Origin of the sequence: Streptomyces sp. NPDC005263 (assembly GCF_042872365.1) — a bacterium.
Taxonomy (GTDB): domain Bacteria; phylum Actinomycetota; class Actinomycetes; order Streptomycetales; family Streptomycetaceae; genus Streptomyces.
Genome location: NZ_JBIAKJ010000009.1, coordinates 1 through 56,353, shown reverse-complemented (window position 1 = coordinate 56,353; position 56,353 = coordinate 1). Strand labels below are relative to the sequence as shown.

The 56,353-nt window shown below is 70.6% G+C and carries 51 protein-coding genes (1 of these 51 cut by a window edge); 17 read left to right on the top strand and 34 right to left on the bottom strand.

Features of this window, described 5'->3' with window-relative positions:
• The 4 genes from ACFYRY_RS33165 to ACFYRY_RS33150 all read right to left on the bottom strand — a co-directional run.
• Positions 1-96 carry the beginning of a carbohydrate ABC transporter permease gene (locus tag ACFYRY_RS33165; protein ID WP_389154077.1) on the bottom strand. The gene continues 777 nt to the left of window position 1, outside the view, so the window shows 96 of its 873 coding nt (coding positions 1-96); the start codon lies at positions 94-96; its stop codon lies off the left edge, out of view.
• Entirely contained in the window at positions 86-1,108 is a 1,023-nt protein-coding gene (locus ACFYRY_RS33160) for a carbohydrate ABC transporter permease (protein WP_389154873.1), read from the bottom strand. Before ACFYRY_RS33160 ends, ACFYRY_RS33165 begins: the two co-directional genes overlap by 11 nt.
• 10 nt (positions 1,109-1,118) lie before the next feature.
• A complete protein-coding gene (locus ACFYRY_RS33155; protein WP_389154074.1) occupies positions 1,119-2,426 on the bottom strand; it encodes an ABC transporter substrate-binding protein in 1,308 nt (435 codons plus the stop codon).
• 260 nt (positions 2,427-2,686) lie between these two features.
• Positions 2,687-3,727, bottom strand: coding sequence for a LacI family DNA-binding transcriptional regulator (locus ACFYRY_RS33150; protein WP_389154071.1), 1,041 nt, complete (start codon positions 3,725-3,727; stop codon positions 2,687-2,689).
• 303 nt (positions 3,728-4,030) lie between these two features.
• On the opposite strand from ACFYRY_RS33150, the gene ACFYRY_RS33145 reads away from it, so the two are divergent.
• Positions 4,031-4,831, top strand: a complete 801-nt coding sequence (locus tag ACFYRY_RS33145) for a hypothetical protein (protein WP_389154068.1) — start codon at positions 4,031-4,033, stop codon at positions 4,829-4,831.
• On the top strand, positions 4,824-9,050 hold the full coding sequence (locus ACFYRY_RS33140) for a caspase family protein (RefSeq protein ID WP_389154065.1): 4,227 nt from the start codon (positions 4,824-4,826) through the stop codon (positions 9,048-9,050). The genes ACFYRY_RS33145 and ACFYRY_RS33140 overlap by 8 nt, the downstream gene beginning before the upstream one ends.
• Positions 9,051-9,109: 59 nt before the next feature.
• Here the strand turns inward: ACFYRY_RS33140 and ACFYRY_RS33135 are convergent, their stop codons facing one another.
• The 3 genes from ACFYRY_RS33135 to ACFYRY_RS33125 form a co-directional block, all read right to left on the bottom strand.
• Complete coding sequence (locus ACFYRY_RS33135) at positions 9,110-10,690, bottom strand: TROVE domain-containing protein (protein ID WP_389154062.1); 1,581 nt, start codon at positions 10,688-10,690, stop codon at positions 9,110-9,112.
• A gap of 502 nt (positions 10,691-11,192) precedes the next feature.
• Positions 11,193-12,653, bottom strand: a complete 1,461-nt coding sequence (locus tag ACFYRY_RS33130) for an alkaline phosphatase PhoX (RefSeq protein WP_389154059.1) — start codon at positions 12,651-12,653, stop codon at positions 11,193-11,195.
• A 261-nt stretch (positions 12,654-12,914) separates the two neighbouring features.
• Positions 12,915-14,348, bottom strand: a complete 1,434-nt coding sequence (locus tag ACFYRY_RS33125; protein WP_389154057.1) for a hypothetical protein — start codon at positions 14,346-14,348, stop codon at positions 12,915-12,917.
• A 283-nt stretch (positions 14,349-14,631) separates the two neighbouring features.
• Between ACFYRY_RS33125 and ACFYRY_RS33120 the strand changes: the two genes are divergently transcribed.
• Positions 14,632-16,458: an endonuclease/exonuclease/phosphatase family protein gene (locus ACFYRY_RS33120; protein ID WP_389154054.1), complete on the top strand. Its 1,827-nt coding sequence runs from the start codon at positions 14,632-14,634 to the stop codon at positions 16,456-16,458.
• Positions 16,459-16,513: 55 nt separating this feature from the next.
• Here ACFYRY_RS33120 and ACFYRY_RS33115 read toward each other — a convergent pair whose 3' ends face one another.
• From ACFYRY_RS33115 to ACFYRY_RS33095, 5 genes are all read right to left on the bottom strand, one after another.
• On the bottom strand, positions 16,514-17,218 hold the full coding sequence (locus tag ACFYRY_RS33115; RefSeq protein WP_389154051.1) for an antibiotic biosynthesis monooxygenase: 705 nt from the start codon (positions 17,216-17,218) through the stop codon (positions 16,514-16,516).
• A 162-nt stretch (positions 17,219-17,380) separates the two neighbouring features.
• Positions 17,381-17,836 carry a DUF3618 domain-containing protein gene (locus ACFYRY_RS33110; RefSeq protein WP_389154048.1) on the bottom strand — a complete coding sequence of 152 codons (456 nt, stop codon included), beginning with the start codon at positions 17,834-17,836 and terminating at the stop codon, positions 17,381-17,383.
• Positions 17,833-18,252, bottom strand: a complete 420-nt coding sequence (locus ACFYRY_RS33105) for a phage holin family protein (RefSeq protein WP_389154045.1) — start codon at positions 18,250-18,252, stop codon at positions 17,833-17,835. The genes ACFYRY_RS33110 and ACFYRY_RS33105 overlap by 4 nt, the downstream gene beginning before the upstream one ends.
• A gap of 75 nt (positions 18,253-18,327) precedes the next feature.
• Positions 18,328-19,020, bottom strand: coding sequence for a hypothetical protein (locus ACFYRY_RS33100; RefSeq protein WP_389154042.1), 693 nt, complete (start codon positions 19,018-19,020; stop codon positions 18,328-18,330).
• On the bottom strand, positions 19,017-19,145 hold the full coding sequence (locus tag ACFYRY_RS33095; RefSeq protein WP_389154039.1) for a hypothetical protein: 129 nt from the start codon (positions 19,143-19,145) through the stop codon (positions 19,017-19,019). Before ACFYRY_RS33095 ends, ACFYRY_RS33100 begins: the two co-directional genes overlap by 4 nt.
• Positions 19,146-19,331: 186 nt before the next feature.
• On the opposite strand from ACFYRY_RS33095, the gene dapA reads away from it, so the two are divergent.
• Positions 19,332-20,222, top strand: a complete 891-nt coding sequence (gene dapA, locus ACFYRY_RS33090; protein ID WP_389154036.1) for a 4-hydroxy-tetrahydrodipicolinate synthase — start codon at positions 19,332-19,334, stop codon at positions 20,220-20,222.
• On the opposite strand, the gene ACFYRY_RS33085 is transcribed toward dapA, so the two are convergent.
• The 5 genes from ACFYRY_RS33085 to ACFYRY_RS33065 all read right to left on the bottom strand — a co-directional run bounded on the left by ACFYRY_RS33085 (position 20,223) and on the right by ACFYRY_RS33065 (position 24,319).
• A complete protein-coding gene (locus tag ACFYRY_RS33085) occupies positions 20,223-21,461 on the bottom strand; it encodes a WD40 repeat domain-containing protein (protein WP_389154033.1) in 1,239 nt (412 codons plus the stop codon).
• A complete protein-coding gene (locus tag ACFYRY_RS33080; protein WP_389154871.1) occupies positions 21,458-22,018 on the bottom strand; it encodes a SigE family RNA polymerase sigma factor in 561 nt (186 codons plus the stop codon). Before ACFYRY_RS33080 ends, ACFYRY_RS33085 begins: the two co-directional genes overlap by 4 nt.
• Before the next feature lie 261 nt (positions 22,019-22,279).
• Positions 22,280-23,269 carry a 2,3,4,5-tetrahydropyridine-2,6-dicarboxylate N-succinyltransferase gene (dapD, locus tag ACFYRY_RS33075; RefSeq protein WP_389154030.1) on the bottom strand — a complete coding sequence of 330 codons (990 nt, stop codon included), beginning with the start codon at positions 23,267-23,269 and terminating at the stop codon, positions 22,280-22,282.
• A gap of 184 nt (positions 23,270-23,453) precedes the next feature.
• Complete coding sequence (locus ACFYRY_RS33070) at positions 23,454-23,999, bottom strand: TetR/AcrR family transcriptional regulator (RefSeq protein ID WP_389154027.1); 546 nt, start codon at positions 23,997-23,999, stop codon at positions 23,454-23,456.
• Complete coding sequence (locus tag ACFYRY_RS33065) at positions 23,999-24,319, bottom strand: DMT family transporter (protein WP_389154024.1); 321 nt, start codon at positions 24,317-24,319, stop codon at positions 23,999-24,001. Before ACFYRY_RS33065 ends, ACFYRY_RS33070 begins: the two co-directional genes overlap by 1 nt.
• Before the next feature lie 220 nt (positions 24,320-24,539).
• Between ACFYRY_RS33065 and ACFYRY_RS33060 the strand changes: the two genes are divergently transcribed.
• Positions 24,540-25,379: an AbfB domain-containing protein gene (locus tag ACFYRY_RS33060; RefSeq protein ID WP_389154021.1), complete on the top strand. Its 840-nt coding sequence runs from the start codon at positions 24,540-24,542 to the stop codon at positions 25,377-25,379.
• 97 nt (positions 25,380-25,476) lie between these two features.
• On the opposite strand, the gene ACFYRY_RS33055 is transcribed toward ACFYRY_RS33060, so the two are convergent.
• The 8 genes from ACFYRY_RS33055 to ACFYRY_RS33020 all read right to left on the bottom strand — a co-directional run bounded on the left by ACFYRY_RS33055 (position 25,477) and on the right by ACFYRY_RS33020 (position 32,087).
• Positions 25,477-25,809 carry a metal-sulfur cluster assembly factor gene (locus ACFYRY_RS33055; RefSeq protein ID WP_030612912.1) on the bottom strand — a complete coding sequence of 111 codons (333 nt, stop codon included), beginning with the start codon at positions 25,807-25,809 and terminating at the stop codon, positions 25,477-25,479.
• Complete coding sequence (sufU, locus tag ACFYRY_RS33050; protein WP_356776351.1) at positions 25,806-26,273, bottom strand: Fe-S cluster assembly sulfur transfer protein SufU; 468 nt, start codon at positions 26,271-26,273, stop codon at positions 25,806-25,808. Before sufU ends, ACFYRY_RS33055 begins: the two co-directional genes overlap by 4 nt.
• A gap of 19 nt (positions 26,274-26,292) precedes the next feature.
• Positions 26,293-27,549 (bottom strand): cysteine desulfurase, encoded by a 1,257-nt coding sequence (locus tag ACFYRY_RS33045; protein ID WP_389154017.1) that lies wholly within the window; start codon positions 27,547-27,549, stop codon positions 26,293-26,295.
• Positions 27,546-28,331: a Fe-S cluster assembly ATPase SufC gene (gene sufC, locus ACFYRY_RS33040; protein WP_389154014.1), complete on the bottom strand. Its 786-nt coding sequence runs from the start codon at positions 28,329-28,331 to the stop codon at positions 27,546-27,548. The genes ACFYRY_RS33045 and sufC overlap by 4 nt, the downstream gene beginning before the upstream one ends.
• A gap of 7 nt (positions 28,332-28,338) precedes the next feature.
• Complete coding sequence (locus ACFYRY_RS33035) at positions 28,339-28,659, bottom strand: non-heme iron oxygenase ferredoxin subunit (protein ID WP_389154012.1); 321 nt, start codon at positions 28,657-28,659, stop codon at positions 28,339-28,341.
• Positions 28,659-29,840, bottom strand: coding sequence for a Fe-S cluster assembly protein SufD (sufD, locus tag ACFYRY_RS33030; RefSeq protein ID WP_389154010.1), 1,182 nt, complete (start codon positions 29,838-29,840; stop codon positions 28,659-28,661). The genes ACFYRY_RS33035 and sufD overlap by 1 nt, the downstream gene beginning before the upstream one ends.
• Before the next feature lie 61 nt (positions 29,841-29,901).
• The gene (gene sufB / locus ACFYRY_RS33025; protein WP_389154007.1) at positions 29,902-31,323 is read right to left on the bottom strand and encodes a Fe-S cluster assembly protein SufB; all 1,422 of its coding nucleotides are present in this window, start codon (positions 31,321-31,323) and stop codon (positions 29,902-29,904) included.
• Positions 31,320-32,087 (bottom strand): helix-turn-helix transcriptional regulator, encoded by a 768-nt coding sequence (locus ACFYRY_RS33020; protein WP_389154004.1) that lies wholly within the window; start codon positions 32,085-32,087, stop codon positions 31,320-31,322. The genes sufB and ACFYRY_RS33020 overlap by 4 nt, the downstream gene beginning before the upstream one ends.
• 161 nt (positions 32,088-32,248) lie before the next feature.
• Here ACFYRY_RS33020 and ACFYRY_RS33015 point away from each other — a divergent pair, with 161 nt between their 5' ends.
• The 4 genes from ACFYRY_RS33015 to ACFYRY_RS33000 all read left to right on the top strand — a co-directional run bounded on the left by ACFYRY_RS33015 (position 32,249) and on the right by ACFYRY_RS33000 (position 35,952).
• Complete coding sequence (locus tag ACFYRY_RS33015) at positions 32,249-33,055, top strand: aminoglycoside N(3)-acetyltransferase (RefSeq protein WP_389154001.1); 807 nt, start codon at positions 32,249-32,251, stop codon at positions 33,053-33,055.
• Positions 33,056-33,176: 121 nt separating this feature from the next.
• Positions 33,177-34,100 (top strand): ABC transporter ATP-binding protein, encoded by a 924-nt coding sequence (locus tag ACFYRY_RS33010; RefSeq protein WP_389153998.1) that lies wholly within the window; start codon positions 33,177-33,179, stop codon positions 34,098-34,100.
• A complete protein-coding gene (locus ACFYRY_RS33005; protein WP_389153995.1) occupies positions 34,097-34,900 on the top strand; it encodes an ABC transporter permease in 804 nt (267 codons plus the stop codon). Before ACFYRY_RS33010 ends, ACFYRY_RS33005 begins: the two co-directional genes overlap by 4 nt.
• A gap of 44 nt (positions 34,901-34,944) precedes the next feature.
• The gene (locus tag ACFYRY_RS33000; protein ID WP_389153992.1) at positions 34,945-35,952 is read left to right on the top strand and encodes a heme A synthase; all 1,008 of its coding nucleotides are present in this window, start codon (positions 34,945-34,947) and stop codon (positions 35,950-35,952) included.
• 24 nt (positions 35,953-35,976) lie between these two features.
• On the opposite strand, the gene ACFYRY_RS32995 is transcribed toward ACFYRY_RS33000, so the two are convergent.
• From ACFYRY_RS32995 to ACFYRY_RS32985, 3 genes are all read right to left on the bottom strand, one after another.
• The gene (locus ACFYRY_RS32995; protein ID WP_389153989.1) at positions 35,977-37,083 is read right to left on the bottom strand and encodes an amidohydrolase family protein; all 1,107 of its coding nucleotides are present in this window, start codon (positions 37,081-37,083) and stop codon (positions 35,977-35,979) included.
• An 81-nt stretch (positions 37,084-37,164) separates the two neighbouring features.
• Positions 37,165-37,521 carry a hypothetical protein gene (locus tag ACFYRY_RS32990; RefSeq protein ID WP_389153987.1) on the bottom strand — a complete coding sequence of 119 codons (357 nt, stop codon included), beginning with the start codon at positions 37,519-37,521 and terminating at the stop codon, positions 37,165-37,167.
• A 94-nt stretch (positions 37,522-37,615) separates the two neighbouring features.
• A complete protein-coding gene (locus ACFYRY_RS32985) occupies positions 37,616-38,569 on the bottom strand; it encodes a heme o synthase (RefSeq protein ID WP_356776325.1) in 954 nt (317 codons plus the stop codon).
• Positions 38,570-38,924: 355 nt separating this feature from the next.
• Between ACFYRY_RS32985 and tkt the strand changes: the two genes are divergently transcribed.
• From tkt to pgl, 5 genes are read left to right on the top strand one after another with little or no spacing between them, the layout of a single operon-like run.
• Positions 38,925-41,012 (top strand): transketolase, encoded by a 2,088-nt coding sequence (gene tkt, locus ACFYRY_RS32980; RefSeq protein WP_389153984.1) that lies wholly within the window; start codon positions 38,925-38,927, stop codon positions 41,010-41,012.
• A 34-nt stretch (positions 41,013-41,046) separates the two neighbouring features.
• Positions 41,047-42,165 (top strand): transaldolase, encoded by a 1,119-nt coding sequence (gene tal, locus ACFYRY_RS32975; RefSeq protein ID WP_389153981.1) that lies wholly within the window; start codon positions 41,047-41,049, stop codon positions 42,163-42,165.
• A gap of 13 nt (positions 42,166-42,178) precedes the next feature.
• The gene (gene zwf / locus ACFYRY_RS32970) at positions 42,179-43,708 is read left to right on the top strand and encodes a glucose-6-phosphate dehydrogenase (RefSeq protein ID WP_389154868.1); all 1,530 of its coding nucleotides are present in this window, start codon (positions 42,179-42,181) and stop codon (positions 43,706-43,708) included.
• Positions 43,705-44,847 (top strand): glucose-6-phosphate dehydrogenase assembly protein OpcA, encoded by a 1,143-nt coding sequence (gene opcA / locus ACFYRY_RS32965; RefSeq protein WP_389153978.1) that lies wholly within the window; start codon positions 43,705-43,707, stop codon positions 44,845-44,847. Before zwf ends, opcA begins: the two co-directional genes overlap by 4 nt.
• A complete protein-coding gene (gene pgl / locus ACFYRY_RS32960; protein WP_389153975.1) occupies positions 44,844-45,626 on the top strand; it encodes a 6-phosphogluconolactonase in 783 nt (260 codons plus the stop codon). Before opcA ends, pgl begins: the two co-directional genes overlap by 4 nt.
• Positions 45,627-45,707: 81 nt before the next feature.
• Here the strand turns inward: pgl and ACFYRY_RS32955 are convergent, their stop codons facing one another.
• The 5 genes from ACFYRY_RS32955 to ACFYRY_RS32935 all read right to left on the bottom strand — a co-directional run bounded on the left by ACFYRY_RS32955 (position 45,708) and on the right by ACFYRY_RS32935 (position 52,347).
• A complete protein-coding gene (locus tag ACFYRY_RS32955) occupies positions 45,708-46,547 on the bottom strand; it encodes a carbohydrate ABC transporter permease (protein WP_389153972.1) in 840 nt (279 codons plus the stop codon).
• Positions 46,544-47,902 carry an ABC transporter permease subunit gene (locus tag ACFYRY_RS32950; protein WP_389153969.1) on the bottom strand — a complete coding sequence of 453 codons (1,359 nt, stop codon included), beginning with the start codon at positions 47,900-47,902 and terminating at the stop codon, positions 46,544-46,546. The genes ACFYRY_RS32955 and ACFYRY_RS32950 overlap by 4 nt, the downstream gene beginning before the upstream one ends.
• A 6-nt stretch (positions 47,903-47,908) precedes the next feature.
• Complete coding sequence (locus tag ACFYRY_RS32945; protein WP_389153966.1) at positions 47,909-49,237, bottom strand: ABC transporter substrate-binding protein; 1,329 nt, start codon at positions 49,235-49,237, stop codon at positions 47,909-47,911.
• A gap of 62 nt (positions 49,238-49,299) precedes the next feature.
• Positions 49,300-50,940 carry a glycoside hydrolase family 13 protein gene (locus ACFYRY_RS32940; protein ID WP_389153963.1) on the bottom strand — a complete coding sequence of 547 codons (1,641 nt, stop codon included), beginning with the start codon at positions 50,938-50,940 and terminating at the stop codon, positions 49,300-49,302.
• A gap of 135 nt (positions 50,941-51,075) precedes the next feature.
• A complete protein-coding gene (locus ACFYRY_RS32935; protein ID WP_389153960.1) occupies positions 51,076-52,347 on the bottom strand; it encodes an ABC transporter substrate-binding protein in 1,272 nt (423 codons plus the stop codon).
• Positions 52,348-52,495: 148 nt separating this feature from the next.
• On the opposite strand from ACFYRY_RS32935, the gene ACFYRY_RS32930 reads away from it, so the two are divergent.
• The 3 genes from ACFYRY_RS32930 (at position 52,496) to ACFYRY_RS32920 (ending at position 56,142) form a co-directional block, all read left to right on the top strand.
• A complete protein-coding gene (locus tag ACFYRY_RS32930; RefSeq protein ID WP_389153957.1) occupies positions 52,496-53,020 on the top strand; it encodes a PadR family transcriptional regulator in 525 nt (174 codons plus the stop codon).
• Positions 53,017-53,766, top strand: coding sequence for an ABC transporter ATP-binding protein (locus ACFYRY_RS32925; protein WP_389153954.1), 750 nt, complete (start codon positions 53,017-53,019; stop codon positions 53,764-53,766). Before ACFYRY_RS32930 ends, ACFYRY_RS32925 begins: the two co-directional genes overlap by 4 nt.
• Before the next feature lie 93 nt (positions 53,767-53,859).
• On the top strand, positions 53,860-56,142 hold the full coding sequence (locus tag ACFYRY_RS32920; RefSeq protein WP_389153951.1) for an ABC transporter permease: 2,283 nt from the start codon (positions 53,860-53,862) through the stop codon (positions 56,140-56,142).
• A 58-nt stretch (positions 56,143-56,200) separates the two neighbouring features.
• On the opposite strand, the gene ACFYRY_RS32915 is transcribed toward ACFYRY_RS32920, so the two are convergent.
• Positions 56,201-56,353: hypothetical protein (locus ACFYRY_RS32915; RefSeq protein WP_389154866.1), on the bottom strand; the 153-nt coding region annotated here is incomplete at its 5' end.

The following is a 56,353-nucleotide window of genomic DNA, read 5'->3' as shown; positions in this document are numbered from 1 at the left end:
GAGCAGCAGCACCGCCCGGACACCGGCCCGGGTGAGCCTGCTGCCGGAGCCGATGGCGAGGCCCGCGCTGCCGGTCGTCCTCTCGTCAACGGCCATTGCGAGCCTCCTTGCGACGCAGCAGGCGGGCGAGGCCGGAGCGGTCCTCGCGGTCGGAGCCGGAGACCAGCCGCCAGTTGATGAGGGTGAAGACCGCGATGATGGCGAACAGGAGCCAGCCCATCGCGGCCCCGTAGCCGAACTGGTGGTCCTTGAAGGCCTTCTGCCACAGATAGAGCACGATGGTCATACCTTCCTGACCGGGTCCGCCCGTGGTGCCGACGTCGCCCGACTGGAAGAGCACCTGGGACTCGGTGAAGATCTGCAGGCCGTTGATGGTGGACGTGACGGCGGCGAAGAGCACCACCGGACGCAGCTGCGGCAGCACCACCCGGAAGAGGGTCTGCCAGCTGTTCGCGCCGTCGACCCGGGCGGCCTCGAAGTGCTCGGTGGGGATGGCCTGGAGGCCTGCCAGGAAGATCAGGGCGTTGTAACCGACCCAGCGCCAGATGATCATGATGGAGAGGGACGACTTGATCCCCCACTCGGAGGACAGCCAGCCCACACCGTCCACCCCGACCAGCCTGAGCGCCGAGTTGGCGAGTCCGGTCTGGGCGAAGACCGAGCCGAAGACGACGGTCATGGCGACCATCGAGGTGACGTTGGGGATGAAGTACGCCACCCGGTACGCGCCGGTGAACCGGACCTGTGAGTGGAGCAGGAACGCGAGCACCAGGGCCAGGAACAGCATGGGCACCGTGGACAGGAACCAGATCTCGAAGGTGTTGAGCACCGAGTGCCAGAACACCGAGTCCTGGAGCAGCCAGCCGTACTGCTTGAGGCCGACGAAGCGCATGTCGCCGATGCCGTCCCAGTCCTGGAAGGACAGGTACAGGGAGAAGCCGACGGGGAAGGCGCCGAAGACGGCGAAGAGCACATAGAACGGGGAGATGGCGAGGAGTGGCCCGACATGGCGTCGGCGTCCGCCCGGCGCGGTGGAGCGGGAGCCGCGGCCGTCCGCCCGCTGTCTTCCCTCGGCCGCGGGGGCACCGGCGTCCGCCGGTTCGGCGATGGTGGTCACGTCAGCTCACCCCCAGCCGGGACAGCGTGGTCTCGGCGGTGTTCACCGCGTCCCGCCAGGCCCGTTCGGGTTTCTTGCCGAGCGATTCCACGTTGGTCAGCTCCTGGAAGAACGGCGTGTTGGCGGTCTCCTCGTACGGACTGAAGTAGACGACCGGAGCCTTCTGGGCGGCCGGGCCGAAGACGTCGATGGGCTGCTGACCGCCGAAGAAGGGGTCGGGCTTGTGCATCGCGGGGTCGGCGTAGGCGGCCGGAGTGGTGGGGAACAGGGCCATCTCCTGGTAGCTCTTGAGCTGGTTCGCCGGGCCGAGCAGCCACTTCAGGAAGGCGAAGGCGGCCTCCGGGTCGCGGCAGTAGCGGGTCAGGGTGACGTAGGACCCGCCGTAGTTGGCGGGGCCGTCGGGCATGGTGGTCAGCCGCCAGGCCCCGGATGTCTTCGGCGCGGTGTCCTTCAGTCCGTTGATGGCCCACACCGCGGTGGTCATCGAGGCGACCCGGCTGCCGCTCATGGCCGCGTTGTAGTCGGGCGTGCCGTCCGTGATCCTGGCGCTGATGCCCTGGCGGAGCATCTCCACGGACAGGTCCCAGGCGTGCCGGATGTGGGGCTGGTCGCCGATGAAGCGGTTGTCGGCGTCCACGAACTGTCTGGGGCTCTGCAGCAGGACCTGTTGGAAGACGTTGCCGACGTTGCTCACCAGGTACGGCTTGCCGGGTCCCTTCGCGCGGAGCGTCTGCCCGGCGGCGATGAACTTCTCCCAGGTGGAGATCTCCTCGGCGACCTCCTTCGGTTCGTCGGGCAGTCCGGCCCGCCGGAAGAGGTCCCTGCGGTAGTAGAGCGCGGTGGGGCCCGCGTCGAGGGGGAAGCCGATCATCCGGCCCGTCGGGGTGAAGCAGGCCTTCCACTTCCAGTCGAGGTACTGGTCGCGGACGGCGTCGGCGCCCAGCGTCCGCAGGTCGAGGAACTCGTTCTCGTCGGGGAAGAACGTGGCGAGGTTGTCGGAGTTCACCACCGTCAGGTCCGGCACGTAGGCACGGGCGGCGAGGCTGGTGCGCACCTTCGAGTCGATGTCGCCGTCGGGGATCTGGGAGCCCTTCACCCTCAGCCCCGGCACGCCGGGTACGGCACGCCTGGCGGTGGCGAGCAGGGTGTCGCTCAGCGAGCCCTTCCAGTACCAGAGGCTCAGGTGGTCGGTGCCCGCGGAGGCCGAGCCGTCCTCCGCCCCGCATCCCGACAGGCCCAACAGGGCTCCGCCGACCCCGCCGAGGGAGGCCCCCAGCAGACGTCTGCGGGAGATCGTTCGGTGTTCCATCGGCGCGCACTCACTTTCCGGGCACGACTCGACCGGGGGCAGGGCGCTGCCGCGGGCCGGTCTGCGGGGTGGGGGGAGACAAACGAAGACAACGATGTCGGCCGATGGTTCCGGGCTCGGGGCCGACGGCGAGTGGGGGGTTCTTCAAGGGCCGTGAGCGTTCACGTGAACGTTGCCGTCGAGTATCGGGGCGGCCGAAAACCAGTGTCAAGGGACCTACGTCGGCAATCTGCTGACGCACCTTCAACGGCTGGGCGGCGTCAGGCGGAGCCCCGTACCACCAGTTCGGGGATCACCCAGGCGTCCGCGCCGTCGAGCGGCTCCTCACCGGCCCGCAGCCGGGCCACCTGCTCGACGGCCAGGCGTCCCAGCTGCCGCTTGTCGAGGTGCAGGGTGGTGAGCGCGGGCTCCACCAGTTCACCGAGTGAGAGTCCGTCGAAGCCCATGACGGCCAGGTCGTCGGGGATGCGGCGGCCGCGGCGACGGGCGGCGCGCATCGCACCGACGGCGATCAGGTCGTTGAACCCGAACACCGCGGTCATCTCGGGCCGCGCGTCCAGGAGTTGCTCCATCCCGGCCTCGCCGCCGGCCACGCTGTGCTCGCACGTCACGACCCAGCCGTCGTCGACGGGCAGCCCGTGCCGCCGGATCTCGGCCAGGAAGGCCTCCCGCCGGGGGCCGGGGGCGTCGATCCGGTCGCCGTCCAGCATGCCGATCCGGCGGTGCCCGACGCGGACCAGATGGGCGATGCCCTGCTCCAGGCCGGCGGCGACGTCGATGCCCACGGCCGCGAACCGGGTCTGCTGCGGGCCGCGCTCCAGCAGCACCAGCGGCACACCGCCGAGATGCCGGGCGAGGATCTCGTCCTGGTTCTTGAAGTAGCCCACGACCGCGTCCGCCTGGTGGGACAGCGCGTCGAGTGCCTCCCGCTCCCGGACGCCGTCGGTGCGCGAGTCCCACACCACGACCTGCCAGCCACGCTGTTCGGCGGCCTCCAGCACCCCGGCGGCCACCTCGGGGAAGAACGGGTTCATCAGGTCCGGGATCACCAGCCCCGCCGTCACGGTCCCCTTGCGCACCAGTCCCCGCGCGAACCGGCTGGGCCGGTAGTCCAGCAGGCGTGCGACCTCCAGCACCCGCTCCTTGGTGACCGGGTCGATCTCGCCCTTGTCGTTGACCGCACGGGAGACGGTCTGCCGGGACACGCCCGCCAGCCGCGCCACGTCATGGATGGTGGCCCGACGGCGGGAGCCGTCGGGCACGTCGGTACGCGGCTCCCGCTGCTGGTCGTCGGCCCACACGCTGTGCACTGTATCCGGCTGAGCGACACGCCGTGCGGCGCATTCGAGCTGTCCCACTCGCCCCTCACCATCCCCCGCGTATCACGAACCTCTGCCGGACTAACAGGAATTCGAGACTTTCTCCGGTCGCGTCAAAGGCTCGTTATCCTTCCCGCACGGGTAGGTCCGCCTTGGCGGAGGGGCGGGCACCGTAACGCTGCGGGCGGGTCTATGGCGCACATCGTAGGAATCCACGGAATCGGTCAGCAGTTCTCCGGCGCGCATACGTTACATGCGACATGGCAACCCGCTCTGGCCGACGGAATGGCGGCGGCAGCCGATTCCTTCTCCGGCTCGGCCGACTCCTCCTCCGGCGCGGCCGACGCGCGAGCCGCGATCAAGAAGCTGAGCCTAGAAGTCGCCTTCTACGGGGACCTCTTCCGGCCCGTGGGAGGGAAGGCCCTGGGTGATCCACCGTACGACGCGACCGATGTCGGCGACACGGTCGAGGCCGAACTCCTGGACCTGCTGTGGCACGAGGTGGCGCACCTGGAGGATCGCCCCACCGGCGGTCCGACGAAAGCCAGGACCCCTCTGGTGGCGCAGCGCGCACTGAACCGACTGTGTTCCTCCCGTTTCTTCGCCGGTATCGCCGAGCGGGCACTGATCGCCGATCTGAAACAGGTGAGGGCATTTCTGTGCGACGCGGAGATGAAAAGACAGGTACTGGACCGCGTCGCGGGCTGCGTGGAGTCGAACACACGTGTATTGATCGGTCATTCACTGGGGTCGGTCGTGGCATACGAAGCGCTGTGCGCACATCCGGAATGGGCCGTGCACACCCTCGTCACCCTGGGTTCTCCCCTGGGAATTCCCCATGTGGTCTTCGATCGCCTCACTCCACGCCCCCAACAGGGGCGCGGGACGCCACCCCCGTCGATTAGCCGCTGGCTCAACATCGCCGATCTCGGCGACCCGGTCGCCCTGGAGAAGCGGCTCGCGGACAGGTTCGGCTCCGGCGTCCAGGACGAGCTGGTCCACAACGGCGCCACGGCGCACGACGCCGCCCCGTATCTCACCGCGCGGGAAACCGGGCACGGCGTCCTGGCTGCTTGCCTTGGTTGAGCCCGAGGACCTGTACCGGCGCTACCTCGTGTCCGCGGGTACCGCCCACTACGATCACCTGGACCAGAGCGAGCAACTGCGGTCCGTGGAGCATGACGTCGCGTCGATGGCGTCACTGTTCTGCGAGAACCTCGGTTACCGGCGGATCCTTCCCGAACTGGGCGAGAGCCCCTCGAGTGGCCGGCTCCGGGAGCTGCTCAGCAACTGGCTCGCCTCGTCCGAGCGCACCTCGTCCGACGTGCTCGTCTTCTACTACTCGGGACACGGATCCACCGGCCTCGACCGCCGCCACTATCTCCTCGCCCGTGACTCGAAGCCGTACAACCTGGTCGGGACGGCAGTGGCGACCGAGGACCTGGTACGGATGTTCGCCGGCAGCCCCGTGCGGCATGCGTTGATCATCCTGGACACGTGCTACGCGGGCGCGGGAGCCGAGGATCTGGTCGCGGCGATGCGGAGCATCAGCGGTACGCGGTACGCGCAGGAGTCATCCGGATCGGGACTCTGGTACATCGCCGCGACGCGCCCCAAGGAAGAGGCCGTTCAGCACGCTTTCGCCCAGGCACTCGCGCAAGCCGTCGCGGACCCGCGCAACGGACGCGTCCACCAGCCGTACCTCGATCCGAACGCCCTCGTCGGCTCCGTCAACGAGCGCCTGAGTCTCGACGGCAGGAGCCAGCGGGCACGGGGCTCCATGGGGGACAGCAGCGGCATCTCACCACTCCTGCCGAACCCGCGCCACCGCCCCGCGATACCCGCCGGGATCGACATCGAGACACAGCGCGGACTTCTGGACCGCGAGGACCTGATCGGTCACTGGAGCCCCAGGGCCCGGGGAGTCGAGGTCGAGGGCCAGGCGGGCTGGTACTTCACCGGCCGTTCACGTGCCCTGCGCGAGCTTGTCTCCTGGCTGACCTCCCGTGCGCAAGACACCAGGATGAGGATCGTCACGGGCGGTCCCGGATCGGGGAAGTCCGCGGTCCTCGCGCGGCTGCTCACCCTCTCCGACCCGCTGTACCGGGCCGGGATGCCACGCGATCAACTGCCCGACGACGGAACTGTCCCGCCCGTCGGATGCGTCGATGTGGCCATCGTCGCCCGTGACAAGACCCTGTCCGACATCATCGCGGCGATCGCCGCCGACACGGGCCTGCCCGCGGCGGAGCCGGCCGTCTTCGTGGAGTCGTTGCTCGCCGGTGAACGTCCCGTCACCATCGTGCTGGACGCCCTGGACGAGGCCATCGCGCCCAAGTCCGTGGCACGCGGGCTGCTCGCCCCGCTCGCCGCCGCCCACCACCCCGGCGTGCGTCTGATCGTCGGTACCCGCCGGGAGATCCTCCGTTCGCTCGGCAGTGGTCACGTCGCGATAGACCTGGACCTCCCGGAGTACCTGGAGTTCGCCGATCTCTCCGAGTACGTCCTGAAGTCGCTGCTCGCCGCGGACGCCCCCGGAACGGTGACGCCCTACCAGGAAAAGCCCAGACTGGCCCGGCAGGTGGCCGACGCGGTGGCCGCCAGGGCCAAGCCCACCTTTCTGATCGCACGGATCGTCGCCCATTACCTGGCCTCGTCGGCCGAGCCCGTGGACGTGACCCGAAGAAACTGGCGGTCGCAGTTCCCCGCCACGGTCGGGGACGCGCTCGACGAGTACCTGGAAAGGTTCGGCGACGACGAACAGCGCGTACGTGATCTGCTCATGCCGCTGGCGTACGCGAGCGGGGCCGGACTGCCGTGGGAGGACCTGTGGGCGCCGGCCGCGAGCGCCATCTCGGGCATGCCCTACACGGACACCGACATCCGGTGGCTGCTCGGCAGCGCGGGGGCCTACATCGCGGAAGGCGCGGAGGACGGCCGATCGGTCTACCGGCTGTTCCACAACGCCCTCGCGGAGCACATGCGCGCGTCGACGCGTGGTCTCGACGCCGATCACAGGATCGCGCGGGTCCTCGTCGACCGGGTGCCGCGATCGGCCGGCCTACCGGGCCCGGACTGGCGGATGGCTCATTTCCACACCAGGAACCACCTGGCCTCCTATGCGGCACGGGCAGGCAGGCTGGATGCTCTGATGAGGGACCCCCTGTTCCTCGTCGCTGCCGCGCCCGATCGCCTGGTGGAGGTGCTGTCCGCCGTGACCGACGACGACGCCGTCCGCATCAGCCGCACCTTCCAGCTCGCGGCGCACCGCATGTCCTCCGGCCGGTTCGCTGAGAACGCCGCTCTGCTGGAGCTGGCCGCTCGCTGTGACGGCGATCTGCTCCTGGCGGACGGGCTGGGACGGCTGCCTCTCGGCCAACCGTGGCGGGCACGGTGGGCACGATGGGAACACAGTCATCACTACCGGCTGATCGGCCGTCATGACGGCGCGGTGTGGACACTCGCCATGACGGAGTTCGACGGGCAGCAGATCGTGGTCTCCGGCGGAGAGGACGGCTTGGTCCGGCGCTGGGACCTCGCCGGGGGAAGCCCTCTTGGAGAGCCGCTGTCCGGCCATGTCGGTGCGGTTCTGGGCGTGGCCTCGGCGACGGTCGAGGATCAGCCGGTGATCGTCTCCGCCGGGTACGACGGCACGGTCCGCCGGTGGGAGCTGGTGGACGGCATTCCCTTGGGTGAGCCCCTGAGGGGCCACCAAGGACCGGTGAGATCGGTCGCCGTCGTCACGGAAGGCGGCCTCGGCGTGGCCGTCTCCGGGGGCGAGGACGGCACAGTCCGCCAGTGGGACCTGGTCCGGGGCAGGCCGCTGGGGCCGCCGCTGTCGGGACACCAGGGCCCGGTGCACAGCGTCGCCGTCGCGAAGGTCGATGGCCGGATCGTCGCGGTCTCGGGCGGCGCGGACGGCACGGTCCGACGCTGGGACCTGACGACCGGGACGGACTTCGGTGAACCCCTGACCGGGCATCAGGGCGCGGTGCGGGCGGCCGCGATCACCCGGTCCGAGGGCCGGCCGGTCATCCTGTCCGCCGGACACGACTGGTCGGTTCGGCAATGGGATCTCGCCGACGGTTCGGCGCTGGGCGAACCACAGACGGAGCACAACGCCCATGTGATGGCTCTGCACGCTGATCCGGACGAGCCGGGCCGGTTCGTCTCCGGCAGTTCGGACACCAACGCACGGCTGTGGTACGCCGATGGATCACCCGGCACGTCCTTCACCCACGACGGCTCGGTGACCTCGGTTCTCCTCGGACGGGTGGACGGTCGCCCGTGCCTCGTGACGGGCAGCGCCGATTCGACGATCCGGCACTGGGAGCCGGAGGCGGCAGCGGCGGTCGACGCGCCCGCCGCCTGCCACGAGGGCGGTGTGTCGGCGATCGCCTGCGGACGGGCGGCAGGGCGTCCGGTCGCCCTGACCGCGGGAGCCGACCGCACTGTGCGGCGATGGGAACTGACGACGGGTGAACCCGTCGGGGACGGTGCTCCGGGTCATGACGACTGGGTCAACGAGATGACGTCCTACCAGAGTCGCGGCCGTTCGATCGTCCTCTCCGCAGGGGGTGACGGCGGTGTACGACGCTGGGACGCGGAGAGCGGCACCCTCATCGGGGAGCCGCTCCTGTTCGGTGAGGGCAGGTGGGTGAACACGGTCGCGGCCGGTGCCGTCGGCGACGTCGACGTCGTCGTCGCCGGAGCGGACGATGGTGTGCTCCGCAGATGGAGTCTGTGGACCGGTGCCGAATGGGGTGACCCGATCGTCGCTCACACCGCCTCGATCACCACGGTGCGCACCGTGGTCGTCGGCGGAACGTCATTGATCGTTTCCGCGTCGTCCGACCGCACCCTGCGCTCCTGGAGTCTGCGGGACGGTCAACCGGTCGGCGCTCCGCTCACCGCTCATGGGGCCACCGTCTGGTCTTTGGCGACGGGTGAATGGGGCGGCAGGACGATCGTCGTGTCCGGTGACGCGGCCGGCATGGTCGCCGGATGGGATCTGACCACCAGAGCGCGCTTGGGCGAACCGTTCCGCGCACACGACTCGGAGGTGCTGTGCGTCGCGATCGGCCGGTGGGGTACGGCCGACTGTCTGGTCACGGCGAGCGACGACGGCCTGGTGAGGATCTGGCACGGCTGGGGACGCCTCAGGCATTCCATCCCGACGGGAAGCGGCGTCATGGCGATCCAGCCGACCTCGACCGGAGCCGTCGTGGTGGGCACCTGGCGGGGACTCCTGCTCCTCGCGCCAGGAGACCGGTACGCGTCCGCCGAGTCCGACCCCCTGATGTGAGCACACCGGGACGACCTCAGGGGGCCCGCACAGAAGTACGAGCCCCCTGGTGGGGAGCGTCAGGCTGCCCACGGCCAGTCGTCGCCCCGCGCTGCTTCGAGCAGCGGAACCATCCGGAAGGCCGCGTCGGACAGTCCCCCGAAGGTGTGCCGGTTCCCCTTCCCCGAGGGGCCGTGGCCCGCCCGGTATCCGGCGAGGTTCCAGGTGTAGACCGGCAGGTTCGCCGGGACCTGCTCGGTCGGGTCGCCGTGGTGGCTGAAGCTGTACTGCTCGTCGGTGACGATCAGCACCCGGTCGTGCTTCTTGTAGTGGCGGCGCACCGCCGCGGTGGTGTCGGTGCCGCCCAGGTCGCCGAAACGGCCGAGGATCTTCAGCACGGACTCGCCCCGACGGAACTTGATCTTGTTGCTGCCGGTGCCGAACTCGACGAGGTCCGCGTCCGCCGCCCGCAGCGCGAGCGCCGTGCCGAAGATCGCCGCAGCGTCGGCCCGGTTGAGCTCCGAGCGGTCGGACAGCCGCGCCCACATCGAGCCCGACCGGTCGACGAGCACCAGCGTGCGGCCGGGCAGGGCGGGCACGTTGGCCAGCGAGTGGCCGAGCGCCTGCTCCAGCGGGTACGACCAGCGCAGCGACGGCGCGTGCTGGTACGCGGCGAGGTACCGGAAGGGGAACTGCCCCGAGCGCACGACCTGTGCCGGGTCGCTGATCTTCGCCGCGACCCGGGCCGCGACCTCGTCGGAGACTCCGGCCTGGTCGAAGTTGCGCAGGTTACGGACCAGCGCCATGGCGCCCATGGACGGGATCACGGCCTCCCAGGCCGCCTTGTCCATCGGGCCCTGGAGCCACCCGGCCAGTGCCTCCCAGGTCATTCCCGCCGCCGCGAGGCGCTCGGCACCGCCCGCCGCCGTGACCACCGCGCGGCGCTCCTCGACCGGCAGCGCCATCAGCTCGCGGTGCGCGGTCAGGACCCGGTTCGAGGCGGGCGGTACGGCGGTGTCCGGGTTGTGCCGGCGGTCGAGGGCGTACTGGAACAGCTCGCCCTGCCACGGCTTGTCCGGGTCCGGGGCCGCGTGCACCAGGTTGAGGATGTCGCCGAAGCGGTAGCCCTTGGAGGCGGTGTCGTACGTCAGCAGCGAGGTGCCGTGGTAGAGGCGGCGTACGGCGTCGGCGATCCCGCGCTTGACGGGCTTGGGGACGCTGCGGCCGTAGGTCGCCGTCCAGTACGCGAGCAGTTCGCCGGGCTCGTCGGGGCGCCGCAGTACCGAGGCCACGACCTGGCGGTTGGCCGGGCCGTCGGTGGCGCCCGCGTCGAGGCGTGCCTTCACGTACTCGGCGGCACCCACGAGGGAGGCGGTACGGAGGTTTCCCTCGCCGCGCAGCCAGCCGAGCAGGCCGGCGGTCCAGGTCGGGTCCTCGACGGCGAGCCGGCGTACCAGCTTCGCGAACCGGTCGTCGCGGTCGGCGCCGCTCTCGTAGAAGGTCTGCTGCGCGACGAAGTTGGCGACCGACAGAAGGAAGAGCTCGGAACGGGCGTCGCGCTCGCGGCCGCGGCCGCCCTCGTAGGTACGCAGCACACGGCCCGTGGAGGTGATCCGCGAAGTGGGCTGCGTCTTCGCGCCCTTGGTGTTGAATCGCGCCATGGTGAATTCCCCCGAATTCTTTGCTGTTTCGGAGGGAGGCGCAGCAGAAGGAGGGTGCCCGAGGTCAGGGTCGGCGACGGGCTTTTTCCTGGCGCGTCTGCCAATTTCGCCACATCGACCCTGGGTCGATGACGGGATTCGAACCCGCACCAATTTCTCGACCAGGTCCCTGAAGTATCCGTTGCCTGCGCACCGGGCACCCACCATGTGCTGCGCCTCCCGAGATCAGATCGGCGGCGGCACTGATTCACTGTGAGAAAGGGAAGTAGCCGCAGCCCGCGCACCGGGAGGTGCATGAAGTTGTGGTGTCCAGAGATCGAAGTCGGCGGAACCAAAGGTGCTCTGACCCCTGAGCTACACCGGCGTGTGGTACCGGTGGCGGGATTCGAACCCGCGGCCGCCCCATTATCAGTGGAAGTAGGTCCTGCCTTCGCACCTGGACGTGCATAACCTTAGGAGGGCGGCCGCGGTCGAGCGAGCGAATTAAATTCAGCGGAGCGTGTCAGCCGCGCTTCTGCCGCTTCCAGGGCCCGGTGATCGCCAGCATGATGCCCGGCGTCTGGATGTTGGCGTACAGCGTCCGGCCGTCGGGCGAGAAGGTGACGCCCGTGAACTCGCTGTATTCCGGCTCCTCTTCGGTGCCGATGTTCAGTTCGTTGCGGGCGATGGGGTACGTGCGGCCGCTGTCGGTGGCGCCGAACAGGTGCTGGACGCCCTCGCCGTCCTCGGCGATGACGAGGCCGCCGTAGGGGGAGACGGTGATGTTGTCGGGGCCGTCGAAGGCGCCGTCCTTGGACGGGTCGGGGTTGACGCCGAGCAGGACCTTCAGGGTGAGGGTGCGGCGCTTGGGGTCGTAGAACCAGACCTGGCCGTCGTGCTGGACCGGGCTCTCCTCGCGGGCGTAGGAGGAGACGATGTAGGCGCCTCCGTCGCCCCACCACATGCCCTCGAGCTTGCGGGCGCGGGTGACCTGGCCGTCGGTGAACTGCTTGCGGACGGACACCGTCTTGGCGTCGCGGTCGGGGACGTCGATCCAGTCGACGCCGTAGACCGTGCCGATCTTGGTGGCGCGGGAGAGGTCGTCGACGAACTTGCCGCCGGCGTCGAAGCACTTGAAGGCCTGGAGGTCGCCGGCGTCGGCGGCGAGGGTGCGCAGCTTGCCGCGGCCGTGGTGGAAGCCGGCGGGCGGAGTCCAGCGGAAGAGCAGGCCGTTGGGGCCGGAGGCGTCCTCGGTGAGGTAGGCGTGGCCGCGCTTGGGGTCGATGACGGCCGCCTCATGGGCGTACCGGCCGAACGCCTTGACGGGCTTGGGGTCGCGGTTGGCGCGACGGTCCTCGGGATCGACCTCGAAGATGTAGCCGTGGTCCTTGGTCATGCCGTTCTGGCCGGCCTTGTCCTCGGTCTCCTCGCCGGTGAGCCAGGTGCCCCAAGGGGTGCTGCCGCCCGCGCAGTTGGTGGAGGTGCCGGCGATGCCGACCCACTCGGCGACGCGTCCGTCGGGGCGGACCTCGACGACCGTGCAGCCGCCGGACGCGGCGGGGTCGTAGACCAGGCCCTCGGTGAGCGGCACCGGGTGGGGCCAGTTGGCGCGCGGGCCCTTCAGCTCGTGGTTGTTGACGAGGAGGGTGGTGCCGCGCGGGCCGTCGAAGGTGGCCGTGCCGTCGTGGTTGGAGGGGGTGAACTCGCCCGACTCCAGCTTGGTCTTGCCGCTGTAGGTGATGACGCGGTACGTGAACCCGGCGGGCAGCGCGAGCAGGCCCTTGGGGTCGGGGAGCAGCGGTCCGTAGCCGACCCCGTGGTGTGCGGCCGCCGATTCCGCTTCGGCGCTCTCGGCCTCCGGGGAGGTCTCGGTGGACGCGAGGGCGTTGGGCGCGGTGGCGAGGGCGCCTACGCTGCCGGCCAGCGCGACACCGGCACCGGTGATCGCGGAGTTTCTGGCGAAGTCCCTGCGGGTGAGCGACATGGTGTCTCCTGTGACGGTGGGCGTGCCGTGGAGGGTGGCGGACCTCGGTCCGCGCCACCGTCCCGCCCGTGCCTGAACGGCGGTTGAACACCGGGCGACGTCAGGGGACCCGCTTCCATGAATCCGTATGCCTTGCCCCAGCGGAACGAAAAGGGCAGCCCACCGGGGCTTCAAGCCCGGCCCCGACCGGAAACCGCCTGGCGCACGGCCGGATCCGGACCGGGCGGCCGCCCCGCCCCTGCCTTCCCCCGGCCCGCTCCCTCAACCCCCTTGCTGTGACCGCGCCTTGAACGCCGCCTTGCGTGCTTCCTTCGCGATCCGTTTGTCCGGGTGCAGTCGCCCCATGGCTTCCAGGACGTCCGCCGCGGCCGGGTGGTCGACCCGCCAGGCCGCCGCGAAGAAGCCGCTGTGCTGTTGGGCCAGGCCTTCCACGAGTTCTCGCAGTTCGTCGGAGTTGCCCTCGGCCGCCAGTTGCGCGGCGACCGTGTCGACGGTGAGCCAGAAGACCAGGTCCTCGGAGGGGGCGGGCACGTCGGGGGCGCCGCGCTCGGTGAGCCAGACCCGGGCCAGGCCGCCCAGTTCGGGGTCGTCGAGCACCTCCCGCAGGGCCGGTTCGGCCTCGTTGCCCACCAGGGACAGCGCCTGCTGGCAGCGCAGCCGGCGCAGCGGCGCACCGGCGTCCAGGCCCCGCGCCGCGGCCAGCAGCTCCCGTGCCGCGGCGAGGGAGTCACGGCGGGCCAGCCACCGCTCGGTCTCGGCGTGGGCCGCGCCCGGCGGGAAGGTCGCGGTGCCGTCGAGCAGCGCGTCCGCTCCCTTGTCCGCGAGGTCGCCGACCGCGGGGGCCTGGAACCCGGCCTCCTGGAGCCGGACCCGCAGTCCGTACCGGCCGAGCGGGGTCAGCCGGACCATGCCGTAGCGGGAGACATCGGTGTCGTCGACGGCTGTGGGCTCCTCCTCGGTGTCCGCCATCAGCGTCTCGTCGACCGGCTGGTACTCGACCAGCCCGACCGGCTCCAGCAGCCGGAACTGGTCGTCCAGCCGCATCATCGCGTCGGACACCTGCTCCAGCACGTCGTTGGTGGGCTCCCCCATGTCGCTGGGCACGATCATCGAGGCGGCCAGCGCGGGCAGCGGCACGGGGCTCTCACCCGGTCCGTCCTCGGTGACGGTGAGCAGGTAGAGGTTCCCGAGCACACCGTCCAGGAACTCCGACTCGGCCTCCGGGTCCCACCCCAGGGAGGAGAGATCGACCTCGCCGAGGTCTCCCTCCGGGTTCACCGCGTCGACCAGGTCGTCCAGGTCCGGCACGCTCGCGTCGGCGAGCACCGTCTCCAACGCGCCCAGCCACACCGCGAGCACGTCGTTCGGGGAGCCGCCGGTCAGCAGCGTCAGGTCCTCGCCGGCCGTGACGGTGCCCGCCTCCTCGTCGACGATCTCGACCAGCCCGGTGTCGACGGCGATCCGCCAGGCCTCGCTCGCGTACGCCGCCGCGTCGTCGCCGGTCAGCCCGAGGAGCTGGGCCGCGGCCGGCAGCTGTTCGTCGACGAGTCCGCCCCCGGCGTCGACGCGGGTGTCCGGGCCGGCCCAGCGGGCGAGGCGCGCGGCGCGTGACAGCAGTGGCGTGGACAGCGCGTCCCGCGCCAGCTCCGCTTCGGGGTGAAGCCGCACCGGCGGCAGGGGGGAGCTGTCTGACATCGGTTGGTTCTCCTAGGGACGCGTACCACCACTCAGCCGCTCAGCCTAGACGGATATCCACCCATGCCGCCCGGTTCATCTGCCGGTCGGCCGCAGTACATGGCCGGATCCTTGACAACTGACCGGAGCACGCAGGAGATTGACGCGCGTAGAAACCAGCTGGACATGACATGTGCTCGCTGAATTCGCTACGCGCGTCGCCACCGCCCCACCGGTCGCGGCTCCCGCCGTTCCACGCACCACCCTCGTCCCGGCGCCCATGCACGTCCCCGGAGGGATCCCGTTGCCGAACACGTCTTCCGCCCGTCTCGCCGCGCTCACCGTCGCCGCCGTCTGTTCGGCGGCGTCCACTGTCGTGCTCACCTCACCCGCGCACGCGGACTCCGTGCGCATCCACGACATCCAGGGCACCACCCGGATGTCGCCGTACGCCGGACAGCAGGTCACGGACGTGGCCGGAATCGTCACCGGAGTGCGGACCTACGGCTCCTCCAGAGGCTTCTGGATCCAGGATCCGAACCCGGACGCGAACCCGGCCACCAGTGAGGGCGTCTTCGTCTTCACCGGTTCCGTGCCGAAGGTCGCGGTCGGCGACGCGGTCACCGTCTCCGGCACGGTCTCGGAGTACGTCCCGGGCGGCACCGCCACCGGCAACCAGACGCTGACCGAGGTCACCAAGCCGACGGTCACGGTCGTCTCCAGCGGCAACGCGGTCCCGGCCGCCACCGTCATCACCGCGAGGTCCGTGCCGAGCGCGTACACGCCGACCGGTGACACGGCCGCCAGCGGCTCGGTCAACGGTCTGACGCTGCGGCCGTCGAGGTACGCCCTGGACTACTACGAGTCCCTGGAGGGCATGAACGTCCAGGTCGCCGACGCCCGCGTGGTCGGCGCCACCGACCCGTACACCGAGCTGTGGGTCACGGTGAAGCCGCGCGAGAACAGCGACCGCCGGGGCGGCACGGTCTACGGCTCCTACGACTCCCAGAACACCGGCCGGCTGCAGATCCAGTCGCTGGGCGCGACGGCCGACTTCCCGGTCGCGAACGTCGGTGACACGCTCACCGGCGCCACCGCGGGCCCGCTGGACTACAACCAGTTCGGCGGATACACCCTGGTCGCGGGCAAGCTCGGCACTCTCAGGAGCGCCGGGCTGCAGCGCGAGACCACCGAGCGGCAGAAGAAGGGCGAGCTGGCGGTCGCGACGTACAACGTCGAGAACCTCGACCCGGGCGACGCCACCTTCGAGGAGCACGCCGCCGCGATCGTGCACAACCTCCAGGCGCCGGACATCGTGTCCCTGGAGGAGATCCAGGACGACAACGGCGCGACGAACGACGGCACGGTCACCGCCGGCCGGACGCTCACGAAGCTGATCGACGCGATCGTCGCGGCGGGCGGCCCGAGGTACGACTGGCGCTCCATCGATCCGGCGAACAACGCGGACGGCGGCGAGCCGGGCGGCAACATCCGCCAGGTGTTCCTGTTCAACCCGGAGCGGGTGTCGTTCACGGACCGTGCGGGCGGCGACGCCACGACCGCCGCCGGGGTCACCAAGGAGCACGGCAAGGCCGCGCTGACCCTCTCCCCGGGCCGGATCGACCCGACGGACACCGCCTGGGCCAACAGCCGCAAGCCGCTGGCGGGCGAGTTCGTCTTCCGTGGCCGGACGGTCTTCGTGATCGCCAACCACTTCAACTCCAAGGGCGGCGACCAGGGCCTGACCTCGCAGTACCAGCCCCCGGCGCGCAGCTCGGAGACACAGCGCCACCAGCAGGCGACCCTGGTGAACGGGTTCGTCAAGGACATCCTGGCCACGCAGAAGAACGCGGACGTCGTCGCCCTCGGCGACATCAACGACTTCGAGTTCTCCGGCACCGCGAGGATCCTGGAGGACGGCGGAGCGCTCTGGTCGGCGGTCAAGTCGCTGCCGAGGAGCGAGCGTTACTCGTACGTCTACCAGGGCAACACCCAGGTCCTCGACCAGATCCTGGTCAGCCCGTCGATCCGGCGCGGCTGCGACTTCGAGTACGACAGCGTGCACATCAACTCGGAGTTCAACGACCAGATCAGCGACCACGACCCGCAGGTGCTGCGCTTCCAGCCGTGACGCCCCCGGCTCAGGGCCGGCTGGACACTCCGTCCAGCCGGCCCGCCCGGCGCCGTCAGTCCGGCACGAGTCCGAGGGCGTGGTCGTACCGGCTGACCGTGCTCCTCTTCAGCCCGGGCCAGCTCTGTACGCGCTGCCACCGGGCCGTGGCCGAGCCGACGCCGTCACCGGGTGCGGCGAGCGCGTCGATGTGGGCCTGGGCGGTCTCCCACTCGGCGTAGTTCAGGACCCTGGTGCCGTCGGTGCTGACGTGGAAGTGGGCGGAGATGCCGCCCGGATGCGGGTTCGGCTCACTCTCCAGCGCCTCGAAGACGGCGTCGACCCAGGCTCGCTGCCTGTCGGGGTCGGGTCCCTCGAACTCGACGTCGACGATCACGACGCAGCCGGGCACGAGGGCGGGGCGGTCCTGCCGGATTGTGCTGCGGTAGCGCCGGTACCGGTCGAGCCGCACTCGCTCGATCCCGGGCACCGCGGTGTCGATCTCGTCGACCCGCTCCTGCCGGTGCGTCTTCACGAAGGCCTCGTAGGCCTGCTCGCTCCGCCACTGCGAGTGGTGCAGCAGGGTGGACCCGTCGTGCCCGGCGTAGAGGTGGTAACCCAGGAGGCCGGGGGCGGGCCAGGGCCGCCGGGTCCAGGTGCGCGCGACGGCGTCGACCGTCTGCCGCTGGCGCTCGGGGGTGCCGACCCGCCAAGTGCTGAAGAAGGGGGCGTCGACGTGGGGGTGCGTGAGGTCGGGATGGATGTCGGTACGGCGGGTCATGGTGGGCTCCGTCGAAGGGTGGGAATCGGTACGGGATGCGCGCACCGACCACTCTTCGACCTCAACCATGATTCAGGTCAAGTGACGGACTCCGGGAGCTGCCCCTGGGCGCGGGCGCCGCTGTCGCCGTCGGGGCGACACCGGCGCCTCGTCACACAGCACTCACCGTCCGTGACGGCGCCGCCGCACCACCCCCACCGCGACGACCGCGCCCGCTCCCACCGCCACCCCGGCGACCAGCACCGGACGGGGATGGCGGCGGCCCGTCCGGACCGCGTTGCGGACCGGGACGGGAAGGTTGTGTTCCACGGTGTGGGCCCGGTGCTGGAGGCCCTCCTCCACGGCGTGGGCCTTCTCCTGGACCGTGTGACCGGTCTGCGCCGCCGTGCTGCGCAGCTGGACCGTCATCGCGCCGGCCTTGTCCCGCAGGTCGGCGGCCCTGGCCCGGGCACGGCCCTTGACGTCGGCCTTTCCGGCCAACGCCTCGACGGTGTCACCGAGTTCACCGCGGGTCCGCTCGATCTCCCGGCGCAGTTCGTCGGGCCCCTTGGCACCGCCCTGCCGCGGCGCCCGGTCACCCGAGTCGTGATCGTTCGCTGACTTCTCCCGGTCCGTCATCGGTGCGCCCTTTCCTTGATCTCCTCGACGTCGGCCTTCACACTGCCGAGGGCCTGCTCGGGCGTGGGCGGCGCGGCGCGGCGCAGCTGGGCGCGGCCGATCGCCGCGAGGACGGCCGCGAGGACGAACAGCACGCCCGTCACGATCAGCGCCGCGGCCCACACGGGCAGCACCAGCGAGAGCGCGGCGGCGCCCGTGCCGGCGAGGGCGAGAAAGCCGGCGTAGCTGACGGCGCCCGCGGCACCGAGCAGCCCGCCGCCTCGTCCCGCGCGACGGCCCTTCTCGGCCAGTTCGACCTTGGCGAGTGCCACTTCCTGTCGTACGAGCCGGGAGAGCTGTTCGGTGGCCTGTCCGACGAGCTCGCCCACCGAGTGGTGTTCGTCGTGCGCTGGCCTGGGGGTCATGGTCCCGGTCACGGTTCCGCCTCCTCTCGGTCTGGGAACTCCCGGGTACCCCTGCCCGCTCCCGCTTACCCCTGCGCCGCTCCCCCGCTACCGCTGAGGTCCGGCGCCCGAGCCGTGCTCGCCCAGTCGGGCCAGCTGCGCCTGGAACCAGTCCAGTCGCGCCTGCAACAGGGCCGCTTCGGCGGTGAGTTCCGGCACACCCAGCCCCTCGGCCGTGCCGAGGGCGGCGGTCGGCAGGAGAGTGCCCGTGCCGGCCACCACGCGCAGGCCGTCTCCGGCCAGCCGGGCGAAGGCGGCGAGCGAGACCGACGGACGGCCGCGCAGGCAGCCCGCACAGGAGGGGGCGAGCGCCAGCCGGCCCGGGCGGCCCCAGCCGGCGTCGGCCAGGGCGGAGGCGGCCGTGCCGCAGACGCAGGGGCCGACGGTCGCCGTACGGACGCGCTGCCGGGCGTAGCGGAAGCCGCGTTCGAAGCGGAGGTAGCGGCCGAGCACGGACACCTCCAGCAGCACGGCCGTGCGGTGCTCGGCGGTACACAGCAGCGCCTCGGCCGCCGTGCGGTCGTGCACGCAGTGGAAGCCGCAGTCGCACCGGCGGTGCGGTACCCGGTGCCGCAGGCCGTAGACGCAGGACGCGTCGGCCACGACTCCGTAGGGCAGCGCGCCGCCGAGCGACACACCGGTGAACCCGGCCCGGACGCCGTCGTGGGACAGCACCGGGTAGGCGATCTTGTATCCGGTCGGCGGCTCCGTCGGGCGTTCCTCGGGGAGCCGCAGCCTCATCGTGCGGCCGGAGCCTCTTCGGGTTCCTTCAGGTCAGTGATCTCCTCGGGGAGTTCGGGCTCCTCCTCGTGGACCTGCGGCCGTTCTTCCGCGACTCCGCCGGCGAGTACCTTGCCGAGCTTCATGACGCCTCCCATCACAGGGGCCTATGACCGTACTGGCCATGGTGACCCATGTGGGGCGGACTTGCACATAGGGCCTGCGCGCGCGGGGACCGTGCGGGGACTACAGGCGACCCATCAGTATCACTTACTTATACCTCGTAGAAATATTAAGTAGAGCTTCACTGTCGTTGCGCCGAGACTACCCCCATGACCACGTCCCGGCCCTTCGGCCGCACCCTCTGCGCCATGATCACTCCCTTCACCGAGTCCGGCGCGCTCGATCTCGACGGCGCGCGACGGCTCGCCGACCGGCTGGTGGCGGACGGCTGCGACGGGCTGGTGCTGTCCGGCACCACGGGCGAGTCGCCGACCACGACGGACGCGGAGAAGGCCGCCCTGATCACGGCCGTACGTGAGGCCGTCGGTGACCGGGCCTCGATCGTGGCGGGTGTGGGCACGTTCGACACCCTGCACACGATCGAACTGGCCCTGGCGGCCGAGAAGGCGGGCGCCGACGGCCTGTTGGTCGTCGCCCCCTACTACAGCAAGCCCCCGCAGGACGCCGTCGAGGCCCACTTCCGGGAGATCGCCGACGCCTGTGGCCTGCCCCTCGCGCTCTACGACGTCCCCGCCCGCACCGGCACCCGCATCGAGCCGGACACCCTGCTCCGCCTGGCCGAACACCCCCGGATCGTGGCGGTCAAGGACTGCTCCTACGACTTCCTGGCCGCGCAAAAGGTCATCTCCCGCACCGAGTTGGCGTACTACGCGGGCTGCGACGAGCACAACCTCGCCCTGTACGCGGTGGGCGGCGCCGGTTACATCAGCACGGTCGCGAACGTCGTACCGGCTCACCTGCGAGCGGTCCTGGACGCGTTCGAGGCGGGCGACACCCCCGTGTCCGCCCGCCTCCAGCAACGCGCCACGCCGCTCATCGAACTGATGATGGCGGCGGGCCTGCCCGGCGCCGTCACCGCCAAGGCCCTCCTGCGCGAGCTGGGCCTGCCCGCGGGCCCCGTCCGCGCGCCGCTGCGGCCCGTCGGCCGCGAGGCGGTCGACGGACTGCTGGCGGCGTACCAGTCGCTCACCGCCGGCTGATCATCGGCGTGCGAAGACGGGCTCCCACTCCTGGCGGTCGATGCTGTCGCTCGGCTCGCGGACGCCGCTCAGGGGTACGACCTTGTCGCTGCCGATGGTGACCAGCACCAACTGGGGGCGGTAGGCCTCCTCCAGGCTCGTGACGCGCTCCCAGCCGATGAGGTGCTTGTCGTCGACCCAGGCGAGCAGCTCGCCGCCGCGCACCTTGGTGATCTCCTTGCCCGTCAGGGGATCACGGATCGAGGAGTACGACTTGCCGGGGGAGCCGGCGACCTCCTTCTCCAGGCCGAGGGCGGCGAGCCTGCCGTTCGGGGACAGCCGCGCGCCGACGTCCGACCGCAGGTACCGCTCGTTCGCGGGTGCGGCGGCCTTGGCGCCCTTGAGGTCGTAGAACTGCTGCATGCCGTCCTGGCCGCCGATGATCTGCGAGTACACCCGATCGCCCGCCCGGCTGAAGGAGAAGTCCTTGCGGCCGATGATGTCGCGATCGCGGGCGACCGGGCTCCAGGGGCCGCTCTGTCCGGAGGCCACGTCGAGGATGTAGAAACCGGACCGGACCGCGTCGCGGTACACGGACTCCAACGGTCCTGCTTCCTTGCCGTCCGCGGCCGACGTCGACTTCTCGCGCGGGTCGGGGTTGCGGTCGTACGTCGTCGCGACGAGCCTGCTGCCGTCGGACGAGAACGCGAGGCCGCCGACGCCGTGCTCGACCTGGATCCACCGCTCGACCTTCCCCGTGGCGAGGTCGAGCAGGCCGATCCGGTCGGCGGGCAGGTCCTTCTCCAGCACGGCGGCGGTTCTCAGTCCGGGGGCGACGGCGACGAAGGACCACCGGGGGTCCTTCTCGTACGTCCCGGTCTTCTGGTCCAGCAGCCAGTAGGTGCGCACGGATGTGCCCTTGCGGCTGGACGTGTAGTGGGTCTTCTCCGTGTAGTACGCGGCCAGTACCGCCTCCCCGGCCCCGATCAGGTCGCGCGGCGGCGACTGGTCCGGGTGGGCGTTGATGCCGCCCTGCTGGATGATTCCGGCGGGGTGCACGTCGTCCCTGCCGGAGTCCAGCAGCGGTACGCCCACGGCGACGGCGACCACGGCGGCGGTTGCCGTCGCCACGGCCACGAAGGCGCGGGTCCGCCGGCGTCGGCGGACCGCCAGCACCCGGTCGGCGAACCCGGCCCGCGCCGGAGCCTGTTCCGCGGCCTGCTCGCGCAGGGCATCGCGCACGAGTTCCTCGACGTTCATGGACGCACCTCCACGGGCGAGAAGTCACGGGACGGCTGCCGGCCAGCGGCCGGCGGGCCCAGGGCGGCGAGTTCGGGCGCGAGCGTGCGCAGCCGGGCGAGGGAGCGATGGGTGGTGGACCGGACGGTGCCGACCGAACAGCCCAGCAGCCGGGCCACCTCGGCCTCGGGCAGGTCCTCGAAGTAGCGCAGCACCAGCACGGTCCGCTGCCGTGCGGTGAGCCGGGACAGCGCGTCGCGCATCACGACGCGCAGGTCGGCCGCGGCCGCCGCGTCCGAGGTGCCGGCGCCCGCCTCGGGAGGCTGGGCGACGGTGACCTCCCGCCCGCGCCACTTCAGCCGCCAGCGGCTGACCTGCTGGCGGTAGAGGATCCGTCGTACGTAGGCCTCGGGCTCATCGATCCGCTGCCACTTGCCGGCCGCCCTGGCCAGCGCGCTCTGCAGCAGATCCTCACCGGCGTGCCGGTCTCCCCCGCACAGCAGCACCGCCGTCTTCAGCAGCGCCGACGACCTGTTGTCCACGAACTCCCGGAAACTCTCCAGCTCCGCGGCATCCATCGTCACCTTCTCTTCCCCCGGCGGACCCTGTGTCCCGCCCCTGTGCCCCTTGTGACGCGCCCGGCGGCCCGCCGCTATGCCTCCCCGGCGGAGAATTCTTCGAACGCGGAGACGGCGAGTCCGGAAGGGGCCCTAGGTCGGCGGCACGAGAAGGGCCGGGGCCCGTACCGCTGGTGCGTGCGGTACGGGCCCCGGCCTCGTCGACGGCCGGCCGCGATCAGCTCCGGGGCGGACCCGGCGCCGATCAGCGGCACGTCTGCGTCAGTTGTGGCTGTGCAGGATGTCGTTCAGGCCGCCCCAGACCGCGTTGTTCGGGCGGCCCTCGACCGTGCCGGTGACCGAGTTGCGGCGGAACAGGATGTTGGAGGCGCCGGACAGCTCACGGGCCTTGACGATCTGCCCGTCGGGCATGGTCACCCGCGTCCCGGCGGTGACGTACAGCCCGGCCTCGACGACGCACTCGTCACCGAGCGCGATACCCACGCCCGCCTCTGCGCCGATCAGGCAGCGCTCACCGATGGTGATCCGGACGTTGCCGCCGCCGGACAGCGTGCCCATGGTGGAGGCGCCGCCGCCGATGTCGGACCCGTCGCCGACCACGACGCCCGCGGAGATGCGCCCCTCGACCATCGACGTGCCGAGGGTGCCCGCGTTGAAGTTGACGAAGCCCTCGTGCATCACGGTGGTGCCCTCGGCGAGGTGCGCGCCGAGCCGCACGCGGTCCGCGTCGGCAATCCGGACGCCCTTGGGGGCGACGTAGTCCGTCATCCGCGGGAACTTGTCGACGGACGTCACCTGGAGGTGCAGTCCCTCGGCGCGGGCGTTCAGCCGCGCCTTCTCGATGTCGTCGACGGCAACCGGGCCGAGCGAGGTCCAGGCGACGTTGGCGAGGAAGCCGAACATGCCGTCCAGGCTCTGCCCGTGCGGCTGGACCAGCCGGTGCGAGAGGAGGTGAAGCCGCAGGTAGACGTCGTGGGCGTCGATCGGCTTGGCGTCGAGGGAGGAGATGACCGTGCGGACCGCGACCACCTCGACGTGCCGGCGGGCATCCGGGCCGACCGCCTTGGCGGCGCCCTCGCCGAGCAGCTCGACGGCCCGCTCGACGGACAGCCGCTCCGTGCCGGACGGACCGGCGTCGGGGTTAAGTTCCGGCGCGGGGAACCAGGTGTCGAGGACAGTGCCGTCGGCGGCGACGGTGGCAAGCCCGGCGGCAACGGCGCCGGTGGTACGAGGAGCAGTCGTGTCGGTCATGACGGCAACCTAACCGGCGGGAGCCCGCGGAGGCCAACCAGCGAACGGTACGTCTCAGGGGCCGGGCGGTCGGCCCGGGTGAGGACGCCCGGGACCACCGGGAAGGAACACCGCCGACCGATCGTGGCCGGTCCCGGGCGGAACTCCCCAGCGCACGAAAAGCCCCCGGCGACCGAAAAGCGGTTCACCGGCCCCGGGGGATGACCCGGCTGAACACCTCCCGCGCGAACCCCTCGTCGTACGGCGTGTCCGTCAGCAGCACCTGGAGGCAGATCCCGTCCGTGAGCGCGACCAGGGCCCGCGCGGTGACCGGGTCGGTGCGGTGGGCGAGCACGGTCGCGAGGCCGTCGGCCCACTCGGCGGCGACCGGGCGCAGGGCGGGGCGGCGCAGGGCGGCGAGGTAGAGCTCGCACTCCAGCTCGACGCCGGTACGCTCACCGGCCAGCCACTCGCCCAGCAGCCCGGCGAGTTCGGCGGCGAGGTCGGTGCCCGGGTCGGACAGACTGCCCCGCGCGGCGACCACCTTGTCGAAGCCCTCGCCCGCCTGCCGCAGGGCGGCCACCATCAGCTCGTCGAGGGTCCGGAAGTGGTACGTGGTGGAGCCGAGCGGCACATCGGCCTCGGCGGCGACGGTGCGGTGACTCAGCCCCGCGAGGCCCTTGTCCCCCACCACCCGGATCGCCGCGTCGATGATCCGCTGCCGCCGGTCGGGGTCGTAGCGCCGGGCCATCAGTGCGCCCCGCCCAGGTTCAGCACCACCACACCGCCGATGATCAGCGCGATGCCGCCCGCCTTGGCGAGGGTCAGCCCCTCCCCCAGGAACAGGACCCCGATCGTGGCGATGGCCGCGGTGCCGACGCCGGCCCAGATCGCGTACGCGGTGCCGATCGAGACGGTCCGCAACGTCTGGGCGAGCAGCGTGAAGGAGACGACGTAGCCGAGGACGGTCAGCAGCGCGGGCGTCAGTCTGCTGAAGCCGTCGCTGTACTTCATGGCGGTCGTCGCGGCGACCTCCGCGGCGATGGCGCCGACGAGCAACAGGTATCCCATGCGTACGAGCGTACACATCGGCGGGAGCACGTGCGGATCAAGGTGTGCCCCCTTGTCCAAGTGATCGCCGATTTCCGGTAATTGGAACCGGACACGATGTGGAAACGGCTCACTTCGAACCCCTGCCGTGGAGTCACCTGCTCCACTACTGTTTCACCGTTCACTTACTTCCCCATTACGTGCCGCAGTCGTCGCCTCGGGCGACGCTGGAGGAACTCGCATGCCACTTAGCAAGTCCCGGCCCCCGTCGAACTCCCCCTGGGAGAACGGCTGGGTTCCGGACACCTCCCGGGTACCGGGAACACGTCGGCTGTGGCTGGCCGGCGCGCTGGCCATAGCAACCGTCGTCACCTGCGTGACGTCGATCGCCCTGACGGACCAGCGCACAGAAGCCAAGTCGCCCGCCAAGGAGGGAAGGCCGGCCGCGGATACGAGCGGCCCGGGCCTGATCTCCTACGCCAGCAATTCCCCCAGCAGCGCGGCGGCACCGTCCGCGCCCGCGGGCAGGAAGAGCGGTTCGCCCTCCGCCCGGCCCAGCGCCTCGGCCTCCCCGAAGCCGCAGGGTTCGGCCTCCTCCCCGCCGGCCGACCGGCCCAAGCCCCCGGCTTCGCACCCCACGTCGTCCGCCCCCAAGCCGTCGACCACCTGGCGTTCGGTCCGCTCGGTCAACTACCCGGACCGCTACTGGCACGTCAACGGCAGTTACGTCGGACTCGACCGGGTGACCTACTCCTCGGCTCGCCGGGACGCCACCTTCAAGCTGGTCAAGGGCCTCGCCGACGCCTCCTGTTACTCCTTCGCCACCTCCGGCGGCTCCTACCTGCGCCACCGCGAGTTCGTCCTGCGCGCGGAGCGCAACGACGGCTCCGGACTCTTCAAGCAGGACGCCACGTTCTGCCCGCGCACCTCCGCGGTGTCCGGCGCGGTCATGCTGGAGTCGGTCAACTACCCCGGCCGTTTCCTGCGCCACAGGAACTTCAGCGTGCGTCTGGACCCGTACCAGTACGACAGCGGGTACCGGTCGGACTCGGCGTTCCGTCTGGTGGACGGGCTGGCCTGAGCCCCGGCACAGCAGGGCGGGGCCGGCCTGAGCCCTGACACACCAGTGGCCCCCGGCACGTGGTGCCGGGGGCCACCGCATGGCCGTACAGAGGGGCTCAGACGTTGAAGCCGAGCGCCCGAAGCTGCTCCCGCCCATCGTCCGTGATCTTGTCCGGACCCCACGGCGGCATCCACACCCAGTTGATGCGGAGCTCGTTGACGAGGCCGTCCGTGGCGGACTTGGCCTGGTCCTCGATGACGTCCGTCAGCGGACAGGCCGCCGAGGTCAGGGTCATGTCGATGGTCGCGATGTTCGCGTCGTCGATGTGAATGCCGTAGATCAGGCCGAGGTTGACGACGTCGATGCCCAGCTCGGGGTCGACGACGTCGTACAGGGCCTCACGGACCTCTTCCTCCGAGGCCGGCTTCATCTCGATGGTCTCGCTCATGCGGTCTTCCTTTCGGCGTCGGCCTCGCCCAGGGCCTGGGCCGTCGCGTCCTTCCAGGCCATCCAGCTCAGCAGCGCGCACTTCACCCGGGCGGGGTACTTGGAGACCCCGGCGAACGCGACCGCGTCCTCCAGGACCTCCTCCATCGCGTCGTCCGGTTCGATGCGGCCCTTGGACTGCATCAGCTCCAGGAAGGTCTCCTGGATCTTCTGCGCCTCGGTGAGCTGCTTGCCGACGAGCAGGTCGTTCAGCACGGAGGCCGAGGCCTGGCTGATCGAGCAGCCCTGGCCCTCGTACGAGACGTCACTGATCGTCGTGCCGTCGTACTTCACGCGCAGGGTGATCTCGTCGCCGCACGTCGGGTTGACGTGGTGCACCTCGGCGTCGCCGTCCCGGAGACCACGCCCGTGCGGGTGCTTGTAGTGGTCCAGGATGACTTCCTGGTACATCGAATCCAGCTTCATGCGATCGCTCGCCAACCCCTCAGCCGAAGAAGTTCCGTACGTGCTCCAGCCCGTCGACCAGAGTGTCGATCTCGGTCGGAGTGGAGTACAGATAGAACGACGCTCGCGTGGTCGCAGGAATTCCGTACCGCAGGCAGACGGGGCGTGCGCAGTGATGACCCACACGTACCGCGATGCCCTGCTCGTCGAGGACCTGGCCCACGTCGTGCGGGTGGATGTCGCCGAGCGTGAAGGAGATCGCCGCTCCCCGGTCCTCGGCCGTCGCCGGGCCGATGATCCTGAGCCCCGGGACCTCGCCGAGCTTCTTCACCGCGTACTCGGTGAGCGCGTGCTCATGGGCGAGGACCTTGTCCATGCCGATCGCGGACAGGTAGTCGATCGCCGCGCCCAGACCGACCGCCTGCGCGATCGGCGGGGTGCCCGCCTCGAACTTGTGCGGCGCGGGAGCGTACGTCGACGAGTGCATCGACACCGTCTCGATCATCTCGCCGCCGCCGAGGAACGGAGGCAGGTCCTCGAGGAGTTCCTGACGGCCCCAGAGGACGCCGATGCCGGTCGGGCCGCACATCTTGTGGCCGGTGAAGGCCACGAAGTCGGCCTGCAGGGCCTGCACGTCCAGCGGCATGTGCGGCGCGGCCTGCGAGGCGTCGACACAGACCAGCGCGCCGACTTCCTGCGCTCGGCGCACTATCGCCTCGACCGGGTTGACCGTCCCCAGGATGTTGGAGACCAGCACGAAGGAGACGATCTTCGTCTTCTCGGTGATGATCTCCTCGATGTTGGAGAGGTCGAGGCGGCCGTCGTCGGTCAGACCGAACCACTTCAGCTTCGCGCCCGTGCGCTGCGCCAGCAGCTGCCACGGCACGATGTTGGAGTGGTGCTCCATCTCCGTGATGACGATCTCGGTCTCGGAGTCCACGCGGTAGGGCTCGTCGGCCCAGCCCAGCATGTTGGCCACGAGGTTGAGCGACTCGGAGGCGTTCTTGGTGAAGATCACCTCGTCACGGCTCGGCGCGTTGATGAACGCGGCGACCTTGTCACGCGCGCCCTCGTACAGCGCCGTGGCCTCCTCGGCGAGCACATGCACACCGCGGTGGACGTTGGCGTTGTAGCGCTCGTAGTACTCATTCAGGGCGTCGAGTACCTGGCGCGGCTTCTGCGAGGTGGCCGCGTTGTCCAGGTACACGAGCTTCTGACCGTCGTGGACCTGACGGTCCAGGATGGGGAAGTCCTTGCGGATCGCCTCTGTGTCGAGGAGGCCCGGCAGCAGTGTCACTCGGATGCGCCACCCTTCGAGTCGGCTCGGTCGAGCTTCGCGTAGGCCTCGTACCCCTCGTTCTCCAGCTTGTCGGCGAGCTCGGCGCCGCCGGACTCGACGATCCGGCCGCCGGAGAAGACGTGTACGTGGTCGGGCTTGATGTAGCGCAGGATGCGCGTGTAGTGCGTGATCAGCAGGGTGCCGACCTCGCCGGTCTCGCGGACGCGGTTGACGCCCTCGGAGACGACCCGCAGCGCATCGACGTCCAGGCCGGAGTCGGTCTCGTCGAGGATCGCGACCTTCGGCTTGAGGAGCTCCAGCTGAAGGATCTCGTGGCGCTTCTTCTCACCACCGGAGAAGCCCTCGTTCACGTTGCGCTCGGCGAAGGCCGGGTCCATGTTGAGGCGCTCCATGGCCCCCTTGACCTCCTTCACCCAGGTACGCAGCTTGGGGGCCTCGCCGCGGACCGCGGTGGCGGAGGTGCGCAGGAAGTTGGAGACGGAGACGCCGGGGACCTCGACCGGGTACTGCATCGCCAGGAACAGGCCCGCGCGGGCACGCTCGTCGACGGACATCTCCAGGACGTCCTCGCCGTCGAGCAGCACGGTGCCGCTGGTGATCGTGTACTTCGGGTGCCCCGCGAGCGAGTAGGCGAGCGTCGACTTGCCGGAGCCGTTGGGGCCCATGATGGCGTGCGTCTCGCCCTGCTTCACGGTGAGGTCGACACCCTTGAGGATTTCCTTCGTGCCGTTCTCGACCTCGACGGTGACGTGCAGGTCTCGGATTTCAAGCGTTGCCATGGGTGCCTCAGGACTCCTGGGTGAGGGAGACGAGCACGTCGTCCCCTTCGATCTTTACGGGGTATACGGGGACGGGGCGCGTCGCGGGCAGGCCGGACGGTTTGCCGGTGCGGAGGTCGAAGCTGGAGCCGTGCAGCCAGCACTCGATCTGACAGTCCTCCACCTCGCCCTCGGAGAGCGAGACGTTCGCGTGGGAGCAGATGTCGTTGATCGCGAACACCTCTCCCTCGGTACGGACGACGGAAAGCGGCGTGCCGTCGAGTTCCACCCGCTTGGGGGTGTCCTCCTCCAGCTCGTCCAGACCACAGACGCGCACGAAAGCAGCCATCAGACCGACGCCTCCAGCTCCTCGTCGATCTTCACGAGGAGGCGCTCTTCGATGTCGTCGACACCGATCTGCTGGACCAGCTCGGCGAAGAAGCCGCGGACCACCAGACGACGGGCCTCTTCGGCCGGGATGCCGCGGGCCATCAGGTAGAAGAGCTGCTCGTCGTCGAAGCGGCCGGTCGCCGAGGCGTGGCCGGCGCCGACGATCTCGCCGGTCTCGATCTCCAGGTTCGGCACCGAGTCGACCCGGGCGCCGTCCGTGAGAACCAGGTTGCGGTTCATCTCGTAGGTGTCCGTGCCCTCGGCCTTGGCCTCGATGAGGACGTCGCCGATCCACACGGCGTGCGCGCCCTCGCCCTGGAGCGCGCCCTTGTAGGCCACGTTCGACTTGCAGTGCGGGGTGTTGTGGTCGACCAGGAGGCGGTGCTCCTGGTGCTGGCCGGCGTCCGTGAAGTACAGGCCGAACAGCTCGGCCTCGCCGCCGGTGCCGGCGTAGGAGACCCGCGGGTGCAGGCGCACCAGGTCGCCGCCGAAGGTGACCACGAACGACTTGAAGGTGGCGTCCCGGCCGATCAGCGCGTTGTGCTGGCCCACGTGCACGGCCTTGTCGTCCCAGTCCTGGACGGAGACGACGGTCAGCTTGGCGCCGTCCCCGAGGACGTAGTCGACGTTGGCGGCGAGCACGGCGTCACCGGTGTGGTCGATGACGACGACGGCCTCGGCGAAGGCTTCGAGCTCGACGACCTGGTGGGCGTAGGCGATGCCGCCCTCGCCGTGCACGGCGATACGGATCGGCTCGGCGAGGACCGTCTCCTTGGGGACGGTGATCACGCCGGCCTTCTCGAACGCCGAGTACGCCTGGGCGGCGATGCGGTCCGCCGGGGTGCCGGCCCTGCCGAGGCGGGCGTCGTCACGGCCGACGGTCTCGATCCGGACGCCCTCGGGCGCCACGATGTCGACCTTCATGCCGTCGCCGGTGGCGACCGCGGTGCCGTCGTGCAGTCCGCGCAGTCGCTCCAGCGGGGTGAACCGCCACTCCTCCTCACGGCCGTGCGGGACCGGGAAGTCCCGCACGTCGAAGGAGGGTGGCGCGCTCATGCGCGTGGCGACGGTGGACTCTGCGGCCACCGCGATCTGGCCGGCGGTCGTGCTGCCCACCGGGATGTTCTGAGCCTCAGCCATGGCTGTCGGTCTGCTCTCTTTCCTACGTCGGAATTCGCTGGCTGCTTGTGGACGTGCGGTCTTAACCGACCGCGCCTTCCATCTGCAGCTCGATCAGCCGGTTGAGCTCGAGGGCGTACTCCATGGGCAGTTCCTTCGCGATCGGCTCGACGAAGCCGCGCACGATCATGGCCATCGCCTCGAACTCGGTCAGACCACGGCTCATCAGGTAGAAGAGCTGGTCCTCGGAGACCTTGGAGACGGTCGCCTCGTGGCCCATGGACACGTCGTCCTCACGGACGTCCACGTAGGGGTACGTGTCGGAGCGGGAGATGGTGTCGACGAGGAGCGCGTCACACAGCACGTTGGACTTCGAGCCGTGGGCACCCTCGCCGATCTCGACGAGACCGCGGTACGACGTACGGCCGCCACCACGCGCCACGGACTTCGACACGATGTTGGAGGAGGTGTTCGGCGCCATGTGGACCATCTTGGAGCCGGCGTCCTGGTGCTGGCCCTCGCCCGCGAAGGCGATGGAGAGGGTCTCGCCCTTGGCGTGCTCGCCCATCAGGTAGACGGCCGGGTACTTCATCGTCACCTTGGAGCCGATGTTGCCGTCGATCCACTCCATGGTCGCGCCCTCGTACGCCACGGCGCGCTTGGTGACCAGGTTGTAGACGTTGTTCGACCAGTTCTGGATGGTCGTGTAACGGCAGCGGGCGTTCTTCTTGACGATGATCTCGACGACCGCGGAGTGCAGCGAGTCCGACTTGTAGATCGGGGCCGTGCAGCCCTCGACGTAGTGCACGTAGGCACCCTCGTCGACGATGATCAGGGTCCGCTCGAACTGGCCCATGTTCTCCGTGTTGATGCGGAAGTAGGCCTGCAGCGGGATCTCCACGTGCACGCCCTTCGGCACGTAGATGAAGGAACCGCCGGACCACACGGCCGTGTTCAGCGACGCGAACTTGTTGTCACCGACCGGGATGACGGTCCCGAAGTACTCCTTGAAGAGCTCCGGGTGCTCCTTGAGGGCCGTGTCGGTGTCGAGGAAGATGACGCCCTGCTCCTCCAGGTCCTCGCGGATCTGGTGGTAGACGACCTCGGACTCGTACTGGGCCGCGACACCGGCGACGAGGCGCTGCTTCTCCGCCTCCGGGATGCCGAGCTTGTCGTACGTGTTCTTGATGTCCTCGGGCAGGTCCTCCCAGGACTCCGCCTGCCTCTCCGTGGAACGCACGAAGTACTTGATGTTGTCGAAGTCGATGCCGGACAGGTCCGAGCCCCAGTTCGGCATGGGCTTCTTGTCGAACAGGCGCAGACCCTTGAGGCGGAGCTTGGTCATCCACTCCGGCTCGTTCTTCTTCCCGGAGATGTCGCGGACGACGTCCTCGTTGATGCCGCGCTTGGCAGAGGCGCCGGCCGTGTCGGAGTCGGCCCAGCCGTATTCGTACTTGCCCAGGCCCTCGAGCTCGGGGTGGGCAGTCTCCGTGGGGAGAGTCATGCGGGGTTCCTCCCGGCCGTGCTTGCAGATGCGTTGTCAGCAGATGCGTTGTCAGTGGTGTGGGAAATCTTGGGGATGAACGTCGTGCAGACGCCGTCGCCGTGCGCGATGGTCGCCAGTCGCTGGACGTGAGTGCCGAGCAGCTGGGAGAAGATCTCGGTCTCCGCCTCGCAGAGCTGCGGGAACTTTTCCGCGACATGGGCCACCGGGCAGTGGTGCTGGCAGAGCTGCTCGCCGACCGGTGCGCTTCGCGCCGTAGCAGCGTACCCGTCCGCGCTCAGGGCCTTGGCCAGCGCTTCGGTCCGCTCGTCGGGGTCGGCGGCCTCGACGGCCCTGCGGTAGGCGGTGGCCTGCTCGGCGATCCTGGCGCGGGCGAAGGCGACGACCGCCTCGTCCCCGCCGAACCGCTCCTGGATGAAGCGCAGGGCGTCCGCGGCGAGCTTGTCGTAGGACTGGTCGAAGGCGTCGCGACCGCAGTCGGTGAGTGCGAAGACCTTGGCGGGGCGGCCGCGCGTACGCGCTCCGTAGACCCGCTGCTCGCGTGCCTCCACGACGTCGTCGGCGGCCAGGGCGTCCAGATGCCGGCGTACGGCCGCCGGAGTGAGCCCCAGGCGTCCGGCCAGCTGGGTGACGGTCGACGGCCCGTGGTCCAGGATGGATCGCGCGACCCGGTTGCGCGTCGAACGGTCCGAGCGCATCCCAGCCGCGAGCTCCTCCTGAGGGGCCCCCGTGGGGGTCTCCCGAGCCTCGCCGACGTTTTTCACAACGTCATTGTTGCGTAATTCCTCGGAGGCAGGCAAGCCACGTCCCACCAGGCGGGCGGTGCCCTGCGTCACTTAGGTTCACCTAAGGTGACCTGCGGGAACGACCGTCGGCCGTTCAAACAGGTGGCGCCGCCAGGTCCGGTCGGGAACACTCCCGGACCATGCCCTCACCCCTTCCGACCGGCCCTCTTGTCACCCGGGGCACCCTCGCCACCCAGCTCGCCGAGGTCGGCGTCCGCCCCGGCGAGACCCTGCTGGTCCACTCCTCGCTCAGCTCTCTGGGCTGGGTGTGCGGCGGCTCCGTGGCGGTCGTCCAGGGACTGCTCGACGTGCTCGGTCCGTACGGCACGCTCGTGGTCCCCTCCCAGTCCGGCGACCTCTCCGACCCGGCCGGGTGGGGCAACCCGCCGGTGCCTCAGGAGTGGTGGGAGACCATCCGGGCGACGATGCCCGGGTACGACCCCCTGCTCACGCCCAGCCGCGGGGTGGGCGTGATCCCGGAGACCGTGCGGACCTGGCCGGGCGCCCTGCGCAGCGCTCATCCGCAGACCTCCTTCGCCGCCGTCGGTGCGCGTGCGGCGCGGATCATCGAGGGACACGCGCCCGACTGCCGACTGGGCGAGCTGAGTCCGCTGGCCCGGCTGGAGGAGCTCGGCGCCCGGGTGCTGCTGCTCGGCACCGGCTACGCCACCTGCACCTGCTTCCACCTCGCCGAGTACCGGGTGCCGTCGCCGCTGGTGAAGGTGGGCCGTCCGGGCCGCTCGGGCTGGGAGGAGGTGACCGAGGTGTCGATCAGCTCGGACCGGTTCGACGAGCTGGGCCACGACTTCGAGCGGGACGAGGGGCCGCGGTGCGTCGTACGGGGCCGGGTGGGCGCGGCCGACGTACGGCTGTTCCCGGTGGCGGACGCGGTGGCGTACGCACAACGGTGGCTGCCGCTGCACCGGTCCCGGGAGGACGAGATGTGAGGCTGGGGCCAGGTCGGTGCGGTGGCCGGGGCGGTCTGCCGGGGGCGGCCAGGGGTGGCCCGGGTGGAGATTCCGTACCCGCCGGTCTGGACCGTCGCCCGCGTACCTAGACTCTGGACCCATGCGAAGTGAGCCCGTGGTCCAGGTCCACGCCTTGGTCAAGCGGTACGGCACGAAGACCGCGGTGGACGGCCTCGACCTGGTGGCCCGGGCGGGTGTGACCGCCGTCCTCGGTCCCAACGGGGCCGGCAAGACGACCACCGTCGAGACCTGCGAGGGGTACCGCAGGCCCGACGCGGGCACGGTGCGCGTCCTCGGCCTCGACCCGCTGCGACAGGCCCGCGAGCTGCACCCCAGGATCGGGGTGATGCTGCAGTCCGGTGGCGTGTACTCGGGCGCCCGGGCGGACGAGATGCTGCGCCATGTGGCCAAGCTGCACGCCCACCCGCTGGACGTGGACGCGCTCATCGAGCGGCTGGGGCTGGGCAGCTGCGGCCGGACGACGTACCGGCGGCTGTCGGGCGGCCAGCAGCAGCGGCTGGCGCTCGCCATGGCGGTCGTCGGCCGCCCCGAGCTGGTGTTCCTGGACGAGCCGACCGCCGGCCTCGATCCGCAGGCCCGCCACGCCACCTGGGACCTGATCCGCGACCTGCGCGCCGACGGCGTCTCCGTGATCCTCACCACCCACTACATGGACGAGGCCGAGCAGCTCGCCGACGACGTCGCGATCATCGACGCGGGCCGGGTCATCGCCCACGGCTCGCCCGAGGAGCTGTGCCGCGGCGGCGCGGAGAACACCCTGCGCTTCAGCGGCCGCCCCGGGCTCGACGTCGGATCGCTCCTGAAGGCCCTCCCGGCGGACTGCACGGCCGCGGAGCTGACGCCGGGTTCGTACCGCGTCGGCGGCAAGATCGACCCGCAACTGCTCGCCACGGTCACCTCGTGGTGCGCGCAGCACGGGGTGATGCCGGAGAAGATCTCCGTCGAACGCCACACCCTCGAAGACGTCTTTTTGGAGCTCACGGGCAAGGAGCTGCGCTCATGACCAGCGCCACCACCAGCGCCGACAGCGCCGACAGCGCCACCGGCGCCTACGCGCCGAAGCCGGGGGCCGCGCCGCTCCCCCGCATGATCGTCGCCCAGGCCGCGCTGGAGACGAGGATGCTGCTGCGCAACGGTGAGCAGTTGCTGCTGACGGTCGTGATTCCCGCCCTGCTGCTGCTCCTGTTCAGCTCGGTGGACATCGTCGACACGGGTGCCGGCGAGGCGGTCGACTTCCTCGCGCCGGGTGTCCTGGCGCTGGCCGTGATGTCCACGGCCTTCACTGGCCAGGCCATCGCCACGGGCTTCGAGCGCCGGTACGGCGTCCTGAAGCGCCTCGCCTCCTCCCCGCTGCCCCGCTGGGGTCTGATGACCGCGAAGACGCTCTCCGTCCTGGTCACCGAGATTCTCCAGGTGATCCTGCTCACGGCGATCGCCCTCGCTCTGGGCTGGTCCCCGCACGGCAACCCGGTCGCCGTCCTGCTCCTGCTGGTCCTCGGCACGGCGGCCTTCTCGGGCCTCGGTCTGCTGATGGCGGGCACCCTCAAGGCGGAGGCGACCCTGGCCGCCGCCAACCTGGTCTTCCTGCTGCTCCTGGTGGGTGGCGGCGTGATCGTCCCGCTGGAGAAGTTCCCGTCCGCCGCCCAGGACGTCCTCGCGCTGCTGCCGATCTCGGCCCTGTCGGACGGCCTGCGGGACGTGCTCCAGCACGGCGCCGGCGTCCCCTGGGGCGACCTCGGGATCCTCGCCGGGTGGGCGGTCGTCGCACTGGCCGCCGCGGGCCGCTTCTTCCGGTGGGAGTAGCCCCCCGGGACCCTAGTGAAAGCGTGCACAAGCGGCCCCCTACGATGGAACGCGTGCCGAACCTGACCCGTGCCGACGCCGTAGCGGCCGTCCGCAACCCGCTCGCCTTCATCGCCGAACACTGGACTCCGACCCCTCGGACGGTCCGGCGGGCGGCACTCGCCGCGCTCGTGATGTCGGTGGTCATCGTGGTCACCGGAGGAGCGGTGCGGCTCACCGGCTCGGGGCTCGGCTGCCCGACCTGGCCCAAGTGCACCGACAACTCGCTGACCGCCACCAGCGAGATGGGCTTCCACGGCGCCATCGAGTTCGGCAACCGCATGCTGACGTACGTGCTGTGCGCCGCCGTGGGCTGGGCGATCATCGCCGCGCGGTCCGAGAAGCCCTACCGGCGCTCTCTGACCCGGCTGGGCTGGGCACAGTTCTGGGTCGTGATGAGCAACGCCGTCCTCGGCGGCATCGTGGTCCTGGTCGGCCTCAACCCGTACACGGTCGCGGCGCACTTCGTGGCCACGTCGGCCCTGATCGCGATCGCCACCGTGATGTGGCAGCGCACCCGCGAGGGTGACGCGCCACCCCGTCCGCTGGTCGGCGGGGCGGTGCGGCAGCTGGTGTGGTTCCTGGTCGCGGCGGCCGTCCTGCTGATCCTGGTCGGCACGGTGGTGACCGGCGCGGGCCCGCACGCGGGCGACTCCAGCGAGGTCGACCGGATGCCGATCAACTGGGAGACCGTGAGCAAGGTGCACGCGGTGCTGGCCTGGATCGTGGTGTCGCTGACGTTCGCCCTGTGGTTCGTCCTCAAGGCCGTCGACTCCCCCAAGGGCCCCCTGCACCGCACCCGCGACCTGTTCCTGATCCTGCTCGCCCAGGGCGTCATCGGCTACGTCCAGTACTTCACGGACCTCCCGGAGCTCCTGGTCGGCTTCCACATGCTCGGCTCGGCGCTGGTGTGGATCGCGGTCCTGCGGGTGCTGCTGGCGCTGCGGGAACGTACGCAGGCGGAGGCCGACCTGCCGGGCCCCGCGACCGAGGCGGCCCTGACCCGGGCGTGAGCCCCCGGCCGCGGGCCACCGCGGTCACTCCAGCCCGTACACGCGCCCGGCGTTGCCCGCCGCGATCATCCCCGCGACCCGCTGGGCGTCCGTCTGCGACCACGCGCCCTCGCTGACCCAGGTGCCCAGCACCCGCCCCAGGGCCTCCCGGAACAGGCGGGCGCCGACCACGTGCAGCTCGGGCAGGCCCTGCGCGCCGCTGGAGAAGAGGATCTTGCCGAACGGGGCGAGTTCCAGGATCTCCGCGAGGACGGTCGCGGCCCGGGCGCCGGTGCGCACCAGGGCGGCGCCCGCGTCGGCGTACACATGAGGGAAGACACCGGCGAGGTGGGCGGCGTGCCGGTGGTACGGGTAGCTGTGCAGCAGCACCAGGTCCGTGCGCAGCCCGGCCGTGGCCCGTACGAAGTCCGTCAGCAGCACGGGATCGGTGCGGTCGGCGCGCAGGCCGGGTTCGCCGAGGCCGGAGTGGAGCTGGAGGGGGCGGCCGGAGGCGACGGCGATCCACAGCAGGTGCCGCAGCAGCACCGGATCGCGCAGTTCCCCGCCCACCCGGCGCCCGGCGAGCCAGCGGCCGGCCGCGCCCCGCACCTCCCCCGGCCCCGGTGGCTCGGGCGCCAGCGCGAGTCCGTGCCGTACGCCCGCCACCGAGGTGAAGGCCACGGCGTTGACGGCGGCCCCGTGCACCGACTCGGCGAGGTTGGCGAGGAAGGACTCGACGGTGCCGGAGGTGTCGGCGACCTGTTCGGCGAGCGGCTCCAGGCGCACGATCTCGCGGGCCTCGGCGGCCGCCGTGCCGGCCAGTTCCTCGGGTCCGGTGAGGTCGCCGGGCAGTCCGGTGTCGACCAGGTACGTCGTGATGCCGCTGCCGCGCAGCAGGCGCCGGGCCGACTCCACTACGCCGAGTTCACGACGTCGGGCGAGATACCGGGCGGGCGGGCAGTGCGTCTCCAGGCCGAGGAGCGGGGGGCACCAGCGGCGTACCGCGAAACCGGTCTGGGTGTCGAAGAGCGTCGTGCCCGGCGCGGGCGGCCCCTCGGAGCGGGCCAGCTGAGCCTCGAAGGTGCCGAGACCCAGCTCCGTCCTCAGTACGCCGTGGCAGTACTGGTCCACCAGGGACGGCGTTTCGATCATCCGGACTCCCCGCGAGCGGACCACGTCCGAGGACCGTGTCCTCCTACGGTCCTCCACGGGTCCTAACGGGTGAACCGGGTGTCAGGTGTTGCTCGGGCCGCCCACCTGAATCCCGGCCATCCGGGTCCACTCGTACGGACCGGTCCGGACCTTGGCCGCGAACTCGCCGTCGAAGGCCTCGTGGAGGGTGATCCCGGACTTCTGCACGGCCTTCTCGGCGATGTCGTACGACGGGGCCACCAGGTCGCCCCAGCCGCCGTCCTCGCCGACGAGCACGATGCGGGCGCCGCGCTGCCCGAGGTGGGCCACCTGGCCCTCGGCTCCGCCGTGCGCCTTGGCGAAGGCGCCGATCTGCTTGGCGAGGCGGGCCGTCCTGCGCTCGGCACGTGCGGCCTGCCTGGCGTCGTTGCCCTCGTCAACCTGCTGCGTGTCTGCCATGGTCAGGATGCTACCGACGGGTAGATCGAACGGCGACGGGCGGGGTACGTGGCCTTGGCCACGTACCCCGCCCGGCACGGGAAATCTCGGGAGGTCAGCGCAGGAAGGGGTCCACCGCGACGGCCACGAACAGGATCGACACATAGGTGATCGACCAGTGGAACAGCCGCATCTCCTTGAGCTTGGCTCCGGTCACCTCGGCCCGGGCGCGGTTCTGCAGCCCGTGCGCCTCCCACAGCCAGAAACCGCCCGCGAGTAGCGCGACCGCCGTGTAGAACCAGCCCGTGTAGCCGAGCGGCGTCAGCAGCAGCGACACCCCGACCATCAGCCAGCTGTAGAGGACGATCTGCTTGGCGACCACCTTGTTGGAGGCGACGACCGGCAGCATCGGCACGCCCACCCGCGCGTAGTCCTCCCTGACCTTCATGGACAGCGGCCAGTAGTGCGGCGGGGTCCAGAAGAACATCACCAGGAAGAGGATGACCGGCGCCCACGACAGGGAGTTGGTGACCGACGACCAGCCGATGAGGACGGGCAGGCATCCGGCGATCCCGCCCCACACGATGTTCTGCGAGGTACGGCGCTTGAGGATCATCGTGTAGACGACGACGTAGAAGAGGAGCGCCCCGAGCGACAGCCAGGCCGACAGCCAGTTGACCGCCAGGCCGAACAGCAGGGTGGAGACGACGGCCAGGGTGATGCCGAAGGCGAGGCACTCGCGCGGGCTGACCATTCCGGTGACCAGCGGACGCTGCGAGGTGCGGTCCATCAGCGCGTCGATGTCGCGGTCGATGTACATGTTGAGCGCGTTCGCGCCACCCGCGGACAGGTACCCGCCCAGGCAGGTGAGCAGCACCAGCCCGAGGTCGGGAACACCTTGCTGCGCCAGGAACATCACCGGAACCGTGGTGATGAGCAGCAGCTCGATGATCCGAGGCTTGGTCAGAGCTACGAACGCCTTGACACGGGCCCCGAACGGCCGGTGGCTCGGGCTCTGGCTCGCACCGAGTACCCCCGCTGGACGGGATTCGACGGCCGTCACGCACACCCCTACAGAGACATCCCAGCAAGCCTCGGCCGTGTGAAGTCCCGGTAAAGGCTCGCGCGTACCACGCCACTGTAGACGTTGCCCATACCCCGATATTCGCGGGGGTCGGATCGTGTTGGGTGGCCCGCTTGGAAGAGCCGTGCGGCACTCGATTGAGCACTCGTACGAGCGGCTCCGTATTCACCTGCCGAACAGGGAACGGCCCAGCGGACAAGCGCATACCGACGACTCCCGACAGACTGGAACGACTCGAAAAAGCGCACGTACTGGCGGGGGTAGGCTCGACAGCGGCCGGGGCGTCCAGTGCACCGGCGATTCGACATGCGTGACATGTGGAGAGGAGCCCTGACCCAGGGTGAGCACCAAGCCGACCACCACAGACCTCGAGTGGACCGAGTTGGATCAGCGGGCCGTCGACACCGCCCGCGTCCTGGCCGCCGACGCCGTACAGAAGGTCGGCAACGGCCATCCCGGTACGGCGATGAGCCTGGCTCCCGCCGCGTACACCCTCTTCCAGAAGGTGATGCGGCACGACCCGGCGGACGCCGACTGGGTGGGCCGGGACCGTTTCGTGCTGTCCGCCGGCCACTCGTCCCTGACCCTCTACACTCAGCTGTACCTGGCCGGTTTCGGCCTGGAGCTGGACGACCTGAAGTCGTTCCGGACGTGGGGTTCCAAGACCCCGGGTCACCCGGAGTACGGCCACACCACCGGCGTGGAGACGACGACCGGCCCGCTGGGGCAGGGTGTCGCCAACGCGGTGGGCATGGCGATGGCGGCCCGCTACGAGCGCGGTCTGTTCGACCCGGAGGCCGCTGAGGGCACCTCCCCCTTCGACCACTTCGTCTTCGCGATCGCCGGTGACGGCTGCCTTCAGGAGGGCATCTCCGCGGAGGCGTCCTCGCTGGCCGGTCACCAGAAGCTCGGCAACCTCATCCTGCTGTGGGACGACAACCACATCTCCATCGAGGGCGACACCGAGACGGCCGTCTCCGAGGACACCGTCAAGCGGTACGAGGCGTACGGCTGGCACGTGCAGCGGGTGGCCGCCAAGCCGGACGGCGACCTCGACCCGCACGCCCTCTACGACGCGATCGAGGCCGCCAAGGCGGTCACCGACCGGCCGTCGTTCATCGCGATGCGCTCGATCATCGCCTGGCCCGCGCCGAACGCCCAGAACACCGAGGCCGCGCACGGCTCGGCGCTCGGCGACGACGAGGTCGCGGCCACCAAGCGGGTGCTGGGCTTCGACCCGGAGCAGACCTTCGAGGTCGCCGGCGAGGTCCTGGAGCACACCCGGGCGCTGGGTGAGCGGAGCCGTCAGGCGAAGGCCGAGTGGGAGAAGTCCTTCCAGGAGTGGCGGAGCAACAACCCGGAGCGCGCCGCCGAGTTCGACCGGATCGCGGCGGGTGAGCTGCCCAAGGGCTGGGAGGAGAAGCTCCCGGTCTTCGAGGTCGGCAAGGGTGTCGCGACCCGTGCCGCGTCCGGCAAGGTGCTCCAGGCGCTCGGCGCGGTCGTGCCGGAGCTGTGGGGCGGCTCGGCCGACCTGGCGGGCTCGAACAACACGACGATCGACAAGACCTCGTCGTTCCTGCCGGCGGACAACCCGCTGCCGGAGGCGAACCCGTACGGCCGCACGATCCACTTCGGTATCCGCGAGCACTCCATGGCCGCGGAGATGAACGGCATCGCGCTGCACGGCAACACCCGTATCTACGGCGGCACGTTCCTCGTGTTCTCCGACTACATGCGCAACGCCGTCCGGCTCTCCGCGCTGATGCACCTGCCGGTCACCTACGTCTGGACGCACGACTCCATCGGCCTCGGCGAGGACGGCCCCACCCACCAGCCCGTCGAGCACCTGGCCTCGCTGCGCGCCATCCCGGGCCTGAACGTGGTCCGTCCGGCCGACGCCAACGAGACCGCGATCGCCTGGCGCGAGATCCTGCGCCGCTACACCAAGGTCTTCGGCAAGGGCGCCCCGCACGGCCTGGCGCTGACCCGGCAGGGTGTGCCGACGTACCAGCACAACGAGGACACGGCCAAGGGGGGTTACGTCCTGTTCGAGGCCTCCACCGGGACGCCGGAGGTGATCCTGGTCGCGACCGGTTCCGAGGTGCACGTCGCCGTCGAGGCGCGTGAGCAGCTCGAAGCCGACGGGGTGCCGACGCGGGTCGTCTCCATGCCGTGTGTGGAGTGGTTCGAGGAGCAGGACCAGGGGTACCGGGACAGCGTCCTGCCGCCTGCGGTGCGGGCGCGGGTCGCGGTCGAGGCCGGTATCGGTCTCACCTGGCACAAGTACGTGGGAGACGCCGGACGCATCGTTTCCCTGGAGCACTTCGGTGCTTCGGCGGACGGCAAGGTGCTCTTCCAGGAGTTCGGCTTCACTGCCGAGAACGTGGCGGCCAAGGCCCGGGAATCGATCGCCGCAGCCCAGCGCTGACGCTCATATACGACACGTAGGAGATGCAATTTCCATGACAGACGCACTCAAGCGCCTCTCCGAGGAAGGCGTGGCGATCTGGCTGGACGACCTGTCGCGCAAGCGGATCACGTCCGGCAACCTCGCCGAGCTGATCGACCAGCAGCACGTCGTGGGCGTCACCACCAACCCGTCGATCTTCCAGAAGGCGATCTCCGAGGGCGACGGTTACGACCAGCAGCTCTCCGACCTCGCCTTCCGCAAGGTCAGCGTCGAAGAGGCCATCCGCATGATCACGACGGCGGACGTCCGCGACGCCGCCGACATCCTGCGCCCGGTCTTCGACGCCACCGGCGGCCAGGACGGCCGGGTGTCGATCGAGGTCGACCCGCGGCTGGCGCACAACGTCAAGGCGACGGTCGCCGAGGCCAAGCAGCTGGCGTGGCTGGTGGACCGCCCCAACACCCTCATCAAGATCCCGGCCACCGAGGCGGGCATCCCGGCGATCACCGAGGTCATCGGCCTCGGGATCAGCGTCAACGTCACGCTGATCTTCTCCCTCGAGCGCTACCGCCTGGTGATGGACGCGTTCCTCGCGGGCCTGGAGAAGGCCAAGGAGCGCGGCCTGGACCTCACGAAGATCCACTCCGTGGCGTCCTTCTTCGTGTCCCGGGTGGACACCGAGATCGACAAGCGGATCGACGCGCTCGGCACCGACGAGGCCAAGGCCGCCCGCGGCAAGGCCGGTCTCGCCAACGCCCGCCTCGCCTACCAGGCGTACGAGGAGGTCTTCTCCGGTGAGCGCTGGTCGAAGCTGGAGAACGCCGGCGCCAACAAGCAGCGTCCGCTGTGGGCGTCGACCGGCGTCAAGGACAAGGCGTACAAGGACACGCTGTACGTCGACGAGCTGGTCGCGCCGAACACGGTGAACACCATGCCGGAGGCGACCCTGTTCGCCACCGAGGACCACGGTCAGATCCGTGGCGACGCGGTCTCCGGCACGTACGAGCAGGCCCGCGCCGACCTCGACGCGGTCGAGAAGCTCGGGATCTCGTACAACGAGGTCGTCCAGCTCCTGGAGGACGAGGGCGTCGAGAAGTTCGAGGCGTCCTGGAACGATCTGCTCAAGTCGACCGAGGCGGAGCTCCAGCGCCTCGCCCCCTCGGAGGGCTGAACCCTTGGCTCCTATTTCCGGTCACGGAGCGAACCCGCTCCGTGACCCCGCCGACCGACGGCTCCCGCGTATCGCGGGGCCGTCGGGCCTGGTCATCTTCGGCGTCACGGGCGATTTGTCACGAAAGAAGCTCATGCCCGCCGTGTACGACCTGGCGAACCGGGGTCTGCTGCCGCCGGGTTTCTCGCTGGTCGGTTTCGCCCGGCGTGAGTGGGCGCACGAGGACTTCGCGCAGGAGGTCCACGACGCCGTCAGGGAGCACGCCCGTACGCCGTTCCGTGAGGAGGTCTGGCAGCAGCTCATCCAGGGGATGCGCTTCGTCCAGGGCACCTTCGACGACGACGACGCGTTCGAGCGGCTTCGCGGCACCATCGAGGAGCTGGACAAGGCACAGGGCACGGGCGGCAACTTCGCCTTCTACCTGTCCGTGCCGCCGCGCTCCTTCCCCGTGGTCATCCAGCAGCTGAAGAAGCACGGGCTGGCTGACCAGGAGGGCGGGTCCTGGCGGCGCGCGGTCATCGAGAAGCCCTTCGGCCACGACCTGAAGTCGGCCGAGGAGCTCAACAAGGTCGTGCACGAGGTGTTCGCCCCGGACCAGGTCTTCCGTATCGACCACTACCTGGGCAAGGAGACCGTCCAGAACATCCTGGCGCTGCGCTTCGCCAACACGATGTTCGAGCCGATCTGGAACCGGTCCTTCGTGGACCACGTGCAGATCACCATGGCCGAGGACATCGGCATCGGCGGCCGGGCCGGTTACTACGACGGCATCGGCGCCGCCCGTGACGTCATCCAGAACCACCTGCTCCAGCTGCTGGCCCTCACGGCGATGGAGGAACCGTCGTCCTTCGACGCGGACGCCCTCGCCGCGGAGAAGACCAAGGTGCTCGGCGCGGTGAGACTGCCGAAGGACCTCGGCACGGACACCGTGCGCGGGCAGTACGCGGGCGGCTGGCAGGGCGGCGAGAAGGTCATCGGCTACCTCGAAGAGGACGGCATCGACCCCAAGTCGAAGACCGACACCTACGCCGCGATCAAGGTGGAGATCGACAACCGCCGCTGGGCGGGCATCCCCTTCTACCTGCGCACCGGCAAGCGGCTGGGCCGCCGGGTCACCGAGATCGCGGTCGTCTTCCAGCGGGCCCCGCACTCCCCCTTCGACCACACGGCGACGGAGGAGCTGGGCAAGAACGCGATCGTCATCCGCGTCCAGCCCGACGAGGGCATCACGGTCCGCTTCGGCTCCAAGGTGCCGGGCACCTCGATGGAGATCCGGGACGTGTCGATGGACTTCGCCTACGGCGAGTCGTTCACGGAGTCCAGCCCGGAGGCGTACGAGCGGCTGATCCTCGACGTGCTGCTCGGGGACTCGAACCTCTTCCCGCGCACCGAGGAGGTCGAGCTGTCCTGGAAGATCCTCGACCCGATCGAGCAGTACTGGGAAAAGAACGGCAAGCCCGCCCAGTACCCGGCGGGCACCTGGGGCCCGGTCGAGGCGGACCACATGCTCGAGCGAGACGGACGGAGCTGGCGCCGGCCATGAAGATAGACCTCACCGACACCACGGCCGGCAAGGTCAACAAGGCACTGGTGCAGGGCCGGCGGGCCATCGGAACCCCGGCCGTCGGCATGGTGCTCACGCTGGTCATCGTCACGGACGAGGAGAACGCGTACGACGCCCTGAAGGCCGCCAACGACGCCTCGCACGAGCACCCCTCGCGCACGCTCGTGGTCATCAAGCGCGTCTCGCGTTCGCCCCGCGACCGGACCCAGTCCCGGCTGGACGCCGAGGTACGGCTGGGCGCGGACGCGGGCTCCGGCGAGACCGTCATCCTGCGGCTGTACGGGGATGTCGCCCACCACGCCCAGTCGGTCGTCCTGCCGCTGCTGCTGCCGGACGCCCCGGTGGTGGTCTGGTGGCCGGTGAACGCACCCCTGGACCCGGCGAAGGACCCGCTGGGCGCCCTCGCCCAGCGCCGGGTCACCGACACCTACGCGTCCGAGCAGCCGGTACGGGAACTCGGTGCCCGCGCGGACGCCTACACCCCCGGCGACACGGATCTGTCGTGGACCCGGATCACGCCCTGGCGTTCGATGCTGGCGGCCGCTCTCGACCAGGTGACCTGCGAGGTCGCGGCCGTCGAGGTGGAGGGCGAGGAGTTCAACCCGAGCTGTGAGCTGCTGGCGATGTGGCTCGCGGACCGGCTGGACGTCCCGGTGAAGCGTTCACTGTCGTCGGGCCCCGGCCTGACGGCGGTCCGGATGAACACCGACTGCGGCCCGATCGTCCTCGACCGCGCCGACGGTTCCCTCGCCACCCTCTCCATCGAGGGCCAGCCCGACCGTGCGGTGGCGCTCAAGCGCCGCGACACGGCGGAGCTGATCGCGGAGGAACTGCGGCGGCTGGACCCGGACGACACGTACGCGTCCGCGCTGCGGTTCGGGGTGGAGCGGCTGAGCACCTCGAACGGGTCGCGGGGCAAGGGTGCCGAGGTGCCCGACGCGGAGCAGAACGCCGAGCCGGAGCAGAACGCCGACGCGGAGCAGAACGCCGACGCGGAGGGACCGGTGGCCAAAGGAGAAGGGGCCGTCGCGGTCCCTACTCCCCTTGAAGCGGCTGCGAAAGCACCCGCTTCAGCGGCGACGCAGGAGGCCCCGGTGAGGAAGGCGGCGGCGAAGTGAGCACTCCGCAGCTGGTCGTGCATCACGACAAGGAGCTGATGGCCCAGGCCGCCGCGGCCCGCCTGATCACGAAGGTCGTGGACGCGCAGGCCTCGCGCGGTACGGCGTCCGTGGTCCTCACGGGTGGCCGCAACGGCAACGGGCTGCTCGCCGCCCTGGCCGCGGCGCCCGCCCGGGACGCCGTCGACTGGGGCCGCCTGGACCTGTGGTGGGGCGACGAACGCTTCCTGCCCGAGGGCGACCCGGAACGCAATGTCACGCAGGCCCGCGAGGCGCTGCTGGACGCGGTGCCGCTGGACCCGAAGCGCGTGCACGCCATGCCCGCGTCGGACGGACCGTACGGGGCCGACGCGGACGCGGCGGCCGCGGGCTACGCCGAGGAGCTGGCCCGTGCTGCGGGTCCGGAGAACCACGGGGCGGTACCGACGTTCGACGTCCTGATGCTGGGCGTGGGACCGGACACCCATGTGGCGTCCCTGTTCCCGGAGCTGCCCGCCGTCCGGGAGACCGAACGCACGGTGGTCGGTGTCCACGGCGCTCCGAAGCCCCCGCCGACCCGGGTGACCCTCACGCTTCCGGCGATCCGGGCCGCCCGCGAGGTCTGGCTGCTGGCAGCCGGCGAGGACAAGGCCGAGGCGGTGGCGATAGGCCTCTCGGGCGCGGGCGAGATCCAGGCGCCGGTGGCGGGTGCGCAGGGCAGGCAGCGCACCCTGTGGCTGCTGGACTCGGCGGCGGCCTCCCAGCTGCCGCGGTCGCTGTACCCTCCGGCGTTGTCGTGAGCTGAGGGCGGCGAGGCTCTTCGCCCCGCCGCCCTCACCCGCGCGGGCTCTTCGCCCCGCCGTCCGGCCGCTCGGTGGGGCCTACTTCACCGAGCCCGCCATCACGCCCTGCACGAAGTGCCGCTGGAACGCGAAGAACACCACCACCGGCACCACCAGGGACAGGAACGCCCCCGGCGCCAGGACGTCGATGTTGCTGCCGAACTGCCGTATCTGGGACTGGAGTTCCACGGTCAGCGGCTGCGCGGAGCCGTCCGCGAACAGCAGCGCCACCAGCATGTCGTTCCACACCCACAGGAACTGGAAGATGGCGAGGCTGGCGATCGCCGGCCGGCCCACCGGCAGGACCAGGCGGGTGAAGATCCGCCACTCGCTGCCGCCGTCCATCCGGGCCGCCTCCAGCATCTCCTTCGGCATCTCGGCGAAGTAGTTGCGCAGCAGGAACACCGCGAACGGCAGCCCGTACGCCACGTGGAACAGCACCACACCCGGAATCGTCCCGAACAGGCCCAGCTGCCCGAAGAGTTTGGCGACCGGCAGCAGCCCGATCTGCACGGGCACCACCAGCAGCGCCACCACCAGCAGGAAGACGGTGTCCCGGCCGGGGAAGTCCAGCCAGGCGAACGCGTATCCGGCCAGCGCCGCCAGGGCCACCACCAGGACGGTCGTCGGCACCGATATCAGCACCGTGTTCCAGAACGCCTGGGTCATCCCGGAGTTCTTCAGCAGCGCCGAGTAGTTGTCGAAGGACAGCTGCCCGGGGCTGGAGAACACGGTCCACCAGCCGCCCTGCGCGGTGTCCCGGGCGGAGCGCAGCGAGGAGAGGAACAGCCCGGCGAGCGGGGTCACCCAGACCAGGCCGATCACCACGAGGAAGGCCTGCACGGCACCGTTGCCCAGGCCGCGCCGTATCGCGTTCATCGCTGACTCCTTCGGAAACGACGGACGTTGAAGACCATGGCCGGGACCACCAGGAGCAGGAGCAGGACGCCGAGGGCGCTGCCCAGTCCCTGGTTGTTGCCGCCGCCGAACGACACCAGCCACATCTGGGTGGCGAGCACGGTCGCGTCCTCCTGCACCGGGCCTGGCGCGATGATGTAGACGAGGTCGAAGACCTTCATCACGTTGATCACGAGGGTCACGAAGACCACGGTGAGCACGGGTGCCAGCAGGGGCACCGTGATCCGCCGGAAGATCTGCCACTCGTTCGCCCCGTCCATCCGCGCCGCCTCCAGCGCGTCCCGGGGCAGCGCCGCGAGCCCGGCGCCGATCAGCACCATCGCGAAGCCGGTCCAGATCCACAGGTACGCCCCGATGATCGCCGGTGTGACGAGCGTCGGCCCGAGCCAGGAGACGCCTCCGTAGGGCTGGGCGAAGTTGGAGGCGGGCAGCTTCACGGTGTACGAGCCCGAGTCGAGGCCGGTGAAGCGGAAGGAGCCGTCGGACGCCGTCGTCGTGTGCGCGGCCGTCCTGCCGTCGGCGCCGACGGCCTCGACCTCGGTCTCGGGCAGCCCGCTCTCCCGCCGGTCGACCTTGCCCTGCTTCCCTCCGCCGCCGGGTGTGAAGTCGAGGTAGACCACCCCGCGCAGCTCGTCCGGAGCAGCCTTGTGGGCGGCGGCCGGGTACGCGGGCTCGGCCCCCGCGGGCAGCTCCTTCGGCGGGACGCCGACCAGGCCGAGGGTCACCGAGTCCCCCGGGGAGACGGTGGCGGTCGTCCGGTAGGAGCCGTCCGGCTGCTCGGCCAGTCCGTGGCCGTCGCGGGCCCGGGCCGTCGGGTACGGCGAGGTGCCGGTGAAGGCGTCGTGCACCGAGACGACGGCCGCGTTCAGCACGCCCTTGTTCGGGTCGTCGTCGTAGGCCAGCCGGAAGATGATGCCGGCGGCGAGGAAGGACACCGCCATCGGCATGAAGAGGAGCAGCTTGAAGGCGGTCGCCCAGCGGACCTTCTCCACCAGCACGGCGAGTATCAGGCCGAGGCCGGTCAGCAGGGCGGGCGCCACCACCACCCAGATCGCCGTGTTCCGGACGGCCTTGACGGTCGCCGGGTCACGGAACATCTCGCTGTAGTTCTCGCCGCCCACGAATCGGGTGCCGGACGCGTCGAAGAAGCTGCGGCCGATCGAGAACAGCACGGGATAGACGACGAGCGCGCCGAGCAGGAGCAGGGCGGGGAAGGCGAACAGGACGGCGATGATCCGTCCGCGCCGCCGGGTGCGCCGGGCACGGACGGGCGAGGCGGGCCCGGCGCCCGTCTCTTTCACAAGGGTCGCGGTCATGGTCGGTCAGCCCTTGTACGCCTTGGCGGCCGCGGCTTCCAGCTGCGCCGCGGTCCCCTTCGGGTCGGACGGGTCGCGCAGGAAGTCCTGGAGCAGCTTCCATTCACCGGCACCCTTGGTGCCGCCGAAGGCGGCCGGGGCCTGGTCGGACAGGTCGAAGCGGACCGAATCCCCGGCCCCGACCAGGGACTTGGCGGTGGCGCGGGTGACGTCGTCGCCGTACGAGGCGAGGTCGAGCTTCTTGTTCGGGGACAGGAAGCCGCCCGCCTTCGCCCACACGGCCGCGGCCTCGGGGGTGGCCAGGTACTCCAGGAGTTGCATGCCGGCCTTGGCGTTCTTGCCGTCCTTCAGGACCACGGCCGCGTCACCGCCGCTGACCACCGGGGCCTTGCCGCCGTCGACCGCCGGGAAGGGGAAGAAGTTCGCGTCCTGCCCGATCGCCTTGCCGAACTGGTCCTTGGCGACGCCGGCCACGAAGTCGCCCTCGTAGACCATGCCGGCCTCGGGCTTCGGCCCGAACACCTTCTCGACCGAGCCCGGGAAGTCGGTGTTGAGCGCCCCCTTCTGGCCGCCCGCCAGCAGTTGCTTGTCCTTGAAAAGCTTGCCGAGCGTGCCGAGCGCCTTGACCACCGACGCGTCGGTCCACTTCAGCTTGTGGGCGGCGAGGGCGTCGTACTTCGCGGGTCCGGCCTGGGAGAGGTAGATGTTCTCGAACCAGTCGGTGAGGGTCCAGCCGTCCTGACCCGCCACCGAGAACGCGGCGAGGCCGGAGTCGGAGACGGTACGCCCGGCCTTCAGCATCGCGTCGTACGTGGTCGGCGGCTTGACCCCGGCCTGGTCGAGGGCGTCGGGGCTGTACCAGACCGTCGACTTGTGGGCGGCCTTGAAGTAGAGGCCGTAGAGGGCGCCGTCGACGCTGCCGTACTTCTTCCAGACGGGCGCGTACCCCGCGTCCACGGACTGCTCGGTGGCCTTGGACAGCGGCTTGAGCCAGCCCTGCTTCGCGAACTGCTGCAGGACGCCGACCTGCGGCACCATCACCACGTCGGGCGCGTTGCCGCCCTCGATCTTGCTGCCGACGACGGTGGAGACGTTGTCGCCGGTGGACACGAACTGTGTCTTTGCACCCGTCTTCTCGCTGAAGGCGTCCAGCACCTTCTGGAAGTTCTTCTGCTCGCTGCCGGACCAGACACCGGCCACGGTGACCGTCTGACCGCTGAGCGCCTTGTCGCCGCCGCCGGCCGAGACCGGGCCGCCGCCCGAGCAGGCGGTCGCGCCGAGCGCCAGGGCGAGGGCGGTGCAGCTCGTGAGCAGGGTCGTGCGTCGTCGCATCATCGTTGATGTCCCTTCGAGGGGTGGGAAGTTGACGGGTGATCAGGGAAGTCGGGAGAAGAAGGTCAGAGGTGGTCGCTGATCCACCAGGCGGCCGTCGAACCGGGGAGCACCCCGGCCGGGCAGGGGCCGCTGGACAGCAGCGGGGTGCCGGAGACCGGTGCGGGCGTGGGCGCCGTACCGAAGTTGACGGCGCAGACGAAGCCGTCACCGTCCTCGCCGCGGGTGAAGGCGAGGACGCCGGGCGGGGTGTCCAGCCAGCGCAGCGGACCTTCACCCAACTGGGGCAGCGCGGCGCGCAGTTGGAGGCCGTCGCGGTACAGGTGCCAGAAGGAACGGGTGTCGGCGAGGGCCCGGTCGGTGGCGTGGTCGGCGAAGTACTCCGGCTGCGGCAGCCATGGCTTGGCGCTCTCCGCTCCGGAGGTGAAACCGAACGGGGACACCTGCCCGGACCACGGCAGCGGCACCCGGCAGCCGTCGCGGATCCGGGCGCGGCTTCCGGTCCGGCGGAAGATCGGGTCGGTGAGCACGTCGTCGGGCAGGTCGACGACCTCGGGCAGGCCCAGTTCCTCGCCCTGGTAGATGTACGCGGCTCCGGGCAGCGCCAGCATCAGCAGCGCGGCGGCGCGGGCGCGGGCGGAACCGAGACCGCTGCCCTGCGGGGTCGGTTCGCCGTAGCGGGTGACGGTGCGGACCTGGTCGTGGTTGTTGAGGACCCAGGTGACCGTGGACCCGGTCCCGGCGATGTCCTGCATGGCCTCGGAGATGACCTTGCGGAAGGCGTCGGGGTCCCAGGGTGCGCCCAGCAGGTCGAAGAAGAAGGCCTGGTGGAGTTCGTCCGGGCGGACGTACTGGGCGTGTTCACGCGCGGTGGGGACGGACACCTCACCGACCAGGAGCCGCTCGCGGCCGTCGTGTGCCGTGTACTCCTCGCACACCGCGCGCCAGTGCCGCCACACCTCGTGCACCTCGGGCTGGTTCCAGGCGAGCGGGTTGACGGAGTCACGGGTGCGAGCGTCCGCCTCCGGGTCCGGGGAGTCGGGCAGGTCAGGGTGTTTGAAGAGGCCGGCGGCCACGTCGATACGGAAACCGTCGACGCCCCGGTCGAGCCAGAAGCGCAGCGTCCGGTCGAACTCGGCGGCGACCTGCGGGTCGCGCCAGTTCCAGTCCGGCTGCTCGGCGGTGAACATGTGCAGGTACCACTGGCCGGGCCGGCCGTCGGCCTCGGTGACCCGGGTCCAGGCGGGGCCGCCGAACATGGCGTGCCAGTTGTTGGGCGGTTCGGCACCGTCCGGGCCGCGGCCGTCGGCGAAGTGGAAACGGGCCCGGGCCGCGCTGCCGTCGGTGGCGGCGAGCGCCTCCTGGAACCACGGGTGCTCGCTGGAGCAGTGGTTCGGGACGATGTCGAGCAGCACCCTGATGCCGAGCCGCCGGGCGGCCGCCATCAGCAGGTCGAACTCGGCGAGGTCGCCGAAAGTCGGGTCGACGTCGCGGTAGTGGGCCACGTCGTAGCCGTGGTCGTGCTGCGGTGAGGGGTAGAAGGGGCTCAGCCAGATCCCGTCGACGCCCAGCTTCTTCAGGTACGGCAGTCCGGCCCTGACTCCGGCGAGATCGCCGATGCCGTCGCCGGTGCTGTCCAGGAAGCTGCGGACGTACACCTGGTAGATCACTGCGTCGCGCCACCAGCGGCGGTACTTGCTCGACATGCATGCATGTTAGGTAGGCGTGTCGCGAGGGTGTCAATGAAAAGAACGGAGGCTCCTACCGAGTAGGCATGACAAACCCGGCACTAAAGGGGCATTTCTCAGTCAGATGAGATGTCCGCGTTACCTAACAGGTAACTAGCGACTCGGGATGGCGGCGAGTTCCCGGGCCAGCCGTCGCACCGCCGCCTCGGGCGTCTCGCGCCCGGTCATCGCGTCCTGCACGACCGCCTGCACCACCAGACTGACCTGGTCGTAGCGGGGGCTCCTGGGCCGCGGGGCGGCCCGGACGACGCTCGCACGCAGGGTCGGCAGGTACGGGAACTCCCGCACCAGCGCGGGGTCCTCGTACAGCGCGGCCCGTACCGGCGGCAGCGCGCCGCGCGTGAGCACCTGCCGCTGGACGGGCTCGCTGGTGAGGTACGTGATCAGCCGCGCGGCCGAGTCGGGGTGCCGCGTGTGCGTGCTGACGGCCAGGTTGGAGCCACCGAGGACGCTCCTGCCCGGCCCGTCGGGCCCGGGCAGCGGCACGGCGCCGATCTTCCCGGCGACCTTCGACCCTCTGGCCGAGGCGGCGACGTACGCGTACGGCCAGTTGCGCAGGAAGAGCAACCGCCCGTCCTCGAAGGCCTGCTTCGACTCCTCCTCCTTGTACGTCAGCGCCCGCTTCGGGATCCAGCCCTCCCGCACACCCCGGGCGAGGAAGCCGATGCCCTCGCGGGCGGCGGCGGAGTTCACGGTGACGCGTTCGCCCTCGTCGCCGAGGATCGTGCCGCCCGCCGAGTAGACGGCCTCGGCCGCGTTGACGGTGAGGCCCTCGTACGGCAGGAACTGGCCGGCGTAGCCGTCGAGTCCGTACTTCGGGGCGATGGTCTTCGCGTCCCGTTCCAGTTCGGCCCAGGTGCGAGGCGGCCCGACGCCCTCCTTGGCGAGGACGTCCTTGCGGTAGAGGAGCAGGCCGGCGTTGGTGACGTACGGGACGGCGTACAGATGGTCCTCATAGGTCGCCGTGTCGACGACCGGCTTCAGGAAGGTCTTCAGCGGGAAGCGGTCGCGGGGCAGCGGCCGTATCCAGCCCGCCGCCGCGAACTCGGAGGTCCAGTTGACGTCGATGTTGAGGACGTCGAACCGGCTGCGGTCGCCGTCGCGCAGGTCGGTGGCCATCTGCGCGTGGGTCTCGTCGGCGGAGTCCGGGAGTTCGACGAGGGTGACCCTCTCGCCGGGGTGGGTGCGGTTCCAGCCCTCCAGCAGGGGGCCGAGATAGCCGGTGAGGTCTCCGGCGGTGGCCACGGTGAGCGGCCCACGGCCGCCCGCGGTCCCGTCCTCGGCGTGCGCGCCGGAGGTGACGTACCCGGTCAGGACGACCGCGAGAACGAGAAGGCCCCTACCGGCGGCGTGAATCCACCGCATAGGTTCCTCCCTGTGCACCTGACACCTGACATCTGACACCTGCGGCGGGGTGCGGGGCGCCTCGCGCGAGTCAGACGCCATGTATACCTGTTAGGTATGGGCGATACTAGGGCCCGGAGCACATTACGCGACGGAGAGGACAGCACGAGTGCGCCTGCCCCTGCTGGCTCTCCTCGCGCGCGGACCGGCCCACGGCTACGAGCTCAAGCACGACCTTGAGCAACTGCTGGGCTCCGCGTACCCTCAGCCGAACGTCGGCCAGATCTACGTCACCCTCGGCCGCCTCGAGAAGACGGGACTGATCGAGGGCGAAGAGGTCGAGCAGTCGAGCCGGCCCAACAAGAAGATCTACCACCTCACCGACGCCGGGCGGGAAGAGCTGCGCGCCTGGTACGAGGAGACGGCCGACGAGCCGCGGGTGCGCGACGAGTTCTTCATGAAGCTGGCCCTCGCCCCGCAGACCGGTCTCGCCGACCAGATCGCCCTCATCAACAAGCAGCGGCGCCAGTACCTCAACACCATGCGCGATCTGTCGAAACTGGCCGCCGCCGAGAACCGGGACAACCGCGTCGCCCATCTGCTGATCGAGGGCGCGATGCTGCACCTGCAGGCCGACCTCGACTGGCTGGAGCGGTGCCAGGAAGAACTGGAAGAGCTGGAGGAGCTGGAGTGAACGACAGCCCCGCTCCCGTGCTGCGCGCCGAGGGCCTGGTCAAGACGCACCACGGCGAGGGTGCCCCGGCGCATGCCGTGCGCGGGGTCGATCTGCGCGTACGGCAGGGCGAGTTCGTGGCGATCACCGGGCCGTCCGGCGCCGGCAAGTCCACGCTGCTGCACCTGCTGGGTGGCCTGCAACGACCGGACGGCGGCAGCATCTGGCTGGACGGCGAGCGCGCCGACACGTGGGGCGAGGCGCGCTGGGCCGTGGAGCGCAGGAAGCGCATCGGGATCGTGTTCCAGTTCTTCAACCTGGTGTCCGATCTCTCGGTCGCCGACAACGTGGAACTGCCGGCCCTGCTCGCCGGGGCGTCCCCCAAGCGGGCGCGTGCCGAGCGGGAGGGCCTGTTGGCCGAGCTGGGCCTGACGGGCAAGGAGCGGAGCATGCCCGGCGAGCTGTCCGGCGGTGAGCAGCAGCGGGTCGCGCTCGCCCGGGCCCTGGTCAACCATCCGCCGCTGCTGCTGGCCGACGAGCCCGCGGGCAGCCTGGACAGCAAGGGCACCCGCGAGGTGACCCGGCTGCTGTCCCGCTTCCACCAGCGCGGCCAGACGATCGTGCTGGTCACCCATGACGCGCGGCTGGCGAGCGCCGCGGACCGGGTGATCAGCTTCTTCGACGGGCGGATAGCCGACGACGCGGAACTCCACGGCACGCCGTCGCGCGGCACCGGCATATCCGGCGTGCTGGAACTCAAGGAGTGACATGCGGGTGACGGGCTGACATGCGGGTGTACGACTGTGCCTTCGCGGTGCACGACGGTGCCTTCGCGATGAGCGGGACGAGGGGCTGAGCCCGTGCGAGCCACCCTGCGCTGGGCGCACTCCGATCTGCGCACCCATCGCGGCGAGGCGCTGTTCCTCGTCCTCGCCACCGCCGGCATCGTCGTCTCGCTGCTGCTGGCCACGGCCCTGTTCGGGTACGCCACCAATCCCTGGCAGCGGGTCTTCACGCAGGCGCACGGCGCTCATGTGTGGCTGCACACCAGCCCGTCGGCGGATGTACGCAAGGCGGCGGAGCTGGACGGCGTCGCATCGGTCTCCGGCCCCTACCCGACCGAGTCCACCACCCTCGCCTCCCGCGGCGCCCGCGCCTCCGTCGAACTGCGCGGCACCTCGGGTAGGCCCACCGTCGGCCGCCCGCTGGTCACCTCCGGCCACTGGCTGGACTCCGGCACCCCCGACGGCGTCGTCCTGGAGAGCCGTCTGGCCCGCGCCCTGCTGGCCGAGCCGGGCGACACCCTCAGCGTGCCCGGCACCGAACGGCGCCTGACCGTCCTCGGCATCGCCGACAGCGCCGAACCCCGCTACCGGCCGGGCGAGCAACCGGGGCTCGTCTGGGCGCTCCCGTCAGCCGTGCGCGACCCCGGCGGCCAGGTGATCGGGCTGCGTCTGTCGGACCCCGGCGACACGGACTACGTCGTCCAGCGCGCCGTCACGGTCCTCGGCTCCGGTGCCGTCAGCGAGGTCTCCACCTGGCAGCAGGCCCGCGCCGAGGCGCAGGGCGACAGCCGGCTGCTGGCGCAGGTGCTGGGACTGTTCGGCCTCGGGGCACTGGTCGCCGCCGGGCTCGCGGTGCACGGGGCGATCGCCACCCGCATCCGGGGCCATCTGCGGGACATCTCGGTGCTGAAGGCGATCGGCTTCACGCCGGGCCAGGTGGTCCGCGTCTTCCTGTTCCAGCACATCGCCTACGCGCTGCTCGGGGCGGTGGCCGCGGCGGCGCTCACCCAGGCGCTGGGCAGCAGCCTCCCCGGCCGTCTCGGGGACGCGGTCGGCGTGTGGCAGGGGCTGCCCGGGCATCCGGTGGCGCTGTTCGTGGTGCCGGTGGCGGCGGTGCTGCTGATCGGTGCGACCACCGGTCTCGCGGCCTGGCGGGCGGGGCGGGTGCCTCCGGTCCCGGTGCCACGGCCCGCGGCACCGGCGGGCGGGCGGCTCTCGTCCGTGGCGCGCCGGGCGCTCGGGCTGCGGCTGCCGCCCGCGCTGGTCCTCGGCTGGCACAAGGCGTTCGCGAGGCGTCCGCGGTCGCTGGCCACGGTGGCCCGGCTCGCGTTGCCGCTGCTGCTGATCGTGGTCGCGATGAGCGCCTGGACCACCATCGACCGCTTCCACAACAGGCCCGAGCAGATCGGGGTCCCGGCCGCGCTCACCGTCCGCACGGACTCCGGTCTCGGCGAGCGGGCCACCCGTAACCGGCTGGAGCGGGATCCGGGCGTCGCCGCCGTCTACCCGGGCGTGGAGGTGGCGGCCCTGGTACCGGGGCAGACGGCCACCATCGCGCTGCGTGGCCTCGGCACTCCCCGGGAGCCGTACCCGTACGCCCTGGCCCAGGGCCGCGCCGCGCGGGGTCCCGACGAGGCGGTGGCCGGGCAGGGGCTGCTGGACCTGCTCGATGTGCGGGTGGGCGACTGGGTGCGGATGACCGTGGGTGACCGGCCGCAGATCCTGCACATCGTGGGCCGCAGCATCGAACCGGAGAACGCCGGCCGGGTCATCTCCACCTCGCTGGACACCCTCCGCGAGAACGACCCGGGCCTCGGCCCCACCTTCTACCAGCTCCGCCTGCACCCCGGCACGGACCCGCAGGTGGTCGCCGCCCGGTTGTCCGCCGCCGGGCGCGGTCACCTGGAGGTGCACGCCGTGGCGAATCCGGCCGACGGGCTGTCGCCGCTGCGCGGGGTCGTGGTGGGTCTGATCGCCGTCCTCGCCCTCATCGGGCTGATCGAACTGCTGACCGCGATCGGCGGCACCGTGCGTGAGGGCGAGCGGGATCTGCTGGCGCTCAAGGCCATCGGCCTGTCCCCACGGCAGATCACCGCGGTCACCGTCACCGCCACCGGCTGTACGGCGCTGGCCGCGGTCCTCATCGGTACGGTCCTGGGCGCCCCGCTCGCCCACTGGCTGATCGACGCCCAGGGCAGGTCGAGCGGGATCGGTGCCGGGATCGCTCAGGCACCGTCCCCCGCCCTGCTGGCGCTGTTCGGCGCGGCCGCGGTGCTGGGGGCGGTCGCGCTCGCCGCGCTGCCGGCGTCCCGGGCGGCACGGCGTCGGCTCGCGGACACGCTGAGCGCGGTGGCCTGAGCTGCCGCCCTCGCCGGTGCGGCGGGGGCGGCTCGTGCGAGAGGGGCGGCCTCCCCGCTCAGTCCCGGCCGCGCAGCTCCCGGTAGGCGGCGACCAGGGCCTTGGTGGAATCGTCCAGGCCGGGTACGTCGGTGCCTTGGGTGAGGGCGGGTTCGACGCGCTTGGCGAGGACCTTGCCGAGTTCGACGCCCCACTGGTCGAAGGAGTCGAT

Excerpts from the sequence above, each read along its gene's own strand:
- sufD (WP_389154010.1), bottom strand. The coding sequence starts at position 29,840 with ATGGCTGAGGCTCAGAACATCCCGGTGGGCAGCACGACCGCCGGCCAG.
- ACFYRY_RS32945 (WP_389153966.1), bottom strand. The coding sequence starts at position 49,237 with ATGATGCGACGACGCACGACCCTGCTCACGAGCTGCACCGCCCTCGCC.
- ACFYRY_RS33065 (WP_389154024.1), bottom strand. The coding sequence starts at position 24,319 with ATGGGATACCTGTTGCTCGTCGGCGCCATCGCCGCGGAGGTCGCCGCG.
- ACFYRY_RS33155 (WP_389154074.1), bottom strand. The coding sequence starts at position 2,426 with ATGGAACACCGAACGATCTCCCGCAGACGTCTGCTGGGGGCCTCCCTC.
- ACFYRY_RS33010 (WP_389153998.1), top strand. The coding sequence starts at position 33,177 with ATGCGAAGTGAGCCCGTGGTCCAGGTCCACGCCTTGGTCAAGCGGTAC.
- ACFYRY_RS33035 (WP_389154012.1), bottom strand. The coding sequence starts at position 28,659 with ATGGCTGCTTTCGTGCGCGTCTGTGGTCTGGACGAGCTGGAGGAGGAC.
- dapD (WP_389154030.1), bottom strand. The coding sequence starts at position 23,269 with ATGACCGACACGACTGCTCCTCGTACCACCGGCGCCGTTGCCGCCGGG.
- ACFYRY_RS33130 (WP_389154059.1), bottom strand. The coding sequence starts at position 12,653 with ATGTCGCTCACCCGCAGGGACTTCGCCAGAAACTCCGCGATCACCGGT.
- ACFYRY_RS33015 (WP_389154001.1), top strand. The coding sequence starts at position 32,249 with ATGCCCTCACCCCTTCCGACCGGCCCTCTTGTCACCCGGGGCACCCTC.
- ACFYRY_RS33085 (WP_389154033.1), bottom strand. The coding sequence starts at position 21,461 with ATGAACGTCGAGGAACTCGTGCGCGATGCCCTGCGCGAGCAGGCCGCG.
- ACFYRY_RS32950 (WP_389153969.1), bottom strand. The coding sequence starts at position 47,902 with ATGACCGCGACCCTTGTGAAAGAGACGGGCGCCGGGCCCGCCTCGCCC.
- dapA (WP_389154036.1), top strand. The coding sequence starts at position 19,332 with ATGACCACGTCCCGGCCCTTCGGCCGCACCCTCTGCGCCATGATCACT.
- ACFYRY_RS32990 (WP_389153987.1), bottom strand. The coding sequence starts at position 37,521 with ATGGCAGACACGCAGCAGGTTGACGAGGGCAACGACGCCAGGCAGGCC.
- opcA (WP_389153978.1), top strand. The coding sequence starts at position 43,705 with ATGAAGATAGACCTCACCGACACCACGGCCGGCAAGGTCAACAAGGCA.
- ACFYRY_RS33135 (WP_389154062.1), bottom strand. The coding sequence starts at position 10,690 with ATGGCGCGATTCAACACCAAGGGCGCGAAGACGCAGCCCACTTCGCGG.
- ACFYRY_RS33115 (WP_389154051.1), bottom strand. The coding sequence starts at position 17,218 with ATGACCCGCCGTACCGACATCCATCCCGACCTCACGCACCCCCACGTC.
- ACFYRY_RS32955 (WP_389153972.1), bottom strand. The coding sequence starts at position 46,547 with ATGAACGCGATACGGCGCGGCCTGGGCAACGGTGCCGTGCAGGCCTTC.
- ACFYRY_RS33080 (WP_389154871.1), bottom strand. The coding sequence starts at position 22,018 with ATGGATGCCGCGGAGCTGGAGAGTTTCCGGGAGTTCGTGGACAACAGG.
- tal (WP_389153981.1), top strand. The coding sequence starts at position 41,047 with ATGACAGACGCACTCAAGCGCCTCTCCGAGGAAGGCGTGGCGATCTGG.
- ACFYRY_RS33095 (WP_389154039.1), bottom strand. The coding sequence starts at position 19,145 with ATGAAGCTCGGCAAGGTACTCGCCGGCGGAGTCGCGGAAGAACGGCCG.
- ACFYRY_RS32935 (WP_389153960.1), bottom strand. The coding sequence starts at position 52,347 with ATGCGGTGGATTCACGCCGCCGGTAGGGGCCTTCTCGTTCTCGCGGTC.
- ACFYRY_RS33000 (WP_389153992.1), top strand. The coding sequence starts at position 34,945 with ATGGAACGCGTGCCGAACCTGACCCGTGCCGACGCCGTAGCGGCCGTC.
- ACFYRY_RS33100 (WP_389154042.1), bottom strand. The coding sequence starts at position 19,020 with ATGAGGCTGCGGCTCCCCGAGGAACGCCCGACGGAGCCGCCGACCGGA.
- sufC (WP_389154014.1), bottom strand. The coding sequence starts at position 28,331 with ATGGCAACGCTTGAAATCCGAGACCTGCACGTCACCGTCGAGGTCGAG.
- ACFYRY_RS33070 (WP_389154027.1), bottom strand. The coding sequence starts at position 23,999 with ATGGCCCGGCGCTACGACCCCGACCGGCGGCAGCGGATCATCGACGCG.
- ACFYRY_RS33055 (WP_030612912.1), bottom strand. The coding sequence starts at position 25,809 with ATGAGCGAGACCATCGAGATGAAGCCGGCCTCGGAGGAAGAGGTCCGT.
- ACFYRY_RS33005 (WP_389153995.1), top strand. The coding sequence starts at position 34,097 with ATGACCAGCGCCACCACCAGCGCCGACAGCGCCGACAGCGCCACCGGC.
- sufU (WP_356776351.1), bottom strand. The coding sequence starts at position 26,273 with ATGAAGCTGGATTCGATGTACCAGGAAGTCATCCTGGACCACTACAAG.
- ACFYRY_RS33125 (WP_389154057.1), bottom strand. The coding sequence starts at position 14,348 with ATGTCAGACAGCTCCCCCCTGCCGCCGGTGCGGCTTCACCCCGAAGCG.
- ACFYRY_RS33145 (WP_389154068.1), top strand. The coding sequence starts at position 4,031 with ATGGCGGCGGCAGCCGATTCCTTCTCCGGCTCGGCCGACTCCTCCTCC.
- ACFYRY_RS32995 (WP_389153989.1), bottom strand. The coding sequence starts at position 37,083 with ATGATCGAAACGCCGTCCCTGGTGGACCAGTACTGCCACGGCGTACTG.
- sufB (WP_389154007.1), bottom strand. The coding sequence starts at position 31,323 with ATGACTCTCCCCACGGAGACTGCCCACCCCGAGCTCGAGGGCCTGGGC.
- ACFYRY_RS32940 (WP_389153963.1), bottom strand. The coding sequence starts at position 50,940 with ATGTCGAGCAAGTACCGCCGCTGGTGGCGCGACGCAGTGATCTACCAG.
- ACFYRY_RS33110 (WP_389154048.1), bottom strand. The coding sequence starts at position 17,836 with ATGACGGACCGGGAGAAGTCAGCGAACGATCACGACTCGGGTGACCGG.
- ACFYRY_RS33060 (WP_389154021.1), top strand. The coding sequence starts at position 24,540 with ATGCCACTTAGCAAGTCCCGGCCCCCGTCGAACTCCCCCTGGGAGAAC.